Below are 42,492 nucleotides of genomic sequence, written 5' to 3'. Positions count from 1 at the left end.
CCCATAAAAAAAACACCCCATAAGGGGTGTTTAAATGTGGTTTGGAATTATTGTTCGATTGAAGTAACAGTTCCGGCACCAACAGTACGTCCACCTTCACGGATAGAGAAACGAGTTCCATCTTCCATAGCGATTGGGTGAATTAATTCTACAGAGATAGTTACGTTGTCACCAGGCATTACCATTTCAGTTCCTTCTGGTAATTCGATGATTCCTGTAACGTCAGTTGTAGTAAAGTAGAATTGTGGGCGGTAGTTATCGAAGAATGGAGTATGACGTCCACCCTCTTCTTTAGATAATACATAAATCTCAGCAGAGAATTTAGTATGTGGTGTAATTGAACCTGGTTGAGCTAAAACTTGTCCACGTTCGATGTCATCACGTGTAACACCACGTAATAATGCACCAATGTTATCTCCCGCTTCAGCGTAATCTAACATTTTACGGAACATCTCAACACCAGTTACAGTAGATTTTTGAGTATCTTTGATACCAATGATTTCAACTTCGTCACCTACTGAAACTTGTCCACGTTCTACACGACCAGTAGCAACTGTACCACGACCAGTGATTGAGAATACATCCTCAACTGGCATCATGAATGGTTTGTCGATTTCACGAGCTGGTTCTGGAATGAAAGTATCTACTGCTTCCATTAATTCTAAGATTTTAGCTTCGTAATCAGCGTCGCCTTCTAAAGCTTTTAATGAAGAACCAACGATTACAGGAACATCGTCTCCTGGGTAATCGTATTCTGATAATAAGTCACGAACTTCTAATTCAACAAGTTCTAATAACTCTTCATCATCAACCATATCAGCTTTGTTTAAGTATACTACGAAGTGTGGCACACCAACTTGACGTGATAATAAGATATGCTCACGAGTTTGTGGCATTGGTCCGTCAGCAGCAGATACTACTAAGATAGCACCGTCCATTTGAGCAGCACCAGTGATCATATTTTTAACGTAGTCCGCGTGTCCTGGCGCATCGATATGTGCGTAGTGACGGTTAGCAGTTTCATACTCAATATGTGAAGTATTGATTGTGATTCCACGTTCTTTTTCTTCAGGTGCGTTATCGATTGAAGCGTAATCTTGTGCTACACCAAAACCATTTTTAGCTAAAACTGTTGCGATTGCAGCAGAAGTAGTTGTTTTACCGTGGTCAACGTGACCTAAAGTCCCAATATTAACATGGGGTTTCGTACGTTCAAATTTTTCTTTTCCCATTATTTAATCCTCCTAAAATATATGTAACCTATTATAGATTATTTCCTAATCTATCAAAATGATTATACCGTGAAAGGAAGGTAAATTCAACCATTTACCTCCACATATTCACGTTTATAGCAAGCTTTCTGCTTAGTTATAAAGCAGATTATCTACCGCTATGTTTCTCGATGATTTCTTCTTGAATTGATTTTGGAACAGCTTCATAGTGGTCGAATTGCATTGTAAATGTACCACGACCTTGAGTAGCTGAACGTAATGTTGTCGCGTAACCGAACATTTCTGCTAAAGGAATGAATCCTCGAACGATTTGTGCGTTACCACGAGCAGTTGTACCTTCGATGCGTCCACGTCTTGAGTTCACGTGTCCCATTACATCACCTAAGTATTCTTCAGGAACTGTAACTTCTACTAACATCATTGGTTCTAAGATTGCTGGATCAGCTTTCTTAGCAGCTTCACGTAATGCTAATGAAGCAGCAACTTTGAAGGCAGTCTCAGAAGAATCGACATCATGGTAAGAACCATCGTAAAGCTTAGCTTTAACGTCGATTAATTCAAATCCTGCTAATACACCGTTTTCCATTGCGTCTTTAAGTCCTGCATCTACTGCTGGGATGTATTCACGAGGAACTACCCCACCAACAATTGCATCCTCAAATTCGTATCCGGCACCTTCTTCGTTAGGTGAGAATTCAATCCAAACGTGTCCGAATTGTCCTTTACCACCTGATTGACGAACGAATTTACCTTCTGCTTTAGTAGCTGTACGGAAAGTTTCACGGTATGAAACTTGTGGTGCACCAACACTTGCAGAAACTTTAAATTCACGTTTTAGACGGTCAACGATGATATCTAAGTGTAACTCACCCATACCAGCGATGATTGTTTGTCCAGTTTCGTGATCAGTTGTCGCACGGAAAGTTGGATCTTCTTCAGCTAACTTAGCAAGAGCTGCAGACATTTTGTCTTGGTCAGCTTTTGAATCAGGTTCAATTGCAACGTTAATAACTGGCTCTGGGAATTCCATTGATTCAAGAATCACTGGCGCATTCTCAGCACATAAAGTATCACCAGTTGTTGTATTTTTAAGTCCTACCGCAGCAGCGATATCTCCTGAGAATACTTCTGGGATTTCTTCACGTGAGTTAGCGTGCATTTGTAAGATACGACCAACACGTTCACGGCTGTCTTTAGTCGCATTTAGAACGTATGAACCGGCAGCTAATGTACCAGAATATACACGGAAGAATGTTAGACGTCCTACGAATGGGTCAGTCATAACTTTGAATGCTAAAGCAGCAAAGTCTTCTGAATCATCAGCATGATGTTCTAAAGTCTCTTCTGTTCCTGGTATAGTACCGATAATTGGTGGTACTTCTAGCGGTGATGGTAAGAAATCAACAACACCGTCTAGTAATAATTGTACCCCTTTGTTCTTGAATGAAGAACCAACATAAACTGGGTAGAACTCAACCGCAACTGTCGCTTTACGGATTGCCGCTTTAAGAGTTGCGACATCGATCTCTTCACCTTCTAGATAAGACATCATAATATCTTCATCTAAATCAGCGATAGCTTCAATTAAGTTTGTACGCCATGTGTCAGCTAATTCTTTCATGTCATCAGGGATTTCAATTTCTTCAACGTTTTCACCTAAATCATCATGATAGTGGTATGCTTTCATGTCAATTAAGTCGATGATTCCGTCAAAGTCTTCTTCTGCACCAATTGGTAGTTGAACAGGGTGAGCATTTGCATCTAAACGTTCGTGAAGAGTTTCAGTCGCGTTTAAGAAATTAGCACCAAGTTTATCCATCTTATTGATATATACAATACGAGGAACACCGTAAGTTGTAGCTTGACGCCAAACTGTTTCAGTTTGAGGTTCTACACCTGATTGAGCATCTAATACAGTTACTGCACCATCAAGTACACGTAATGAACGTTCTACCTCTACGGTAAAGTCCACGTGACCTGGAGTATCAATAATGTTTACGCGGTGGTCATTCCATTGTGCAGTTGTAGCTGCAGATGTAATTGTAATACCACGCTCTTGTTCTTGCTCCATCCAGTCCATTTGTGATCCACCATCATGAGTTTCACCGATTTTGTGAATACGTCCTGTATAGTAAAGGATACGCTCAGTAGTTGTCGTTTTCCCTGCATCAATATGGGCCATGATTCCGATGTTACGCGTTTTATCAAGAGAAAATTCTCTCTTTGCCATACTATTTTACCCCTCTTTCAAATATATAATGAGTAATTGTCAATCGCCTATGCAAATCTTTGCATAAAACAGCCAACCAATTTCTACCAGCGGAAGTGAGCGAAGGCTTTATTGGCTTCAGCCATTTTGTGCATGTCTTCACGTTTCTTAACAGAAGCACCTGTATTATTAGCTGCGTCCATTATTTCACGTGCAAGACGTGTTTCCATTGTTTTCTCCCCACGTAAACGTGAGTATTGAGTTAACCAACGGATAGCTAAAGTATAACGACGTTCTGGACGAACTTCAATAGGAACTTGATAGTTAGAACCTCCGACACGACGAGCTTTAACTTCTAACAATGGCATAATATTTTCGATTGCTTGTTCGAAGACTTCTAATGGCTCTTGACCTGTTTCTTCACGAATAATATCGAAAGCTGAATATAAGATTTTAGAAGCTTTTCCACGTTTACCATCAACCATGATACGGTTAATTGTACGTGTAACTAATTTTGAATTGTAAATTGGATCTGCTAAAACTTCACGTTTTGCTACATTACCTTTACGAGGCATTCAAACTCCTCCTTTCATAAGGAATTAATTTTTCATTTATTTAGGTTTTTTTGTTCCATATTTAGAACGACTTTGACGACGTTCAGTAACACCAGCTGTATCTAACGCTCCACGAACGATGTGGTAACGTACCCCTGGTAAGTCTTTTACACGTCCTCCACGGATTAACACAACACTATGTTCTTGTAAGTTGTGTCCTTCTCCTGGAATGTATGCTGTAACTTCCATTAAGTTTGATAAACGAACACGCGCGTATTTACGTAACGCCGAGTTAGGTTTTTTAGGTGTCATAGTACCAACACGAGTACATACACCACGTTTTTGTGGTGACATAGTAGTTGTTGAAGTACGTTTATAACTGTTATATCCAACGTTTAAAGCTGGAGAGTTCGATTTAGTCGTTTTAGACTTACGTGGTTTATTAACTAATTGATTAATTGTAGGCATGAATTGTCCTCCTCCCGTCTTCTTTTCTTAGTCCACACATCCAAGTGTGTCATTTTATAGTGGAATTCAATAAACAACTTTTCAGTTGCTTAAGATAAGAGTTTTAAAGCAGTCAGCACGACTGATGACCAGGAATCTGTCATTAAAACACCTTAGGTATAGTATCATGAGGATTTACTTTCGTCAATAGTATTGAGCATTATTTTTAAGAAAAATCGGCTATTTGTTAATTTTTAACAAATAGCCGAAAATATGTTATTTATCAGCGTTGATATAGTCATACTTTTCAGGTTCTTCTTTGAATTTTCTCACAACATACGGACAAGTCGCTTTGATTTTCTTACCTTCTTTGCCCGGGTCTTTGACAGTTTCATCTCTCAAAAAGTCTTATTAAGCCTATTGTAAGGCTATTTTTTTGTCAATTTCAACACTTTATTATTGCGTACAATTCGTACAATGTGGTATAATACGTCTAAGGATGGTGATAATATGCGTGTGAAAACTGTAAAATCTACTAAAGGCTCTATTTCTTATTCGATTATTCGAGATATTACGAAGCCGGATGGCAAGCGTTCTACAGAAATTGTTCAAAACTTAGGCAATCATGAAACACTTCAACAGCTATGCCCTGAGATGGCACCCATGGACTACGCCAGAAAAATCGCCCGTGAATTGAGCGAAGCAGAGGCCAAAGGGAAAGTGACTGTGGTGAAAGAATTTGATAGCGAACGCTTAATCGAGCGCGATAACCAAAATGGGTATGATATTGGTTACCTGTTTATCGATAAGTTATTTTATGAGTTGAAGTTGGATCGTGTTTGCACGCAAATCGCTCAACAGTCTCGCATAACATTTGACTTAGGTCAGGTGCTCAAAACCTTAGTATCCACTCGCATTTTATATCCAAGTTCTAAGCGACATTCTTTACAGTTAAGCAAGTCTTACCTCACACCGCCTTCGTTGGAACTCCAACATATTTATCGAGGATTGGACGTCCTCGCAGAGCACAGCGAACGTATTCAAGAAGCAGTCTATAAAAACAGTGCGGCGTTAATCGAACGTGACACACGCGTTTTGTATTATGATTGCACCAATTTCTTCTTCGAAATAGAGGAAGAAGATGACTTGCGTAAATATGGTAAGAGTAAAGAGAATCGCCCCAATCCGATTGTGCAGATGGGTTTATTCATGGATGGTTCTGGCTTACCCCTAGCCTATACGATGTTCGCAGGAAGTAATAATGAACAGCCCTCACTTAAACCACTTGAGAAACGCGTCATCCGCGACTTCAATCTATCTGAACTTGTTGTTTGCACAGATGCGGGGCTTAGTTCCAATGCCAATCGTCGTTTCAATAACACCCACAGTCGTCGGTATGTCACGACTCAGTCACTCAAGAAGTTTCGCAAACCATTGAAAGAATGGGCACTCGATAAAACGGGTTGGCAGTTAGCTCATACACAACCTGGGGACCCCGACCACCGTAAACTATTCAATCTTGATGAAATCGATCTGGATGACCGAACGAAAACCTACTACAAAGAGCGATGGGAGCCCGCTGAACGGACTACGGAAGAAAAGAAACAGGACATTCGTCCGCTAGAAGAGCGGTACATCGTCACTTTTTCGCCTAAGTATAAAGCCTACCAAGCGAACATCCGCGAACGTCAAATCGATCGTGCCCTTAAAAAGCTCGATCAAAAAGAACCCTTGAAAACAAACAATCCGCATTCACCGGATCGTTTTATCAAACGTTCTTCAGCGACAGCGGAAGGAGAATTAGCGAAAGATTATTATGCACTAGATCAATCGGTGATTGACAAAGAAGCGCAATATGATGGTTTTTACTGTGTCGCAACAAATCTGGAGACAGAAGTAGAAGATATTATTGCGGTCAATCAGCGACGTTGGGAAATTGAAGAAAGTTTTAAAATCATGAAGACAGAGTTCAAGAGCCGCCCCATCTATCTAAGCAAAGAAAATCGGATTAAAGCGCATTTCTTGACCTGCTTCTTATCCCTACTGATTTTTAGAATGCTTGAAAAAAGAATGAATAGTCAACATACTATTTGTGAGATTATTCAAGCGCTGCGCGGTATGAAGCTGACCAAACTGACTGAAGATAACTTTCTACCTCACTACACACGCACCCACGTGACAGATAGTATTCATCAAGCAAGTGGTTTTCGCACAGACTACCAGTTATTGACTAAAAAGAAATTAAAAACAATTGAAAAAAATATTCGAGAGAGAAAATAGTACGCAAAAAACAGCATAAACAAAACCTCCTAAACCGTTGAATTGTCAACGATTCGGGAGGTTTTCGCGCTATTAAACTGTCAAAAACAGGGTATAGTATCATGAGGATTTACTTTCGTCAATAGTATTGAGCATTATTTTTAAGAAAAATCGGCTATTTGTTAATTTTTAACAAATAGCCGAAAATATGTTATTTATCAGCGTTGATATAGTCATACTTTTCAGGTTCTTCTTTGAATTTTCTCACAACATACGGACAAGTCGCTTTGATTTTCTTACCTTCTTTGCCCATTTCTGATACTAATTCATCTAAAAGTTTACCTGCAATCCCTTGTCCTCTTAATGAGGGCTCTGTAAAAGTATGATCAGCGACTACTACTTTGTCGTTTGATGAGCTGGGTGGAAACGTAATTTCCGCTAATAGCTTATCTGCTTCATCACGATATACAATTGCGTTACCTTCTCTTTTAAACTCCATTAAATCGCCTCCTTGACGTCTATATAAATAGTTTACCATGGTTAGATGATTTAATTAAATTTAATGCTTGAAGCGAATAGTCTAGGTGTTATTAGTTGTTACGTAAAGTTGGGAATAATAATACATCACGAATAGATTGCGCGTTTGTTAACAGCATAACTAGACGGTCAATTCCGATTCCTAACCCACCTGTTGGTGGCATACCGTATTCTAATGACTCTAAGAAATCCTCATCCACTGGATGCGCTTCGTCGTTTCCTTGATCTTTCTCTTCCATTTGAGCTTCAAAACGCTCACGTTGATCTACTGGGTCAGTTAACTCAGTAAAGGCATTCCCATATTCATGGCCCGCGATAAATAATTCGAAACGATCTGTAAATCTTGGATCTTCTTGGTTTTTACGCGCCAATGGTGATATCTCTACTGGATGTCCAAATACAAATGTTGGTTGAACAATTGTATCTTCACATTTATCTTCAAAGAAGTTGTTGATAATATGTCCAACAGTTGTATCATGGTCGTTGACAGTTACATGGTGTTCTTTAGCTAAAGCTTTTGCTTCTTCATAAGACATTTCTTGCCAAAAATCAACGCCAGTAATTTCTTTAATAATATCTACCATATGAATACGACGCCATTCTGATTCTAAATCGATCGTTTGATCGTCATATACCAATACACCAGAGCCTAATACTTTATTAGCCACATGCTTAATTAATGATTCTGTTAAATCCATGACATCCGTAAAAATACTATAAGCAGTATATACTTCTAACATAGTAAATTCAGGGTTGTGTGTTGTATCCACACCTTCATTACGGAATACACGACCAATCTCGTATACTTTCTCAAAACCACCAACTACAAGACGTTTTAGATGTAATTCTAAAGCGATTCGTAAATATAATTCCATATCTAAAGCGTTATGGTGTGTAATAAACGGTCTAGCATTTGCTCCACCTGCGATATTATGTAAAACCGGTGTTTCGACTTCCATATAGTCATTGTCATCTAAATAACGACGGATTTCTGAGATGATTTTAGATCGGTTCACAAATCGTTCGCGACTCTCATCATTACTAATTAAGTCTAAGTAACGTTGACGGTAGCGTTGTTCAACATTTGCTAAACCATGATATTTATCTGGTAATGGACGTAATGCTTTTGTTAAAGGAGTGAATGACGTTGCACGAACAGATAATTCGCCCGTATTTGTCTTAAATAAATATCCTTCAACACCAACGATATCCCCCAAGTCAGCTTGTTTGTACCAATCATAGCTTTCTTCACCAATCATATCCTTACGTACATAAAGTTGAATACGGCCTTTCATATCCTGAATATGGGCAAATCCTGCTTTTCCTTTACCACGTTTAGACACTATACGGCCTGCAACTTTAACGTTAATCTTTTCAGCTTCAGATAACTCTTCTTTTGTTAGGTGATCAAATTCACTTACAATATCTACTGAATAGTGCGTTCTTGTAAAACCAGCATCAAATGGGTTGACGCTATCTGATTCTAACATTGAAGTCATTTTTTCACGACGAACTAATAATTGGTCATTTAACTCTTCATGTGTTTGTTCTTGATTATCACTCACGTTATTCACTCCTCATTCACTTATTACTTCTCTTAAAAATTAAAGCACATCTAACCAATAAATACAATGTTTGTCTTAATAATCTAAACTAAGCTTCTTCTACCAAGGCAAGCAATTCTTCTTCGCTAAACTGATAGGCTTCATTGCAGTAATGACAGACTACTTCTGCGCCATGATCTTCGTCAATCATTGCTTGAATATCATCCTTACCTAATAATTTAATTCCATCAGAGAAACGTTCCTTTGAACAATGACAGTTAAAGCGGACATCTAAATAATCTAAAATCTTAGAATTACCTTCGCCAACCAATCTATCTAATAGCTGTTCTACTGTTAAGCCACTATTTAACAAATCAGATACTCTACCTAAGTTATTAATTTTGTCTTCTAAAGCAGAGATGGTTTCTTCTGTTGCCCCTGGCATGACTTGAATCATAAAACCGCCGGCTTGCGCAACAATATCTCCTTTATCAACTAAAACACTTAGTCCGATAGATGAAGGCGTTTGCTCTGACACCGCCATATAATAGGTAAAGTCTTCTGCAAGCTCCCCACTGATTAATGGCACTTGTCCTGTGTAAGGTTCGTAGTTTTCAATTTGTTTACTTACTTTTAAGAATCCTGGTAAGCCTACAGCACCCTTGACATCAATTTTTCCTTCTTCATTTGAATCTAAAGCAACTTGTGGGTTATTTACAAAACCTCTCAAGTTCATTTTTGCATCACTTGTCGCTAGGATTCGACCTAAAGGCCCTTCCCCTGTGATATCTGCAGTTATTTGGTCATTCCCTTTTAAATTCGCAGCGAGCAAGGCCGTTCCAATTAAAGTTCTCCCTAATGCAGCTGTCGCAGTGCGCCAAGTATCGTGACGTTTTCTTGCTTCTTCAACTGTATTTTTCGCATCAATCACATACACTTTAACTTGCCCATCAAAGGCAAGCGCACGTAATAATTTATCAGTCATATGTTCATTCCTCCATGAAAATTCCATGTTGCATTATAATGTATTACCTTTTTATTTTCAACTAACATATAATAACACACATTCTTTAGTGAAATCATCAACAAATGGTCTTTTCTCACTTTCACATATCTTACCACCAAGTCAGTGAAAATACACACAGAATATAAAGAAGCTCTCCAAGATTCCACTTGTAAGAGCTTTGTTTTATTTATTCTTTTATATAGTCTCTTAAACTCCATGATTCACTGTAGTAACTTGTGTCAATCACTTTCAGTTTGTCTGAAATCAGAGGTTCAAACTCCATCCAATCTAAGATATCATTTTCTAAGTCTAATCCTTGAGCAATTTCAGTTAGCACAAGTTTTGAATTTTTATTAATTTCAAATACAGCTCTGTCCGTTACAATGATGATTTCTTTGCCATTAGCAATGGCTTCTTTACTTGAGAATGTAATATGCGACAAGGCAGATTTAAACTTCTTATCGACACCTGCGTGATTAATGACGAGTTGCCCATTCTCTACGCTAGTTTCCCCTTTAACAGTAAAGGTTCCAATAAAGATTATTTTTGAAGCACTTGCTGAAATATCGATCATACCACCTGGACCAATGAGCATATCTCCAATTTGTGTAGTATTCATATTTCCATTAACATCCATCTGACCAAAGCCCAACACAGTTGTATCTATGCCACCCCCGTGATAATAATCAAACATATCTAAGGTATTGATAATCGCATCTGCATTATAGTTCGTACCATAATTATAATCTGAGGCTGTCATTCCACCGATTGCACCTAAGTCTGTGTTCAGAGTGAACTGATCTAATAGATCGGCCTCATTAATTAACCGTGACACTTTATCTGCCATTCCAACGCCAATATTGATAAAACTGTTTGGCTTTAACTCTCGCACCGCCCGTCTTGCGATTACTGTTTTGTTATCGAGGGGTAACTTCCGGCTCTTCACTTTTGGTGTTCTAATTTCATTGGATAAGAGCGGACTATACTGGGTCATAAAGGTTTGTTGATGGTATTCTGGTTTAGCTTTTACAACATAATCCACAAGTACACCTGGTACGTCAACTTCTTTAGCTGGAAGCGTTCCAGTTGCTACGACGTCCTCAACTTGAGCAATGACAATTCCACCTGCGTTCTTCGCTGCCATCGCAAGTGTGAGTGCTTCGAGTTTCAAAGGCTCATGAATAAATGATAAGTTTCCTTTAGGATCTGCATAGGTCGCTTTGATAAAAGACACATTGATGGGTAAAGGTTTAAAATACAACCATTCTTCCCCGTTTACTTGAGTAACTTCTACCAATTCTTCGGCTGCTTTTGCACGGTCATTAATGCGCCCTCCCTCTTGGCGAGGATCTACAAACGTTCCAATACCAACTTTACTCCACACACCCGGTCCTTTCGCTGCTGCATCTCGGTAGAGTTTACCAATGATTCCTTGTGGGAGCATATACAATTCATACTGATTTGCTAGAGCAGCTTTTGCTGATAAAGGCGCCCCACTCATGTGTGTTCCGATAAAACGCTTTAACAAGCCGGGTTCAAGCAAGTAATCCATACCTGTTCCTTCGCCACGACTTATTCCAGCCACAGCCATTAAAGTAACATCTTTTGGATGTTGATGCTCTTCGTAGTAGGCACCCAGTTCTTTTAATAGCTCTTCTGGCATACCTCCTAAACCATATGTCGTCGTGGCAAGCTGAGCTTGATCTGGAACATATTGCATGACATCTTTTACTGATATTTCTTTTGTATCCATCTATACACCTCTTAAGTTGTTGTTAAAAAAGTAGACCCAGTGTTTGCCACTCAGTCTACTCAATGAATTTTTATTTAGTTGACCTTTAATTCGCTTAATTTGAATTTAATTGTGTCATACGTGTGTGAACTTGATTAAAGTCTTCAAGCATTTCAGTGAAGATATCTGATACCGGTTTAATCTCATGGATTCGACCAATACCTTGTCCCATACTTAATTGTGAACCATCGATATCCCCATTTTTCATCGCTTCATAAGAGCGTCTACCTGAAATTAATGGCATCAACTCTTCTAAAGTCGCTCCATTCGCTTCTGCTTTAAGAATATCTTGAGCCATCTTATTATTAGCGACTCGCATCGCATTGCGAAGTGACTTCATTGTTAAGACTGTCCCATACTCTGGAACGGATAATAGGGCTTGGCGATAAGCATCAGAGGCATTCACTTCAGGCGTAGCTAGGAATCGAGTAGACATTAACACACCGTCCACTCCTAATGCCATGGCAGCATACATACTCTTACCATCAACAATCCCTCCAGCTGCAAGAACAGGTACATCCAATTCTTCAGCTGCTTTTGCCCAAAGGATTTGACCACTGACTTGATCTAAGCCTGGATGTCCACCGCCTTCTGCTCCAACCATTGTAATAATATCCGCGCCATCGGATTGAGCCGCTAAAGCGTGCCGAATTGACGTTACTTTATGGATGACAATAATGCCTGCATCTTTCAGTGGTTTAATGAATTTGTCCGGTCTTTGTCCTGAGGTTTCAACAACCGGTACCTTTTCTTCAATTAATACTTGAATATAATCATTAATGACCGCTGGCATCACAACTTCTGGCACTAAAGAAATATTAAAGGCAAAAGGCTTATCAGTTAAACTGCGCACTTTTCGAATTTCTTCTCGCAAAGCATCAACATCTGGAAAAGCCATCGCTGGAACAATTCCTAACCCCCCTGCATTAGATACCGCTGAAGCTAACTCCGCTAGCGACATATATTGCATGGCTCCTTGAATAATTGGGTACTTAATATTTAATAGTTCCGTGACTCTTGTTTGCATCGAATCATCTCTCCTTCATTTTTCGATGATGATAGAGCGATGATTTCAAACAAATAACAACCTATTCCCTGTTAAGTTTTGTTACCCGTTCCTAGCTCATATCTAATCATCTAATAAAAAATCGTATTTTAATGTATCATTTTCAAAATGGAAATTATTATATATAGATTGAAAAACAAAATCTTCCACTTTAGAATAATGCTTCTTCTTCTCTCGCATTAATGTCGGGATATACGGAATTGGATCCTCAAAACGCTTTTCTACTACACCTATTTGGTTTAGTCTTGAAATAAACATACTAAAGTAAACTGTCGGTAAAAGAGCGATTAATTCGTTGTAGATCACTGTTTCTATCATATAATCCCAAGAACTTGAGGTAAATAATTGCTTTGCTGTACTGTTATTTTCTTTTAATTTGTCTTCTACAAAATAATAGACGGCATCTTTTTTGTTATAGGTTGCATAATGATAGCTGTCTAAGTGGTTCCATTTTAATAAACGTTTTGTAACGAGTGGATGATCTGGTCCCATAAAGGCAACTACTTCAGTTCGAACTAAGGGATGTACTTCATATTTTGACGTATCAAAATCTTTCGGCGGTGCTAGAACTGCGATATGAATGACATTATCTTCTAGCATCTGTTGTAATTCATTCGTACCTGCTTCAACAATTTCGATATGTGCATCTGGATTCTCTATCAGAAAGCGAGGTATAAACTTATTAAAGAAAAATCGCAAATACGATGGGTGAATCCCAATTTTTATCGTCCCTTTTTGGAATAAAGATTCTCTTTCAATGACATGTTCAAGTCCATTATATTGATTTAATACTTTTAATGCTGATTGATACACATGCATTCCAGAATCAGAAACATTCACAATTCGCCCATTTTTTCGATTGAATAAAGAAACTCCCTGTTGATGTTCAAAGTTTTTAATAAACTGACTCAACGCTGACTGAGAAACATATAAATTCTCAGCCGCGACAGTCAGGTTACAATCTGATTGAACAATTTCTACAAAATATTGCATTTGACTAATTTCCATCATTCTAAGCACCTCAAATTCTTAATATTTCTGAATAGTATTGTATGCTTACAGTGTATCACAGCAATACTAATTTCCTTTGAATTTTGGTTGCCTTTTACTTAAAAATGCTGCAACTGCTTCAGAATGATCATCACTTAACGAACTAGCCCTCATATACTTCGCTTCTAAAAGGTTCGTATCATCCATTTGAGGATATAGGATACTCGCTAATAAAGCTTTTTGGTATGCTAATGTTTGAGTCGGTCCATGAGCTAGCTTTTGTGCTAATGCTTGGGCTTCATCAAGTAAATCTTCATCTGCAACTTTACTATAAGCGAGTCCATATTCGACTGCCAATTCCGCATCAATCGGTTCATTCAACATAATATGTTTCATCGTTCGGTATGATCCTAAAGCTTGTTGTAAATTGTACATCAACCCAGTATCTCCCGGGAAAGCCATATTAATAAACGCCGTAAGTAAGCGACTCTGAGTCCCCATCACAATGAAATCACATGATAATGCGAGTCCTAAGCCTGCTCCTGCAGCCACACCATTAATGGCTGCAATCACGGGTTTTGAATTTTGTCGGATACTTCGAACCATTTCTCCTGTTTTAAGGACACCGTCTTCTGGTATTCCTTGTCCGGTATCAATGAGGTGTTGGAAGTATTTAACATCTCCTCCTGCACAGAAATACTTGCCTGCTCCTGTTAAGATAACCGCCTTTACTTCTGGATTTTGATCGATATCTACCATTACATCAATAATTTCTTGATACGTCGTTTCTGAAAAAGCATTTCCATACTCTTCTCGATTAATGGTAACGGTCGCGACTTGGTTCTCTATTGTGTATAGAATCGTTTGATACATTACTTATCTCCTTACTTTCATTAATTAAGGTTTAGTACTAATGAATATATTCAAAAATACCTGCAGCACCCATACCGGCTCCGATACACATTGATACCATTCCATATTTCGAATCTTTACGTTTACCCATCTCAGCTAATAAGCGTGATGTCAGCACGGCTCCGGTTGCACCCAGTGGATGTCCTAAAGCAATTGCTCCTCCGTTAACGTTTGTAATATCTGTGTTTATTCCTAATTCCCGAATTGAAGCTAGCGCTTGAGAAGCAAAGGCTTCGTTTAATTCGATTAAGTCCAAATCTTCTAGTTTTAAGCCCGTTAATTCTAAAACTTCTGGAATAGCATAGGCTGGTCCGATCCCCATATATTTCGGATCGACCCCTACAGCTTTATAACCAACAAAGCGGGCGATTGGCTTCACGCCTAATTCTTTTACCTTTTCGCCTGACATGATGACAACAAAACTTGCGCCGTCACTTACTTGCGATGATGTTCCTGCAGTGACAGATCCGTCTGCTTTAAAGATTGTTCTTAGTTTCCCTAAAGTTTCAGTTGTTGATTCTGGACGAATTCCTTCATCTTTGTCGAATTTTACCTCTTTAACTTGAGGTCCATTTTTTGTGTATTCAACTTTATGTGTTGTTACGGGGATGATTTCATCATCAAAGCGTCCTTCTGTTTGTGCAGCATGTGCACGTTGATGACTTTGCACTCCAAATTCATCCTGATCTTCCCGAGTGACATTATATTTAGTTGCGACATTTTCAGCAGTGAGTCCCATTGGATACGAAACACCTGAATCTTCTGCTTGTAGTGTAGGGTTGTTTGTTACTTCATTACCACCCATTGGGACAGAACTCATGAACTCAACTCCACCTGCTACCAATACTTCTGATTGACCAGCCATAATGGCATTTGCAGCAATGGCAATCGTTTGTAATCCTGATGAGCAGTAACGGTTCACTGTCTGTCCTGCAACAGAGTAAGGTAATCCTGCTCTTAAAGCAATCGTACGAGCAAAATTCATACCTTGAATTCCTTCTGGGAAGGCACAACCAACAATTACATCTTCGATAAGCGCTGGATCAAAGTCGCCATCTACACGATCGATGACACCCTTTAATACTTCAGCTGCAATATCATCTGGACGGTCGTTGGCAAGGGCTCCATTCGCTTTTCCTTTTCCAATAGCCGAACGTCCATAAGCAACGATATAAGCATCTTGCATAATTAATTCATTCCTTTCAAGTTTCCGTATTAATTTCTTAACGGTTTACGCGTTTGTAACATATGCGAAATTCGTTCGAATGTCTTTTGATTTTTACTTAATTTTAGGAAATGTTGTTTCTCAAGATGTTGTAACCATTCTTGATTAACATAGGTTCCTTCTGGGAGCTCTCCACCTGTCATTACATCTGCAATCGCAAGTCCTAACTCCATGTCATAATCACTAATAAAGTGTCCTAGGCGCATTGAATCTAATTGCCCTTCGACCACTGCTTTAAAGTTTGTTCCTAAGGCTGGGAAGTTAACTTTTGTTCTTTGAATATAATTTACTTTAGTTAAATAAGTTAATTTCTCAATGGCTACGTCCACAACTTTATCCGCATTCATAATAATGTCATCTGACCCTCTTAAGTAATATTTACGACGGGCTTCATAAGCACTCATTGAAACATCTCCAGATGCAATACGTGTAATGACTGCACCTAAAGTCTTCATCTTACTTGCTTTTTGCTCGTCTCGAGTCATCACGCGTTCTGTTAATTCAGCTAGGCCACCGCCACCAGGAATAAGTCCTACACCGACTTCAACTAAACCGATATAACTTTCTGCCGCTGCTACAACATAAGGAGAGGCTAACATTAGTTCGGCTCCACCACCTAAAGCGCGTCCTCTAACCGCTGTAACAATCGGTTTACTACTGTAGCGAACGCGGTTCACTGCTTCATGTAACTCGCTTATTGTTTTACCTATTAAAGTATCGACTTCCTCGAGTTCAATGGCTTTCTTCATCATATTCAAGTTAGCTCCCGGACTAAAATGTGGTCCATCCGAGTAAATAACCATTCCAGAATAATGACCTGACTCTAACTCGTCTACAGCTTTTATCAGCCCTTTTGTTAGTCCTTCATCAATGGTGTTGTTTGGTGTATGGAATTTGAATAATAATTGATCCGTGTTTATTACACTTAATGTTGTATTGTCATCTTTCCAAATTTCTTTCTCTATACGATCTTCAATCGGTGTAATATTTTCAAGTACATCGCCTTCCTTATAGAAGCTTTCTGTTCTATTTGCTACCCATTCAGGTAATTCGCCCACTTCGGCTTGGATTCTTTCTTTTACACGGTCAAAGCCCATTAAATCCCACAGTTGAAAAGGTCCGACTTTCCAGTTAAAGCCCCAAACCATTGCCCGGTCAATGTCTTTATAATCATTTGCCGCTTTAGGAACATTATTTGCCGCATAGAAAAATGTGCTTCTCAATGTTTCCCATAAGAATTTACCCGCCTTGTCTTCTGCTTTAAAGATAACATCTAAGTTTTCTGTTAAGTCGCGTCCAAAATGAGATAATATTTCTAATTGAGGTTTGCTTGGCTCGACGTACTCCATAGTTTTGGGATCTAATACTAGACGCTTACGTCCTTCTTTTTTGTAGAATCCGTAACCTGCTTTATTTCCCAAAGCTCCTTTTTCTAATAGTTTTGGTAAGGTCGATGAGTTGTGGAAGTAAGGTTGCTCACTAGGATCTTTCATTAATCCACCTACAACAAAGGCAGCAATATCATTTCCAACTAGGTCTGATAATCCATAAGTTCCTGTTCGAGGTCTTCCAATTGCTTTCCCTGTTAAAGCATCTACTTCAACAATTGATAAGCCGTCACGCTCTGCACGGTACATAATGTCTGCCATCGCATGTGTTCCTGTTCTATTAGCGATAAAGGCTGGGACATCATTAGCTATCACAACACCCTTTCCTAAGACATCTTCTGAGAATTGTTTAACTACTTCTACCGTTTCTTCAGATGTATTCTTCGTTGGAATAATTTCTAATAATTTCATATAGCGCGGTGGGTTGAAGAAATGCATCCCTAAGAAACGTTCTTGTTCGCCGCTTTCGAACACTTTAGCAATTGCTTCAATTGGGATTCCAGATGTATTTGTTGCTAGAATCGCTTCTTCTTTAGCGACTTGTCTGATTTTTGTCCAAATATCGTGCTTGATTTTAATATCTTCTTTAACAGCTTCAATAAATATATCTGAATCTGATGGTTCCACTAAATCATCGTCAAAATTTCCATAAGATAAGTTTCCTTCGAAATTCAAATCATATAACATCGATTTCTTTTTGTTTGTAATTCTGTCATAACCCGCTTTAGATAGTTTATTACGATCTTCTTCGTCAATTACAACGTCTAACAATTGCACTTTAATCCCCGCATTCACAAGTAGGGCTGCAATTTGACTTCCCATGACACCTGCACCTAATACGGTTGCTTTTCTAATTGTCATTATTATTTCCCTCCAAAATATATCGTTTTACTTTAAAAGCGACTCAGCCATTTCCAAATTTGTTTGGAAATGACTGTCACTTGATAAATATTAGTTAAATGCTGATTGACCAGTCATTGCTCGTCCAATTACCAAGGCATTAATTTCGTGTGTACCTTCATATGTATAAACAGCTTCTGCATCAGAGAAGAATCTTGCGATATCATAATCGACAACAATTCCGTTCCCCCCACAAATTCCACGCCCCATTGCTACAGTCTCACGTAAACGAAGGGCATTAATCATCTTACCTACTGAAGTAACGATTTCATTGTAGTCACCATTCTCTTGTTGGCGAGCGATTTGTGAACACAGGGCCATGGCAGATGTCACGTTTGCTTGCATCATCGCTAATTTTTCTTGAACTAATTGGTAATTTGAGATGTCTTTTCCAAATTGTTTACGTTCAGTTACATATTTAAGGGTCGCTTGAAGTGCTCCTGCCATAGCTCCTGTCGCCATGAAAGCTACCCCTGCACGAGTTGAGTAAAGTACTTTAGCAATATCTTTAAAACTATTGATGTTTTGTAGACGATCACTTTCATCAACTACGACATCTTTTAAGTGAATATTTGCGTTTGGAACAATACGAAGTGCAATTTTATTTTCAATAACGTCAATATCTAATCCTTCTTGACCTGCTTTGACGATAAAGCATTTTGGTTTGTTTGTTTCTTCGTCTCTTGCATAAACTGGGATTAAGTCAGCGACTGATGCCCCTCCAATCCAACGTTTAGCTCCATTAAGAATCCATTTGTCACCTTCACGACGTGCTGTCGTATCTAAGCCCCAAGCAACGTCAGATCCATGATCAGGTTCTGTTAAAGCGAAGCAAGTACGTAATTCATGACTCGCTAATTTAGGTACATATTTTTGTACTTGTTCTGGACTACCTCCAAATAAGAAAGAATTAAACCCTAATCCTGAGTGAACTCCCATTAAAGTGTTTAATGATACGTCGAATCTCGACATAGCAAAGGCGAAGAAAAATTGGAATAATTGACTCGTTTGTTTCTTACCTTCACGTCCTTCGAATAATAAAGGGTTTGTATAGTATCCTAATTTACCGATATCTTCAAAAAATCCTTCTGGCACTTCAGCATCAACCCAAGCTTGATTAACTACTGGACGATACTTTGTTTCTAGCAGCTCCACTAATTGTCTTAAAAACTCAACTTCTCCATCTGTTAAACCTTCGCTAATGTTTAAAATATCCTCAGGGAATAATTGTTTTAATACTTCTTTTCTGTTCTCCATTTTTTATTGCCTCCTAAAATTTTTCAATACCAAGTATTACTTACACAAAAATGATAACGTTTACAACCCATATAATACTCTCTTAATTGGACGTCGTGAAATAACTAAGCCTTATCATTTACATTAGGACGCTTAATAAAGAGTCGTATTCTCATTTTTGCTCTTTTAAACAGTTGAGTTATTATTGCAACTAATAAGTTTAATAAGAATAACATTGATAAACAGCTATCTTGGGCAAAAGTTTGTCACTGTCTATTATGTAAACTTAATAGATAACACAAAAAATCCCAACTTTTCAGCTGGGACTTAAACATTAATTACTCAATTCGTTTATTATTGTTGATTTCGCATAGTCATTCATCATCTTCTCTAGTTCTAGACGATCTGGTTTTCCAACAGAGTTTAGTGGTATTTCGTCAATCTCTAAGTATAGTTTCGGTACTTTATAGCCTGCAAGGTTTTTCAAGCAGTATTCATCTAAGACTTCTCTATAATTATCTGAACCGAGAGCTTCTTTATTGAGCATAATGGCCGCAGATACAGATTCACCAAATTTAGGATGTTCATATCCTAAGACGATTGCTGATCGAATGAGAGGATGTTGACTAAGAATAGCTTCGACTTCTGATGGTAGCACGTTTTCGCCACCTGTAATAATTAATTCTTTCAGGCGGTTAACAATCGTTATTTCACCAAATTCATTAATAAAGCCCATGTCTCCTGTTCTAAAGAAGCCATTATGAAAGGCTTTTTCATTCTCTTCTGGTAAATTCCAATAGCCTGGGGTAATATTTTTACCTTTAACGATTATTTCACCAATGTCTCCTACTGGAACTTCCTCTAAATCTTCATTGACAATTTTCACATCGACAAACATTAGCGGTTGACCAATAGATTGTGGGTTGTTCACCGCATATTCATATTTATTAAATGTTAATAATGGTGCTTCAGTTAAACCATAGGCGTTTATAATAATTTTACCCATTTGTTGGAATACTTTTTGTACCGCTGGTAATGGCGGTGATCCTCCTGAAACAAGCAACTCAATATTCATAATATTCTCAGGTTTAAATTCCGGATGAGCAATAATTGCATAAAACATCGTTGGAATTAAAACTAAAACCGTCGGTTCATACTTTACAATCCAATCATTAATGGTTTCATGATTGAAGTATCTTTCTAATATAACTGTTCCACCAACCATTAACATTGGAATAACAATATCAATAAAACCTAAGATATGGAACATAGGCGCACTTGCAATTGTTTTCCAATCTTCCCTCATACCCCAAGATAAGTTTTGATTAAAACTATTATTTAAGTAACTTTCATGCGTGTGTATAACACCTTTAGGTCTCCCTGTCGACCCACTTGTATAAATTAACATAGCGATATCTTGTAAGTCTAAATTAACACTTTCAAAAGGTGTATAATTCTCAAGATTCACGATTTCATTATATTCTGGTCCATCAACGTTATATTTAATAAATTCTTGCGGAACTTCAGTCAGACGTTCAAGATGATTAGTTGCGTAAACGATATATTCTAAACCAGCATCTTTAACTACTTTTCCAATTTCGATTGGTTTTAATCTCCAATTCAGTGGAACAAAAACCGCCCCAATTTTAATTGAAGCCAAAAGAAAATCAATAATGGCAATATCATTTGGGACAAAGGTACCTATTCGGTCTCCTCGTTTAATTCCCTCATTCTCCACTAAATGCCGTGCTAGCATTTCAGCACGTTGATTTAGTTGTTTATATGTAAATTCCGTTTGTTTAATAGGATCAATTACGGCCACTTTGTCAGGTGTGGCAATTGCACGTGTTTTTATCCAATCCAAATTCATTGTCTTATTCTCCTTAGACTTTAAATTTGTAATCGCTATCATTTTTTGTTACTTTCATTCTACTAAAGATAATCGATTTGTCTAGTGTTTTATTACTTATTATAAAGTTTTATATATATTAATTCTTAAATTCAGCCTTTTCTTTCGTTAGAAATCCCAACATATCAGCCATTAAGCATATTTATTTCTAATTTGTAAAAACAAAAAAATCGACTATCCAAAATGGATAATCGATTTCTTTCATGACTTATAAATCTCTGTCTTGATTAATGTGAGAATTTCTTTCTTCTGTGTCATCAGATGGTACTTCATCTGGTTCAACATAAGTTGTCTCTTCTTCAGCACGATCATAAACATCTGAATGATTTTCATCATCGTTTGCTTTTTCTTTCGCATCTTTGAAGCTATCAGGTTCATCTGCTAATTCGGGTTTATCCTTTGAATCTGTATCTTCAGGCGCAGGCATTTTGCCTGTTTCGAATAAAGATTTGATCGCTCTTTGATCTAATGTTTCGATTTCTAATAACTTTTTAGCAATAGTATCCAACTGTTCACGATGTTCATTAATAATATTATGTGCATCAGTTAACGCTTTATCTGTAATACGACGAATTTCTGAGTCGATTTCATAAGCAATTTGTTCAGAATATGTCACACTCTGACCATATTGACGGCCAGCAAAAGGTTTTTGATTCCCTTCATATTGGACTGTACCTAATTTTTCCGACATACCATATTCTGTAATCATTGAACGAACAATTTGAGTCGCTTGTTGAAAGTCATTACTTGCCCCAGTTGATTGGTGATTAAACACAATCTCTTCAGCAGCACGTCCTCCAAGTAAACCAACAACTTGTTCGTATAATTCTTTTTCAGTAATGATATATTGATCTTCTTTAGGAAGCATAATTGCATATCCACCTGCACGTCCACGAGGAACGATTGTTACTTTATGGACAACACGTGCATCGCTTAATACCATACCAACAATTGTGTGCCCAGCTTCGTGATAAGCAACGGTTTCGCGTTGTTTCGCTGACATTTCACGGTTTGTTTTAGCTGGTCCCGCAATGACACGGTCATGTGCTTCATCAATATCTTCTGCATGGATAGATGTATGATCAACACGAGCAGCAATTAAAGCCGCTTCATTTAGTAAGTTTTCTAAATCCGCACCAGAGAAACCTGGTGTTTGTTGTGCGATTACTTTTAAATCTACATCATTAGCTAATTGCTTGTTACGTGAGTGAACTAATAAGATTTCTTCACGCCCTTTAACATCAGGATTACCAACTAGAATTTGTCTATCAAAACGACCCGGACGCAGCAAAGCAGGATCTAAAACATCAGAACGGTTAGTTGCAGCCATAACGATAATACCTTCGTTACCTTCGAAGCCATCCATCTCAACAAGTAATTGGTTAAGTGTTTGTTCACGTTCATCGTGCCCTCCGCCCATACCAGCTCCACGTTGACGACCTACGGCATCAATCTCATCAATGAAGATAATCGATGGTGCATTTTTCTTAGCATTTTCGAATAAGTCTCTTACACGACTCGCCCCAACACCGACAAACATCTCAACGAATTCAGAACCTGAGATACTGTAGAATGGAACGCCTGCTTCTCCCGCAACAGCTTTAGCTAATAACGTTTTACCAGTACCTGGAGGCCCTTCTAAAAGAACACCTGCTGGTATACGCGCACCTAACTTTGTAAAGCGATCTGGATCTTTTAAGAATTCAACCACTTCAACTAATTCTTGTTTCTCTTCTTCTGCACCCGCAACATCAGAGAAGCGTACTTTGACTTTTTGTTTTGAAACGTCTTTTGATTTAGACTTTCCAAAGTTCATCACGCCTTTTCCGCCGGCAGAACCTTGTTGAGTCATTGAATAGATTAAGAAGAATGTCGGGATTAATAAGATTAAGAAGGGTAAGAAACTTAACCATAATCCTGCACTTGATTCCGGAATTGTTTGAATTGTAGTATCATTTTCTAAAGCAACATCCGTCACCATGTTCAACGTTGCATCATTACCTAAAATAGTTGTTTCAAATAAACTTACTTCGTTAGATCCTTGAATAACTTGTAAAAAGTTATCTTCTTCTTTCTCTACAGTTTCATTAGTTGTTCGGTATTCCCCACGAACTGAATAAGCCCCTGATCCAATTTGGATTTCGAAAGTTTCAATGTTCCCGCTTTCTAATTCACTCATAAATTTAGACGATGATATCTCTTCAGTTTGCCCAGCATAACCTAAGTTACCTGAGAATACTTGAAACATACCAATAATCGCTAAAAATATTAGGATGTAAGGTAAAGTTCCCCGAAAAAAATTACGATTCGGGTTTGGATTTCGATTATTCATTTATCTATCTCCTCCTTGCATACATATTATTATGTATCTTAGTTATAATAGCATAATTGAGCGGATTTACACTACAATATTGCTTTTCATTGAATTTAAAATTATTGATAAATCTCAGGTTTTAGTACACCGATGTATGGTAAGTTACGATATTTTTGTTCAAAGTCAAGACCGTACCCAACAACGAATTCGTCTGGTACCTCTAAGCCTACGTAATCTGGAATAATATCTTTCATTACGCGGCGCTCTGGTTTATCTAATAACGTACATACTTGCACAGATGCAGCTTTACGATATTTGAATAAATCCACTAAGTACTTCAACGTGCGACCTGTGTCGATAATGTCTTCCACGACTAGAACGTGACGTCCTTCTAGATGTGTGTCTAAATCTTTAATTATTTTTACTTCTCCAGAAGATTCAAATGCATCACCATAACTTGATACATCCATGAAATCAATCTCTAAATAGACATCCATTGCTCGAACAATATCTGCCATAAAAATTGAAGCCCCACGTAGTATTCCAACAACTACAACCTCTTTGTCTTTATATTCTTTCGTTAACTGTTCACCTAAGCGATTCACAGCTTCTTGAATCTCCTCGCGGGTTACTAATACTTCTTTTATGTCTTGTTCTAACATTTAGTTTCTCCTTTGTTTTATATTATCATCTATTCTTAACGCTGATTCTCATCCTTCTACGTATGAATAAAAGCGAAAGCGTCATATTATTGATGTTATGAAGTAAATGTTACCATATAATCAAGAAATATTCTCGCTTTTTTGATATATAAATACATGAGTTTGCTTTTCTTCCAAATTAATATAAGTTTTATCTTTACTAATCGGTGGCAACATTCCTAGTATCGTCCCTTCACTATTTTCAATAACCCAATAATCTTCACGTTTTGATTTTGGAATTTTTTGATCGATCATGATTCGTGATACTTTCTTATGATAACTTGTTCCATCCGGGCGACGCAAAGTTAACGTGTCTCCATTCTTTCGATGGCGTAATGTTATACTTGGTCTTCCTTCAGCTAAAGATAAAGGGATTTCAACATACAGATTTTTCTTTAAATCTGTCGCAATCGCATCAATATCAAACACACCCGCTAATTCCTTCTCACTCAATTCGTACCAATGATTAAACTGTTCAATCTTAATCTCACTTTGCTTAGCTACTTCAACGCCGTAATCTTGAGGTTGTATCCAAATATAATCGTATTCTCTTAATGCCACCCAGTTATTCGCTATATTAATCAACATATTTGGAGCATCTGTTTGTCTAATGAGTTGTTCTAATTGCTTAACAGCTGCTTTATTATAAGTTTGAATTTGGTGAATTAGTCTTTCTTCCAAAAAAATAGCTAAGTATACTTGCATTAAATCCTCAGATAATTCTAGAAACTTAGGGACATATAAAAGCCATCGTCCCTGTGACAATTGCATCAACAGTTCGGGTTCTTTCTGTAAATACTGCGTGAAATGCGCATCATAGCTTGCCTCCAACTGCTCTGATAGAAGAAGTAAATTAGATAAGAACCGCGGATTTTCTTCTTCAAAAAAAGGCAACATCTTATATCTCATACGATTACGCATATAAGTCATATCCGTATTCGTCTGATCTTCATTATAAGGAATATGATGTTCTTTAGCATATTCAATGATTTTTTCCTTTTTAGTTGAACTTAGTGGTCTTAAGACACGAACAGACTTCGAATATTTCGTCGAAGTAGTCAATATACGTTGGTAGTTAGAGCGAATTCCGCGAACACCTCGTAATGAAGTCCCCCGGATTAAACGCATTAATACGGTTTCACCTAAATCATTCAAATGATGTGCTGTCATTAATGTATCGCTATTTGTCTTAACCATGACATCTCCAAAGAATTGATAACGAGCATCTCTCGCATTGGCTTCAACATTCACTGAAACTGGTTTGTCCCAGTGACTAATAAAGTAAGTTAACTTATACTTTTGGGCGTACTCTTTTACCAATTGGGCATCTTGGTCACTTTCTTCTCTTAATCGATGATTAAAGTGGGCAACAATTATTTCTTTTCTTTCTTCTTTTGGTAATTGTTCATTTATTTGAAGCATGATTGTCAATAATACCATTGAATCTATGCCTCCAGAGACGGCAAGTAAGATACGTTTACTTTTAAACCATTCGGGCCATTCATTCAATAATTGTTTGACATTATATAATAAATCATACATGCATCAGCACCTCGCTTTCTCAGTAACGAAGTATATTTTAACACGATTAGAAATAAAGTATAGAATAAATATATTAACTATACATTAAGTGTATTAAACTTTCGTCGTTATTCTTTTGGAACTCTCTATTAACATGCTATCATATACTTACATAAACATAAATCCTGATATTATAAGTTAGATTTACGAAGGATACACTATGAAACAGATTAAAGCTATTGGTTGGGGCTTAGATGATACCCTTTACCAAAAAAACGATTTTTACCATGCTGCATTCGAAACGATGCAGGAACACGTGATTCTAATTCAGCCATCATTTGTTTCTTTCTATCGCGTCTTTGATGTTCAATCCGATATTGAATATGAGGAATTTATTCGTGAGGGAAAAGCTAAAGCGGCGTACCAAACTTGACCGAATCCTTTCCACTTACAAAAAGTTTCATTACGAAATAATTATTGAGCAAGCGACGATATTCCAAGCACTCAATAAATATTACCGTCAACATTTAACTCTTGATTCAGAAATCATTCATGTCTTTGAGTATTTACAAGCCGCTGGATATGACTTTTTCATTCTTACAAATGGCCCTTCCTTCGATCAAAGAAATAAATTAAACACCTTACACACCAACCGCTGGATTCTTGAAAATCATTGGTTTATCTCAGAAGAATTAAATGGTTCAAAACCAGATATTGAAGTATTTAACCAAGTTACAGAAGAGCTAGGCTACCTGAGCTATGAATTTACTTACATAGGAGATAAGTTATACTAACGATTTTCTAGGTGCATCTCAAGCAGGATGGAAAGCCATTCATTACACACACCCTAAACACAGACGTGACAATCCAATGCATCCAACGACGATTAAACATATTTCTGAAATCATCAAACTTTTTTCTTAAGCTCTAGCAATTATCCAGATTGCTTCATAATTAGTTAATACATCCATGCTAGATTAAGCCTAATATATAGGAGGAATTCAAATGACTAAAATTTTAATTATAGAAGATGATTTGGAATTAGCAAATATGTTCCAATCTGTCTTAGAACATGCGGATTATGACGTTAAAACAGTTGGTAACGGTGTCCTTGCTCTAGATTACTTAGATAAAGAATATGTTGATTTAATTATAACTGATATTATGATGCCAGAAATGGATGGCTATGAATTTGCAGAATCCATGCGTCAAATCGGAGACGAAGTCCCTATTCTAGTTATCTCAGCCAAAGATGATTATGAAGATAAGAAACTCGGCTTTAGAATCGGCGTCGATGATTATATGGTTAAACCTATTGATGTTAAAGAAATGGTACTAAGAGTTGAAGCTTTACTTCGCCGTTCTAAGATAGCGAACAGTCGCCATTTAATTATTGGAGACACAACTTTGAATCAAGATAACTTCTCAGTTACTACTGGCGACGATGTTTCATCACTGCCACAAAAAGAGTTTTTACTCTTGCAAAAACTGTTATCCTATCCGGATAAGATTTTTACCCGTCAACAATTAATGGATCAAATTTGGGGATTAGATACTCAAACAGATGAACGTACCATTGATGTACATATCAAACGATTACGTGATCGTTTCTCTGATAATGAAGACTTTAAGATTATGACCATTCGTGGACTAGGCTATAAGGCAGATGTAGCACAATGAAAAAGTGGCTTGAATCACGCTTATGGATCTACTTTTCATTTGTAACTTTAATACTTACGATTGTTTTCGCTGCTGCATTAATTATTATAATCTTTGTTTTGGAAGAGTTTGCCCTATTGCCAAGTTTGGAGGGGTCTCCTAAACTTTCTTGGGTCATCCCTATCATCTTTAGTAGTGTAATTGGTTTAGTGATATCTGGGATTGTTATGATCCAAATTCTAAATCCAATTATCAAACTTAAAAAAGCAATGACCAAAGTGATAGAAAGTGACTTTTCAGTGCAATTGGATGAAAACGAACGGATTGCTGAAGTATCAGAATTGTATCATTCTTTTAATTTAATGGTCAACGAATTAAGTAGTATTCAACGTTTACAAAGTGACTTTACATCCGTAATCTCACATGAGTTCAAAACCCCTTTATCTTCGATACAAGGGTATGCACAGCTTTTACAGTCTCCTGATTTGTCCGCAAGTGAGCGGGAATCTTATCAGCATCGAATTATCGTTGCAACTAAACAACTTTCTGGTTTATCAGATAATATATTAAAGTTATCAAAACTTGATAATCAGTCTATTTCAATTGAAAGAAAACCTTATCGTTTAGACGAACAAATCCGTGAAAGTATTTTAAGTCTCCACAACCAATGGGAGGAGAAAAACTTGACGATGACGATCGACTTAGATTTAACCGTGCTCTATGCCAATGAAGATTTATTGAATCAAGTTTGGATCAATCTATTAGATAATGCAATCAAGTACAGTGAGCAGGATGGACAAATCATCGTGCATTTAAAAGACTCAAAAGATTCGGTTGAAATTATTATCGAAGATACCGGGATTGGTATTCCTTCAGAGAAGTTAAATATTATTTTTGAGCGTTTCTTCCAAGTGGACGGTAGTCGCTTTAGCTCAGGTAATGGGCTTGGTTTAGCGATTGTTAAACGTATTATTGATATCCACGAAGGAACTATCGAATATCAAAGCGAACTTGGTGATGGAACGAAAGTCATCATTATATTACCACATAAGAAAATTGAACATATTAAATAAGTAATTCATGAGTATCCTATTCTTTTCAAATGAAAGGTCATTTGATTCTTCCTCTTAAGGATATCACGCATGAATCTGTTTACAGTAAAAGAGCGGGCACCATATTGCAATGGTGTCCGCTCTTGTTAAATTAAAAAGTGAATTAGTTACGACGGCCTCCACGACCACCGCGTTTACCTTCTGTATTACGACGTAAAGATGATAAGTTATCTTCACTATCTTTTAGGAATTGGTTCATTAATGAATCGAAGTCATTCCCACCACTATTGTTACTGTTGTTGCTTCTACTTTGTTGTGGTCTGCTATTTGAACTGTGGTTTGGTTTGCTATAGCTCCCTTTATTACTGTGACTTTGCCCTTTATGATCATTCGGTTTTTTATCGTGTGAAGGTGCAGGTCTTGTAGCTGCTTGATCTGGTTGTGCTTGCTCATTCGCTTTACGAATTGACAAGTTAATCTTTCCATCTGGGGTGATTTTAAGAACTTTAACTGTGACTTCATCGCCTACTGATAAGATATCATTAATATCTTTGACAAATCCATCTGAAACTTCACTAATATGAACGAGTCCTGATTTATTTTCTGGTAATGAAACAAATGCACCAAAGTTTGTTATACCTGTGACTTTACCTGAAACTTTTTGACCTACTTCAACTGACATTAATTACAATTTCCTCCTTGATTTTCTATCTATTGTAATGAGTAAGGGATTATTCTTGATTATCTTCTAAATCAAAAATAATTTCACCTGGTTTACTATAATAATAGTCACGTCTTGCAACATCTGCGAGGTATTCAGGATCTTGCATATGTTTATACTCTTCTTGAGCCTGAATGTTCTCTTGCATTGCTTCCTTTTCCAGTTCTTTTGCAGTAACTAACTCTTGTGTTAACGCATCTGATTCCAGATATGCTTGCACGAGAGGGACAGCGGCTAGTGTTACTCCGATAATACCTATTGCTAGAACACCTAACGTTTGCACTTTAAACGTTTTTTTAGGTTTATTGTTTACTTCAGCGGGGTCAGTAGAACCATTCCGATGTTGTCCCCGTTGATTCGGAAGATACACAATTTTCTCATTTTTTCTATGATTATTTGTTTTCGATTGTTGCACGCGTTTCACCCCTTATTCATATCCGAGTATAACAGTATTTCTCACAAATATCCAATCTAATTGATAAAATTTTGTGAACTGATTCGATTAAATTTTTACTGCTCTAATCGTTCTTCCGAAATGATTTTGTACATATTTTGAGCATCTTCTTTTTTAGTTGATTCTTGCAATTCATTAACTTCAACGGTCATGAGTCGATTCCCGAAACGAATCGTTAACTCATCTCCGACTGAAACTGCTGAACTTGATTTAGCAATGTTACCATTAATTGTAATCCGTCCTTGGTCTGCTACTTCTTTAGCAACAGTTCGACGTTTAATTAAACGAGAGACTTTCAAAAATTTGTCTAGACGCATCTTTACACCTCCTGTGTTACTTGATTTAAGACATCAGCCGTATCTTTTGTGAAATTAATCAACGCAGATAGCCATTGATCATTATCTTTATTATATACATTTAAGCTGACTTCTAATTTATTTTTATTGATTTGTACTTTAGCTTGCAGCTGGACATTTTGTAAAGCTTGGAATATGTTCGCTCCTTGAAGATGCTTCGTGGCTTCTTCATTAAACGTTGCAATGACTTCTTGACGATTACGTGTAAATGATACAATCCCTGCTTCAATACTGTAGTGTTTAATTAAAGCGATATCTAACAAGTCAGATACCTCATCTGGGAATTCACCAAATCGGTCAATCAACTCATCTTGCAAACTACGATAGTCTTCTTCAGAACTGATGTTTTGAATAGATTTGTAGACACCGATTTTTTGGATATCGTCATCAATATACTCGCCCGGAATATAGGCATCAATATTGACTTGCCATTCGAATGAATTCGTTTCACCAAAGGTTTTCGCACCATGACCTTGTCGAGAATCCACCGCTTCTTTAAGCATTTGCGTATAAAGATCGTATCCAACTGAATCGATGAAGCCGGATTGTTGCTTACCAAGTAAGTCACCTGCTCCACGAATAGACAAATCTCGCATAGCAATCTTAAAGCCGGATCCTAATTCAGTAAATTCACGAATAGCATTTAAACGCTTCTCACTAATCTCATTGAGTTGCTTAAATGGCTCATACATTAAATATGCGTAGGCTAAGCGGTGCGTACGGCCTACACGCCCTCTAAGTTGATATAAAGTCGATAAGCCCATATGGTCCGCATTTTCAACAAATAGGGTATTTGCGTTCGGTATATCTACCCCTGTTTCTATGATGGTTGTTGTTACTAGGACATCATATTCTCCACCAATAAAGTCGACTAAGACACGTTCTAATTCTACTTCTGATAATTGCCCATGAGCGACAGCCACTCTCGCATCTGGTACGAGATTCGAAATTTCTTCAGCCTTTTGATGAATAGTTGCGACACGATTATGCAAGTAAAAGACTTGCCCACCACGAGCTAACTCACGTTCAATCCCTGTTTTTACAACACCTGCATTCAATTCCATTACATAAGTTTGTACAGGAAATCGGTTTTGGGGCGGAGTTTCAATCAGTGATAAGTCGCGCACACCAATCATAGACATATGTAAAGTTCTTGGAATTGGTGTAGCAGTTAATGTTAGTACATCTACATCGGCTTTCAATTGTTTTAGTCTCTCTTTATGCTTCACTCCAAAACGTTGTTCTTCATCGACAATTAATAAGCCTAAGTCATTAAATTCTATATCTTTTGAAAGCAAACGATGCGTCCCAACAATAATAGATAACTCGCCCGATTTGATTTTTTTAATATTCTTAGTTTGTTCTGCCCGTGAGACAAATCGGCTTAACATACCTATCTCAAAGGGCCAATCACTAAAGCGTTCTTGAATCGAGTTAAAATGTTGCTGGGCAAGTATCGTTGTCGGCACTAAAAAGGCTACTTGTTTACCATCCATAACGGCTTTATAAATTGCTCGAATCGCTACCTCGGTCTTCCCATAACCAACGTCTCCTACAAGTAAACGGTCCATTGGTTTATCTTTTTCCATATCCTTTTTAATTTCTTTCGTACTTCTTAATTGGTCAGCTGTTTCGACATACGGAAAGGCATTTTCAAATTCTTTTTGCTCAGGTGTATCTGGAGTAAATGGATAACCTTTTCGTTTTTCACGTTCTGCATATAAGGTAATCAATTCATCAGCGATGTCTTCAACTTTCGCTTGAACTTTTCTAACTGTTTTCTTCCATTCACTTCCGCCTAGTTTGTTTAATCTCGGTTGTTTCGACTCTGAAGCGACGTATTTTTGTAGTTGATTAATATTTTCAACTGGGAGTAAGACCCGAGCATTATCTTCATATTCAATCGCAACTAAATCTTTATGAACGCCACTTATTTCCATCGTTTCTATACCGACATAACGCCCAATTCCGTGACTTAAGTGGACAACGTAATCACCAACGTCTAATTCGTTATAACTCTTAATTCGCTCTGAGTTTGATAAGCCCTGTGATGTTGCTTTCTTACGTCTTAATTGATTGAATAATTCAAGTTCAGTGACTACAACCCAGTTTTCGTTTGGTAATTCAAACCCTTTGGATAATGGTGTCGTAACGATATTGATGGCCCCTGTTTGAGGTTCGTCTCCCTCTTGGATAACTGTTGGGTGAATATTATATTCTTCAAATAAATTCAATGCTTTAACAGCATCTTTATTTGTTGATACGGTCACTTGAACTAATTTCTCTTGCTTTAACCATTGTTCCATCTCTGCTTTAATTAGTGGCATTTGATGGAAGAACTGGTTCATACTTCGATATTGAAAGGCATAGACATCTGAGAAACGAATATTCGCTAAGCCACCTTGCATCAATGAAAAATATTGGACAGCTACTTGACTCCTTGATTGGCGAATTTCTTCATAGGCTTCCAATTGAATTGAAACACCTGGTAAAAGCTGTCCTTTACTGATTTCTTGCTCAATCCAAAATTGGTCTTGTTCAATGGCTTGAAATTCATTTTGTTGAATTCGACCCATCTCCATAACGATGAGCCGTGCATCATTTTGCAAGTAATCAATGAGTGACGTACCTTCTTTATCCCAGAAACCTAAGTAGGCATTAGCATATTTTAAAGGCTCTCCTTGTTCTAATAAAGTAAACTGTTCCTTTTGAACGGATTTTAATTGCAATTTTAATTCTTCATCTTCAATTTTTTTCAGCTGTTTATCCAAATGTTTCTTTAATTTGTCTAAGATGTCTCTTTGATCACGGGGTGTAAAGATGACATCTTTGGCGGGGTAAAATTCAGTCTTTTCAATATTCTCCATCGATTCTTGCGTTTCTGCATTGAATAGTCGGATTGAATCTAATTCCGTATCAAAGAAGTCTAATCGAACTGGCTGATCTGCGTTTAAGGGATAGAAGTCAACGATACTCCCGCGAACACTATATTCACCCGGTGATTGAACCATCCCTTCACGGCGATAACCATATTGATTGAATAACTTTTCTAAGTTCTCTCTTTCAATATCCATCCCAATTTCCATTGTAAATAAAGCATCTTTCCAACGTTCAACTGGTGTGAGCCTCATGCGTAGAGCACCTGAAGATGCAACGATAATGCATGGCTTTCCGCTAGCTAATGCGTTTAATGCTTTAACACGATCAGCAGTATTATCCATCGATGAAATTGAATACATCACGGCTAATGACTCTTCATTAGGGAATAACAATACCGGAACATCCGGCAATAAACTTACTAAATCTTCAAATAATTCATTTTGTTGTTTGTGTCTCGGTTCAATGACTAAATATTGTTGTGGTTGATTCAAATATTGTTGAGCAATAAATATAGAACGCGCACTATCGTCCAGGCCAGTAAGGAGTTTGGCATCCGAATCTTTTGAATTGTTGATTTGATTAATCATTGGACTAAAGGGTTGTGTATACATTGTTGTCATTCTTTATATCTGCTCCTTTCTATTAAAAGAATAAATACGGATTTAGGGGCTCAGTAACTGACCCCCTTTAATCCATATATCTATAGTAATCTTATTCTACCATATCTTACTTATTATATTCACTCATAACGTGTTGGAAATCCTTGCCATCAAGCCAAGCTTCAATGGCATCAACAGTTTGGTCAACTGCTTCATCAACTAAAATCCGATCTTCTGCTGTAAATCGTGCCAATACATGGTCAACGACTTTCCAACCACCTTGAGGACGACCGATACCAATCTTGGCACGCTTAAATTCATTCGTACCTAACATGTCGATAATACTTTTGACCCCATTTTGGCCACCTGAACTGCCTTTTTTACGGAAACGAACGCGTCCAGGATCCAAGTCTAAATCATCGTGAATAACTAAAATGTCATCTATATCAATACCATAATAGCTCATTGTTGGCAGTAAAGCTTCTCCAGAAAGATTCATGAATGTGAAAGGTTTCATTAGTAGAACTCTTTCTCCATTTCGATGCCAAATTGTATAGTCTGATCTGAATTTTTGTTCGGTCATTTCTAATTGATGACGTGTTAAAATTTCATCAATAGCATCAAAGCCAATATTGTGACGGCTGCCGTTATATTTGCTACCAGGATTGCCTAAACCTATTATTAACTTCACTTTTATCACCTATCATTTCTTAATAAAATCTCTTCGGTAGTATATCACAAACCTACTTATAAATCCTGAGTTTGAATTATTTTCAATTTGGAAACGTTTAAATTATAATTAGTATTGAGTCATAGGTTTTAATTGTGATATACTGAGCATGTAATGAAAGGGGATTTTTATTATGACAGAAACATTAGATAAAATTATTTTAATAGGCGACGGCGCGGTCGGTTCAAGTTTTGCATTCTCATTAACTCTTCAAGGTGTTGGACGAGAATTAGGTATTATTGATATCGATACAGATAAAACTGTTGGAGATGCGATGGACTTATCGAGTGCCTTAGCTTACCATTCAACTAAAACAATCTATTCAGCCCAATATTCTGATTGTCACGATGCTGATATTGTTGTCATCACTGCGGGAGCTGCCCAAAAACCGGGTGAAACTCGTTTAGACTTAGTTAATAAGAACTTAAAAATCTTTAAATCTATCGTTGGAGAAGTTGTTGCATCTGGTTTCGATGGTATCTTTCTAGTAGCGACAAACCCGGTAGATATTCTGACTTATGCAACATGGAAATTCAGTGGTTTCCCTAAAGAGCGTGTCATAGGTTCAGGAACGTCTTTAGATACCGCTCGTTTCCGTCAAGAAATTGCTTCATTAGTGGATGTTGATGCTCGTAATGTTCATGGATATATTCTTGGTGAACATGGTGATACGGAATTTCCTGTTTGGTCTCATGCTAATATTGGTGGCTTACAAATTTACGAATGGATTAAAGATCATCCTGGAACAGATGAGGAAGCTTTAGCCAATGTATTCTTTAAAGTTCGTGATGCTGCTTATGAAATCATAAAACGCAAAGGAGCAACATATTATGGAATTGCTGCTTCATTAACTGCCATCTGTCGTGCTATCCTAGATAATACACATTCTATCTACCCTGTTTCTGCATATTTAGATGGTGAATATGGTCAAGAGGACGTTTATATCGGAGTGCCTGCGGTGATAGGTCGAAAAGGTATTATCTCTACTGTTCAAATTCCTTTAAATGAATTAGAACAAGATCGTATGAACCATTCTGCAAATACTTTACGTGATATCATTAACGAAAGTTTTGCTAACTTAGAAGAATAAAAATTCACAAAATAAAAACCAGACCGAAGAAGATAAAACTACTTCAACGGTCTGGCTATTTATTTGCTCATATAACTAAAAAACACCTTAGCTATTCGCACTCAGAACGAATAGCTAAGGTATTTATCAGTATATATAAGGCTACTTGAATTCTAATTCAATTGTATTCGTTAATATATCACGGTAGCTGTAACTAATGCGATCAAAATCATTTTCTTCTTGATTCAAATCTACAATGAAGACTGAACGATATGTTTCTTTTAGGACACCTTTACGTTCTTTTTTCTTTTTACGTCCCATTTGAACAGTCACACTAATCTCTTCACCAACACGATCTTCCAAATAAGTCTTTATCTCTGATAATTCATTTGGCATTCCCAATCACCTCACCGTCCCATTATAGCACGGTGTGATTAAAAAATCAATGATACCACAACTCTAGAATAGTGACAAGCGAATTTTTAATTAAATTTCACTTAATTTATTAAATAATTCTTCGAATTCATATACTGTTAGTGTTTCGGCACGGCGTTTGGGATCGATTTCAGCTTGTTCAAAGCCTTCGGCTAATTTAGTTTGGTCCGCTTCTCCATTTTGATAATAATTTCTGACATTATTCCAAATTGTTTTACGACGTTGTGTAAAGGCCATTTGAATGAACTTCTCAAACTCTCTTGGATTCTCTACTTCCACTAACGCTTTCTCGCGCCGTCTCAACATTAAAACGGCTGAATCAACATTAGGTTTTGGGATGAAGACACTTTTTGGAACAATAAAGGAAATAGTTGCTTCCATTTTATTCTGGATGGCAATCGTCAATGAATTGTATGCTTTTGTTCCTACTTCCGCAGTCATACGTTCTGCCACTTCTTTTTGCATCATCATTGCTAAACGGTTGAAAGGTAAATCTGTGTCCAATAAGTGCATAATAATCGGCGTTGTGATGTAATAAGGTAAATTAGCAACAACGATTAAATCTTCTGCATCTTTTAAATAATCGAATTCTGAATCATTAAAATTCACTTTTAAGATATCCTCATGGACAACTTTTACATTCTCATATTCAGATAGTGTGTTACTTAATATTTTTACAAAACGGGGATCAATTTCAAAGGCAATGACCTCTTTGGCAGATAGGGCTAAGAATTCAGTTAGTGCCCCAATTCCTGGACCAATCTCGATGACCGTTGTATTTTTGGTAATATCAGATGTTTGAATCATTTTGTCTAAGATAGATGGCTCAACTAAGAAGTTTTGTCCTAAACTCTTCTTCATCTTTATATCATATTGATTCATGATTTCGGCAGTTCTTGTGGGTGTGGCAATTAATCGTTTAGATGATTCCATTTTGTTCACCTGCTTTCAATTGATTTGTTAATTCTTCTAAAGTAATCTGATACATTGCTAGCTTTTTCTGTAATTGTTTACCATTAATGTGTCCAAGATGATAATGGTTTGATATATATTCTCGACGGACTTTTGCTTCGGGGTGACCAATAAGTTTGAGTCGAATTAATTCAGCTTTGTGAATAAATACCGGTCCGACAGTATTTGGTGTCATTACAGCTTCAAGTGCTTTTATAATGCTTTCTCTGGTCGCATGTTCAACACCTAGACTCTTTCCTCGCTTCCCTGCATTCGCCTCTTCTGGCTTAATATACGCGTGTTTAACGCTAGGGATCGCTTGTTCTATAATTCGTCGGATACGCTCTCCTTGAAAGTCAGGATCTGTAAAGACAATAGCCCCTAACTTTTCATGAGCTGCTCTAATTTCTTCGAGTGTTGCTTGATTGATAGCTGAGCCATTCGTTTCAATTGTTTGAACAGTTTTACCGAATGCTTCGATTAATCTCTTTGTATCATCTCGCCCTTCAACAATAATGACTTCTTGCGGCGGATTGGCTTGCTTATTATTTTTCATTTTGCTTCGTCTCTGGATACCAATTAAACAATTCAAAGGCATTATTCGTTGTTAAGGTCGCAATTTCATCTAGTGGCATGTCTTTCACTTGCGCGAGAACTTCTGCCACATAGCGAACATAGGCAGGTTCGTTGCGTTTACCTCGTTTCGGTACCGGAGCTAAGTATGGTGCATCTGTCTCAACTAAAAGTCGATCATTCGGAACAACTTTAGCTGCTTCACGTACGTCTTCTGTCTTTTTGAAAGTTAGTACACCACTAAAGCTAATATGCATTCCTAAATCTAGGAATTTATATACTTCTTCCTTGCTTTCACCATATGAATGCATGATACCCCCTGTTTTAGGAATACCTTCTTCTTTTAAAATTTTATAAACATCATCCGTTGCATCTCGGTTATGAATAGTGATTGGTAAATTATGTTCCTTTGCCATCGCAATTAAACGTCTAAATACTCGGTGTTGATCTTCTTTAGTAGAATTTGGCCAATAGTAATCAAGCCCAATTTCACCTAACATGTGAACTTTTGGTGCTGCGAGTTTTTCTTCGAGTTGCTTTTCGATGGTTTGATTGTAACGTGACGCTTCTGTTGGATGCCAACCGATAACACTAATAATGTGTTCATTCTCTTGGCTGAGTAATAAACTCTTCTCAATGGTCTTCTCATCAAAGCCAACAACCGCCATATATTCTACATCATTATCTTTAGCTTGTTGGATAATTTCTGATTCAATGCCTTCAAATTGATTGGCATTCAAATGCGTGTGGGTATCAAATAACTTCAAAATATCTTCCCTTCCTTGTTATAGTCTCTTATAAAGAATAACTGAATAAAACCTTAATCTCAATCAATAAATGAGACTAAGGTTTTATATATATATAAATTATCCGATTAAACTTCCGTTTGCTGCTTCTGGATCAGCAAATAGTAATGTTAACTTGCCATCTGATTCAGATGAAAGAATCATACCTTGACTGATATATCCCATCATCTTACGTGGTTTAAGGTTCGCTACAACTATGACCTTTTTACCAATTAAAGCTTCATGATCTGGATAGTATTTCGCAATTCCCGATAAAATTTGACGATGTCCCTTATCCCCAGCGTCTAAGCGGAATCTAAGTAACTTATTAGACCCATCTACTGGTGCAACATCGATCACTTCAGCCACTTTCATTTCTGTTTTAATGAAGTCCGTAAACTCTACTGATTCAGTTTCATGATAGACTAATTCCACTGATTCCGGATTCCAGTCTTCATCATCAACTTTACCAGTTGATTCATTGTTGCCTTTGCCACTCATTGCTTCTTGGATTAATTTAATTTCTTCTTCAGTATCTAATCTTGGGAAGATTGGCACACCTTTTTTAATCACTGTTGTAACCTCAGGCACTTGTTTTAGTGCAAGGTTTGTCAACAAACGGTCTGTTTCTGAAGGCATACCGAGTTGTTCAAGAATTTGCGCAGGCGAATTTGGCATAATTGGGCGTAATAAATGTGCCACAATACGTAATGAATCTGCTAAATGATACATAACAGATGCTAATTGAGCTCGGCTTTCTTCTTCTTTTGCCAAAGTCCAAGGCATTGTCTCATCAATATATTTATTCGTACGAGATACGATTGCCATCACATTATTTAGAGCCGAGTGAAAATCTAAACGATCCATGGCTGCATGGTAATTTGCGATTTCTTTTTCGATAAATGCTTCAATGGAAGCATCGAATTCAGTATTTTCAAAGGCTGATAAATCAGTTGGGATTTGGCCATCAAAATACTTATTCATCATAGCAATTGTACGATTTAATAAGTTCCCTAAATCATTCGCCAATTCAAAGTTAATATGGTTAACGAAATCTTCTGGTGTAAAGACCGTATCATTTCCTTGCGTCATTTCTCTTAATAAGTAGAAACGCGTAGCATCTAAACCATAACGTTCAATTAGTGTATCAGGGTAAATAACATTTCCTTTAGATTTAGACATTTTTCCGTCTTTCATTAATAGCCAACCGTGAGCAAAAATTTGCTTCGGTAAAGGAATATCTAATGCCATTAATAAAATTGGCCAGTAAATCATGTGGAAACGAGAAATATCTTTACCAATCACGTGCACATCTGCCGGCCAGAAATGTTTGAATAGACTATCGTCATCACTTCCGTAACCTAGGGCAGTAATATAGTTAGATAATGCATCAATCCATACATAAACGACGTGTTTAGGATCTGATTTTACTGGGATTCCCCAAGAAAATGACGTTCTTGATACAGCTAAATCTTCTAAACCTGGTTTAATAAAATTATTAACCATTTCAGTCTTACGGAATGCTGGTTGTAAGAATTCAGGATGGTCATCGTAATATGCTTCTAAACGTTCAGCATATTTACTTAGTTTAAAGAAATAAGATTCTTCTTTAACTAATTCTACTTCGTGTCCAGATGGTGCGACTCCACCAATGACATTCCCGTCTTCATCACGGTAAACTTCTGATAATTGACTTTCAGTAAAGTATTCTTCGTCACTCACTGAGTACCAGCCAGAGTATTCACCTAGATAAATGTCTCCTTGTTCAAGTAAACGTTCAAAGATTGTTTGAATCGCTTGCTTGTGACGTTCTTCAGTTGTACGAATAAAACCGTCATTTGTAATCTCTAATGATTTCCATAATTCTTTAATTGATTCTGCCATTCCATCTACATAGGCTTGCGGTTCAATACCTAATTCTTCTGCTTTAGTTTCGATTTTTTGGCCGTGTTCATCTGTTCCTGTTAAGAAGTAAACATCATAGTCCATTAATCGTTTATAGCGAGCCATAGCGTCGCTGGCTAATGTTGAATAGGCATTACCAATATGTAATTTACCACTTGGGTAATAAATTGGCGTTGTAATATAAAAAGTTGGTTTTGTTTGTTCGGTCACGAATGAGTGCCTCCTACATAATATAATTTTAGTACATTATAGCATACTCACACTTGTTATGCTTTATACATTGAGAATCGATGAAAATTGATAGCGGATTTTATTAGCGAGTGAATGTCTGTCACATTCTAAGACAAATGACATCCCGGTGTGGCGTACTTTCTTATAGCCTAAGCCATATAGCATCACGGTGTGGTGTGAGTTTGCCTAGAAAAATTCTCCCCCAAAAATTTATAAACAAAAAACCAGATCAGACTTTCCTGACCTGGTTGTTAAATTCTACTAATTATTTGTTTACGCGTAATGCGAAACTTGGCATGAAGTAAGAGCTAACTGAGTTATACTCTACTGGTGTTCCTGGTTGTGACGCATGGATGTAGTTACCGTTACCTGTTGCGATTGCAACGTGGTAAGTAGATCCAGGTGTTCCCCAGAAGTATAAATCTCCAGCTTGAGCTTCGCCAACACCGATTTTAGTTCCAGCGTTTTCTTGTGCTCCAGTCCATCCACCTACGTTAACTCCATAAGTTTCTTGGAATACGTATTGTACAAATCCTGAACAGTCAAAGCCTGAAGGTGATTTCCCACCCCATACATATGGTGTTCCTAAGTGTTGCGATGCGTTTGATAATAATGCATCAACACTTCCTTGAGCTGCTTGGGCTTCAGCTTCGGCCTCTGCTGCCGCTTGCGCTGCTGCTTCTGCCTCTGCTTGAGCTTGTGCCGCCGCTTCTTCAGCTGCTGCTTGGGCTTCGGCCTCTGCCGCCGCTTGGGCTGCTGCCTCAGCTTCTGCTTGAGCTTGTGCCGCCGCTTCTTCAGCTGCTGCTTGGGCTGCCGCTTCTGCCTCTGCTTGTGCCGCTGCTTGTGCCGCTGCTTCGGCTTCTGCTTGGGCTGCTGCTTCAGCTGCTGCTTGGTCATCAACTACAGGTGCTTCTTCTACAACTTCCCATGTAGGTGTATCTGCAATAACTTCTTCCTCTACTGGTTGCTCTTCAACAACTGGTGTTTCTTCAACTACCGGTACTTCTTCTACAGGTGTTTCTTCAACGATTGGCGCTTCCTCTACAGGGACTTCCACTACAGGAGTTTCTTCAACAACTGGTGCTTCCTCAGGGACTTCCACTACAGGTGCTGCTTCTACAACTGGTGCTTCCTCTACAGGTGCTGCTTCTACAACTGGTGTTTCTTCCACTACAGGAGTTTGTTCTGCAATTGCTTGAGCTTCTTCTGCTGCTTGAGCTGCCGCTTCAGCGTCTGCTTGCGCTTGGGCTGCTGCTTCAGCTTGAGCTGCTGCATTCGCTTGTGCTTCTGCGATTGCTTGAGCTTCCGCCTCAGCTTGTGCTTGGGCTGCTGCTTCGGCTTCTGCGATTGCTTGCGCTTGAGCTGCTGCCGCTTGTTCAGCCGCGATACGTTGCGCTTCTTCGAATGCTTGACGTTCAGCAACTAATGCTTCACGGTGAGAAGCTGCTAATGAAATATCGTTTGTTAATTGGTTGTAAACTTCTTCAGATGCTGCAGTTTGTGCTGACAACTCTTCTTTTAAAGCTTCAAGTTCAACCATTTTTTCGATTTTTTGATTTTTTGTTGATTCTGTTTCAGATTTTTTGCTTTCAACATCTTCTTTATCTGAAATTTGTACATTTAATAAATCTTTGTTTGCAGATACCATTTTGTTAATAACATCTACACGACCAACAAAATCACTTACTGATTCTGATGATGCTACATAGTTTAAATAGTTTGATGATCCACCACTTACTTGAACAGCACGTGCTTGATCAGCTAATAAGCCTTCACGTTTACCGATAATATCTTCAAGTTGAGTAATTTCTTCTTCCAATTCAGCGATTAACGCATCATCTTCTGCTACTGCTTCAAGGACTGCAGTTGCCTCTGCTTGAATTGTATCAATTTCAGCATATGCTGTAGCTAATTGAGCGTATAAAGCTGTTTGTTGAGCACTTAAACCTTCAATTTGAACGTCTGCTTCATTAATCAGCGCGTCATAGTTTTGAGCTGATGCTAAAACTGGTGCTGCTACCGAACTTAATGCTAATGCAGATGTAAATAAAGTTTTGAATAAGCTCTTAGAAAAAGTTTTCTTCATTGTTTATTGCTCCTTCGTTAATACTAGTTTTTTTATATTCGTCAAATTCATATTATATTCATTAAATCTTCTCTTTTCCGACCTGAGAAGATAATAACACACCTTTGAGTTGAATAGTTGATTTTCTTTGATTCGTATACTGTTTGTAACACTACTGTAAAATTTCAGAGTTTTTGTCATTTAAGTAATTTTTCTTATCCTATAATTTCAGTATACTTTGAGTACTTAGAGTCTTTCTTCAATTTTATTTTTTTTACAGAACGT

At 37.5% G+C, this 42,492-nt stretch carries 35 protein-coding genes; 6 read left to right on the top strand and 29 right to left on the bottom strand.

Translation table 11 applies throughout. The features are described from left to right. Positions 1–47 precede the first annotated feature (47 nt). The 4 genes from tuf to rpsL form a co-directional block, all read right to left on the bottom strand. Entirely contained in the window at positions 48–1,232 is a 1,185-nt protein-coding gene (tuf, locus tag HW423_RS07640) for an elongation factor Tu (protein ID WP_218931345.1), read from the bottom strand. A gap of 148 nt (positions 1,233–1,380) precedes the next feature. Next, complete coding sequence (fusA, locus tag HW423_RS07635; protein ID WP_218931344.1) at positions 1,381–3,462, bottom strand: elongation factor G; 2,082 nt, start codon at positions 3,460–3,462, stop codon at positions 1,381–1,383. An 83-nt stretch (positions 3,463–3,545) separates the two neighbouring features. After that, positions 3,546–4,016, bottom strand: a complete 471-nt coding sequence (rpsG, locus tag HW423_RS07630) for a 30S ribosomal protein S7 (protein ID WP_218931343.1) — start codon at positions 4,014–4,016, stop codon at positions 3,546–3,548. A gap of 36 nt (positions 4,017–4,052) precedes the next feature. After that, positions 4,053–4,463: a 30S ribosomal protein S12 gene (rpsL, locus tag HW423_RS07625; protein ID WP_197103618.1), complete on the bottom strand. Its 411-nt coding sequence runs from the start codon at positions 4,461–4,463 to the stop codon at positions 4,053–4,055. A gap of 489 nt (positions 4,464–4,952) precedes the next feature. Between rpsL and HW423_RS11175 the strand changes: the two genes are divergently transcribed. Further along, entirely contained in the window at positions 4,953–6,722 is a 1,770-nt protein-coding gene (locus HW423_RS11175) for an IS1634 family transposase (protein ID WP_235956401.1), read from the top strand. Between the two features lie 190 nt (positions 6,723–6,912). On the opposite strand, the gene HW423_RS07615 is transcribed toward HW423_RS11175, so the two are convergent. From HW423_RS07615 to tilS, 14 genes are all read right to left on the bottom strand, one after another. Further along, positions 6,913–7,200, bottom strand: coding sequence for a GNAT family N-acetyltransferase (locus tag HW423_RS07615; protein WP_218931342.1), 288 nt, complete (start codon positions 7,198–7,200; stop codon positions 6,913–6,915). A 91-nt stretch (positions 7,201–7,291) separates the two neighbouring features. Next, entirely contained in the window at positions 7,292–8,737 is a 1,446-nt protein-coding gene (gene lysS / locus HW423_RS07610; RefSeq protein ID WP_235956405.1) for a lysine--tRNA ligase, read from the bottom strand. Between the two features lie 154 nt (positions 8,738–8,891). Next, positions 8,892–9,767, bottom strand: coding sequence for an Hsp33 family molecular chaperone HslO (gene hslO, locus HW423_RS07605; protein ID WP_218931340.1), 876 nt, complete (start codon positions 9,765–9,767; stop codon positions 8,892–8,894). Positions 9,768–9,975: 208 nt separating this feature from the next. Next, positions 9,976–11,541, bottom strand: coding sequence for an acyl CoA:acetate/3-ketoacid CoA transferase (locus tag HW423_RS07600; RefSeq protein WP_218931339.1), 1,566 nt, complete (start codon positions 11,539–11,541; stop codon positions 9,976–9,978). Between the two features lie 94 nt (positions 11,542–11,635). Next, complete coding sequence (locus HW423_RS07595; RefSeq protein ID WP_218931338.1) at positions 11,636–12,607, bottom strand: NAD(P)H-dependent flavin oxidoreductase; 972 nt, start codon at positions 12,605–12,607, stop codon at positions 11,636–11,638. A gap of 102 nt (positions 12,608–12,709) precedes the next feature. Then, positions 12,710–13,657 (bottom strand): LysR family transcriptional regulator, encoded by a 948-nt coding sequence (locus HW423_RS07590; RefSeq protein ID WP_218931337.1) that lies wholly within the window; start codon positions 13,655–13,657, stop codon positions 12,710–12,712. Between the two features lie 66 nt (positions 13,658–13,723). Further along, the gene (locus tag HW423_RS07585; protein WP_218931336.1) at positions 13,724–14,509 is read right to left on the bottom strand and encodes an enoyl-CoA hydratase/isomerase family protein; all 786 of its coding nucleotides are present in this window, start codon (positions 14,507–14,509) and stop codon (positions 13,724–13,726) included. A 37-nt stretch (positions 14,510–14,546) separates the two neighbouring features. Continuing rightward, positions 14,547–15,734: a thiolase family protein gene (locus HW423_RS07580; RefSeq protein ID WP_218931335.1), complete on the bottom strand. Its 1,188-nt coding sequence runs from the start codon at positions 15,732–15,734 to the stop codon at positions 14,547–14,549. Positions 15,735–15,763: 29 nt separating this feature from the next. Further along, positions 15,764–18,022: a 3-hydroxyacyl-CoA dehydrogenase/crotonase FadB gene (fadB, locus tag HW423_RS07575; protein ID WP_218931334.1), complete on the bottom strand. Its 2,259-nt coding sequence runs from the start codon at positions 18,020–18,022 to the stop codon at positions 15,764–15,766. A 90-nt stretch (positions 18,023–18,112) separates the two neighbouring features. Beyond that, the gene (gene fadE, locus HW423_RS07570; RefSeq protein WP_218931333.1) at positions 18,113–19,318 is read right to left on the bottom strand and encodes an acyl-CoA dehydrogenase FadE; all 1,206 of its coding nucleotides are present in this window, start codon (positions 19,316–19,318) and stop codon (positions 18,113–18,115) included. A 313-nt stretch (positions 19,319–19,631) separates the two neighbouring features. Then, on the bottom strand, positions 19,632–21,167 hold the full coding sequence (gene fadD / locus HW423_RS07565) for a long-chain-fatty-acid--CoA ligase FadD (RefSeq protein ID WP_218931332.1): 1,536 nt from the start codon (positions 21,165–21,167) through the stop codon (positions 19,632–19,634). A gap of 247 nt (positions 21,168–21,414) precedes the next feature. Beyond that, on the bottom strand, positions 21,415–23,538 hold the full coding sequence (gene ftsH, locus HW423_RS07560) for an ATP-dependent zinc metalloprotease FtsH (RefSeq protein WP_218931331.1): 2,124 nt from the start codon (positions 23,536–23,538) through the stop codon (positions 21,415–21,417). 101 nt (positions 23,539–23,639) lie between these two features. After that, the gene (hpt, locus tag HW423_RS07555; RefSeq protein ID WP_218931330.1) at positions 23,640–24,182 is read right to left on the bottom strand and encodes a hypoxanthine phosphoribosyltransferase; all 543 of its coding nucleotides are present in this window, start codon (positions 24,180–24,182) and stop codon (positions 23,640–23,642) included. A gap of 120 nt (positions 24,183–24,302) precedes the next feature. Further along, on the bottom strand, positions 24,303–25,763 hold the full coding sequence (gene tilS / locus HW423_RS07550; RefSeq protein WP_218931329.1) for a tRNA lysidine(34) synthetase TilS: 1,461 nt from the start codon (positions 25,761–25,763) through the stop codon (positions 24,303–24,305). Positions 25,764–25,962: 199 nt separating this feature from the next. Here tilS and HW423_RS07545 point away from each other — a divergent pair, with 199 nt between their 5' ends. The 4 genes from HW423_RS07545 (at position 25,963) to HW423_RS07530 (ending at position 28,474) form a co-directional block, all read left to right on the top strand. Continuing rightward, complete coding sequence (locus tag HW423_RS07545; protein WP_218931328.1) at positions 25,963–26,175, top strand: hypothetical protein; 213 nt, start codon at positions 25,963–25,965, stop codon at positions 26,173–26,175. Further along, positions 26,141–26,536 carry an HAD-IA family hydrolase gene (locus tag HW423_RS07540; protein WP_218931327.1) on the top strand — a complete coding sequence of 132 codons (396 nt, stop codon included), beginning with the start codon at positions 26,141–26,143 and terminating at the stop codon, positions 26,534–26,536. The genes HW423_RS07545 and HW423_RS07540 overlap by 35 nt, the downstream gene beginning before the upstream one ends. A gap of 211 nt (positions 26,537–26,747) precedes the next feature. After that, complete coding sequence (locus HW423_RS07535) at positions 26,748–27,422, top strand: response regulator transcription factor (protein ID WP_218931326.1); 675 nt, start codon at positions 26,748–26,750, stop codon at positions 27,420–27,422. Further along, a complete protein-coding gene (locus tag HW423_RS07530) occupies positions 27,419–28,474 on the top strand; it encodes a HAMP domain-containing sensor histidine kinase (protein ID WP_218931325.1) in 1,056 nt (351 codons plus the stop codon). Before HW423_RS07535 ends, HW423_RS07530 begins: the two co-directional genes overlap by 4 nt. A gap of 142 nt (positions 28,475–28,616) precedes the next feature. Here HW423_RS07530 and HW423_RS07525 read toward each other — a convergent pair whose 3' ends face one another. The 5 genes from HW423_RS07525 to pth all read right to left on the bottom strand — a co-directional run bounded on the left by HW423_RS07525 (position 28,617) and on the right by pth (position 34,154). After that, complete coding sequence (locus HW423_RS07525; protein WP_218931324.1) at positions 28,617–29,135, bottom strand: S1 domain-containing RNA-binding protein; 519 nt, start codon at positions 29,133–29,135, stop codon at positions 28,617–28,619. Positions 29,136–29,184: 49 nt separating this feature from the next. Further along, positions 29,185–29,589, bottom strand: coding sequence for an FtsB family cell division protein (locus HW423_RS11430; RefSeq protein WP_218931323.1), 405 nt, complete (start codon positions 29,587–29,589; stop codon positions 29,185–29,187). Positions 29,590–29,684: 95 nt separating this feature from the next. After that, a complete protein-coding gene (locus HW423_RS07515) occupies positions 29,685–29,945 on the bottom strand; it encodes an RNA-binding S4 domain-containing protein (protein ID WP_218931322.1) in 261 nt (86 codons plus the stop codon). 2 nt (positions 29,946–29,947) lie between these two features. Beyond that, a complete protein-coding gene (gene mfd / locus HW423_RS07510) occupies positions 29,948–33,484 on the bottom strand; it encodes a transcription-repair coupling factor (RefSeq protein WP_218931321.1) in 3,537 nt (1,178 codons plus the stop codon). Between the two features lie 106 nt (positions 33,485–33,590). Beyond that, positions 33,591–34,154: an aminoacyl-tRNA hydrolase gene (pth, locus tag HW423_RS07505; RefSeq protein WP_218931320.1), complete on the bottom strand. Its 564-nt coding sequence runs from the start codon at positions 34,152–34,154 to the stop codon at positions 33,591–33,593. 172 nt (positions 34,155–34,326) lie between these two features. On the opposite strand from pth, the gene HW423_RS07500 reads away from it, so the two are divergent. Next, positions 34,327–35,283, top strand: coding sequence for an L-lactate dehydrogenase (locus HW423_RS07500; protein WP_218931319.1), 957 nt, complete (start codon positions 34,327–34,329; stop codon positions 35,281–35,283). A gap of 141 nt (positions 35,284–35,424) precedes the next feature. Here the strand turns inward: HW423_RS07500 and HW423_RS07495 are convergent, their stop codons facing one another. From HW423_RS07495 to HW423_RS07470, 6 genes are all read right to left on the bottom strand, one after another. Beyond that, the gene (locus tag HW423_RS07495; protein ID WP_218931318.1) at positions 35,425–35,658 is read right to left on the bottom strand and encodes a Veg family protein; all 234 of its coding nucleotides are present in this window, start codon (positions 35,656–35,658) and stop codon (positions 35,425–35,427) included. 90 nt (positions 35,659–35,748) lie between these two features. Continuing rightward, positions 35,749–36,630, bottom strand: coding sequence for a 16S rRNA (adenine(1518)-N(6)/adenine(1519)-N(6))-dimethyltransferase RsmA (gene rsmA / locus HW423_RS07490; RefSeq protein WP_218931317.1), 882 nt, complete (start codon positions 36,628–36,630; stop codon positions 35,749–35,751). Beyond that, on the bottom strand, positions 36,617–37,204 hold the full coding sequence (gene rnmV / locus HW423_RS07485; RefSeq protein ID WP_218931316.1) for a ribonuclease M5: 588 nt from the start codon (positions 37,202–37,204) through the stop codon (positions 36,617–36,619). The genes rsmA and rnmV overlap by 14 nt, the downstream gene beginning before the upstream one ends. After that, a complete protein-coding gene (locus HW423_RS07480) occupies positions 37,194–37,988 on the bottom strand; it encodes a TatD family hydrolase (protein ID WP_218931315.1) in 795 nt (264 codons plus the stop codon). Before HW423_RS07480 ends, rnmV begins: the two co-directional genes overlap by 11 nt. Positions 37,989–38,087: 99 nt before the next feature. After that, on the bottom strand, positions 38,088–40,121 hold the full coding sequence (gene metG / locus HW423_RS07475) for a methionine--tRNA ligase (protein ID WP_218931314.1): 2,034 nt from the start codon (positions 40,119–40,121) through the stop codon (positions 38,088–38,090). A gap of 286 nt (positions 40,122–40,407) precedes the next feature. Continuing rightward, positions 40,408–42,228 (bottom strand): C40 family peptidase, encoded by a 1,821-nt coding sequence (locus HW423_RS07470; RefSeq protein ID WP_218931313.1) that lies wholly within the window; start codon positions 42,226–42,228, stop codon positions 40,408–40,410. Between the last annotated feature and the right edge of the window lie 264 nt (positions 42,229–42,492).

Origin of the sequence: Ruoffia halotolerans (assembly GCF_014049385.1) — a bacterium.
Lineage (GTDB): Bacteria > Bacillota > Bacilli > Lactobacillales > Aerococcaceae > Ruoffia > Ruoffia halotolerans.
This window is presented reverse-complemented; position numbering and strand designations above follow the sequence as displayed.

Coding starts and splice junctions, on each gene's coding strand:
- HW423_RS07500 (WP_218931319.1), top strand. CDS start 34,327: ATGACAGAAACATTAGATAAAATTATTTTAATAGGCGACGGCGCGGTC.
- tuf (WP_218931345.1), bottom strand. CDS start 1,232: ATGGGAAAAGAAAAATTTGAACGTACGAAACCCCATGTTAATATTGGG.
- HW423_RS07530 (WP_218931325.1), top strand. CDS start 27,419: ATGAAAAAGTGGCTTGAATCACGCTTATGGATCTACTTTTCATTTGTA.
- fadB (WP_218931334.1), bottom strand. CDS start 18,022: ATGACAATTAGAAAAGCAACCGTATTAGGTGCAGGTGTCATGGGAAGT.
- HW423_RS07585 (WP_218931336.1), bottom strand. CDS start 14,509: ATGTATCAAACGATTCTATACACAATAGAGAACCAAGTCGCGACCGTT.
- HW423_RS07595 (WP_218931338.1), bottom strand. CDS start 12,607: ATGCAAACAAGAGTCACGGAACTATTAAATATTAAGTACCCAATTATT.
- rpsG (WP_218931343.1), bottom strand. CDS start 4,016: ATGCCTCGTAAAGGTAATGTAGCAAAACGTGAAGTTTTAGCAGATCCA.
- hpt (WP_218931330.1), bottom strand. CDS start 24,182: ATGTTAGAACAAGACATAAAAGAAGTATTAGTAACCCGCGAGGAGATT.
- tilS (WP_218931329.1), bottom strand. CDS start 25,763: ATGTATGATTTATTATATAATGTCAAACAATTATTGAATGAATGGCCC.
- HW423_RS11175 (WP_235956401.1), top strand. CDS start 4,953: ATGCGTGTGAAAACTGTAAAATCTACTAAAGGCTCTATTTCTTATTCG.
- hslO (WP_218931340.1), bottom strand. CDS start 9,767: ATGACTGATAAATTATTACGTGCGCTTGCCTTTGATGGGCAAGTTAAA.
- lysS (WP_235956405.1), bottom strand. CDS start 8,737: ATGACTTCAATGTTAGAATCAGATAGCGTCAACCCATTTGATGCTGGT.
- rsmA (WP_218931317.1), bottom strand. CDS start 36,630: ATGGAATCATCTAAACGATTAATTGCCACACCCACAAGAACTGCCGAA.
- HW423_RS07495 (WP_218931318.1), bottom strand. CDS start 35,658: ATGCCAAATGAATTATCAGAGATAAAGACTTATTTGGAAGATCGTGTT.
- HW423_RS07525 (WP_218931324.1), bottom strand. CDS start 29,135: ATGTCAGTTGAAGTAGGTCAAAAAGTTTCAGGTAAAGTCACAGGTATA.
- HW423_RS07515 (WP_218931322.1), bottom strand. CDS start 29,945: ATGCGTCTAGACAAATTTTTGAAAGTCTCTCGTTTAATTAAACGTCGA.
- HW423_RS07470 (WP_218931313.1), bottom strand. CDS start 42,228: ATGAAGAAAACTTTTTCTAAGAGCTTATTCAAAACTTTATTTACATCT.
- fadE (WP_218931333.1), bottom strand. CDS start 19,318: ATGGAGAACAGAAAAGAAGTATTAAAACAATTATTCCCTGAGGATATT.
- HW423_RS07545 (WP_218931328.1), top strand. CDS start 25,963: ATGAAACAGATTAAAGCTATTGGTTGGGGCTTAGATGATACCCTTTAC.
- rpsL (WP_197103618.1), bottom strand. CDS start 4,463: ATGCCTACAATTAATCAATTAGTTAATAAACCACGTAAGTCTAAAACG.
- fadD (WP_218931332.1), bottom strand. CDS start 21,167: ATGAATTTGGATTGGATAAAAACACGTGCAATTGCCACACCTGACAAA.
- HW423_RS07535 (WP_218931326.1), top strand. CDS start 26,748: ATGACTAAAATTTTAATTATAGAAGATGATTTGGAATTAGCAAATATG.
- HW423_RS07590 (WP_218931337.1), bottom strand. CDS start 13,657: ATGATGGAAATTAGTCAAATGCAATATTTTGTAGAAATTGTTCAATCA.
- rnmV (WP_218931316.1), bottom strand. CDS start 37,204: ATGAAAAATAATAAGCAAGCCAATCCGCCGCAAGAAGTCATTATTGTT.
- HW423_RS07615 (WP_218931342.1), bottom strand. CDS start 7,200: ATGGAGTTTAAAAGAGAAGGTAACGCAATTGTATATCGTGATGAAGCA.
- HW423_RS07600 (WP_218931339.1), bottom strand. CDS start 11,541: ATGGATACAAAAGAAATATCAGTAAAAGATGTCATGCAATATGTTCCA.
- HW423_RS07580 (WP_218931335.1), bottom strand. CDS start 15,734: ATGCAAGATGCTTATATCGTTGCTTATGGACGTTCGGCTATTGGAAAA.
- ftsH (WP_218931331.1), bottom strand. CDS start 23,538: ATGAATAATCGAAATCCAAACCCGAATCGTAATTTTTTTCGGGGAACT.
- mfd (WP_218931321.1), bottom strand. CDS start 33,484: ATGACAACAATGTATACACAACCCTTTAGTCCAATGATTAATCAAATC.
- fusA (WP_218931344.1), bottom strand. CDS start 3,462: ATGGCAAAGAGAGAATTTTCTCTTGATAAAACGCGTAACATCGGAATC.